Here is a 57,671-nt window from a genome sequence, read left to right on the forward strand (position 1 = left end):
TTCAGGCCATCTATGTTCCGGCCGACGACTTGACCGACCCGGCGCCGGCGACCTCGTTCGCCCACCTCGACGCGACAACGGTTCTTTCCCGTTCGATCGCCGAAAAGGGCATCTACCCGGCCGTCGATCCGCTCGACTCCACCTCGCGCATGCTCGACCCGATGGTCGTTGGTGAAGAGCACTACGACGTGGCTCGTAAGGTCCAGTCGACCCTGCAGCGCTACAAGGCGCTTCAGGACATCATCGCCATCCTTGGCATGGACGAACTGTCGGAAGAGGACAAGCTGACGGTTGCCCGTGCCCGCAAGATCGAGCGCTTCCTGTCGCAGCCCTTCTTCGTCGCCGAAGTCTTCACCGGTTCGCCGGGCAAGCTCGTCGCGCTCGAAGACACGATCAAGGGCTTCAAGGGCCTCGTCAACGGCGAATACGACCACCTTCCGGAAGCAGCCTTCTACATGGTCGGCTCGATCGAGGAAGCAGTCGAGAAGGCCAAGAAGCTGGCGGAAGCGGCCTGATCCTGAACGAGATGGCGCGCGGGAAAATTTCCGGTGCGCCGTCATTGCATAGAACACAGAGCATCTCGGCTAAAACAGAATCGCCTTTGATGCTCTGACTTTTGTTTTCCCGCGATTCCGGATGCAAAACCGCTAGGAATTTTTGCTGGAATTGCTCTAAGGAAGTGGACCGTTATGGCCGACGCTTTCAATTTTGAACTGGTTTCGCCCGAGCGTCTCCTCGTGTCGGAGAAGGTCACCGAAGTGGTGATTCCGGCCACTCTCGGCGAAATGACGGTGCTGGCCAACCACGCGCCGACGATGACGACCATCAAGCCGGGCGTGGTTTCCGTGAAACTCGCCTCCGGCCAGGTCAACAAATACGTGGTGTTCGGCGGCTTCGCCGACATCCTGCCGACCGGCTGCACGCTGCTTGCCGAATCCGCCGTGCCGCTCAGCGAAGTGACGCGCGAGACGCTGCAGCGGCGGATCGAGGTTACACAGGCCGAGATCGATAAAGCCCAAAGCGATGAGCACAAGACCAAGCTGGAACTGTTCCTGGCAGAACTGACCCATCTCAACGGCATCGTCATGCCGGCCTGAGTGCCCAACCATTCAAGAATTGCTGGCGGCCCAAAAGGCCGCTTTTCTTTTGTCTATTGACCTGCGAGCAGGTGCTGATGCAGGCGCGCCGCCCCCGGTGAAAGGGAGCGGTAGCGTGGCATGCCAAGATAATAGCCGTAACCGGTTTCGATCCGATTCGATCCGACTTCGATCAGTGCCCCGGATGCAAGTTGTTCCGCGATCAGTCCGATGCTGCCGAGTGTGATGCCTTCGCCCTGCAGGGCCGCGTCGATTGCCAGCGAATAGGTGGAAAAGGAAAGCCGCGGGTTCGGCCACCTTTTCGGCGGATGCGGGATGCGCGTGAACCATTGCCGGAACGAGATCCAGTTGGCGTTGAACCGCTCGTAGTCGATCAGATCAAGATCGGCAACTTCATCGGCAGTTAGTGATGCGGCATCCAGGCCTCTTCGGGCAAGATAGGCGGGAGAGGCGACCGGCACCAGGATTTCCTTCCTCAGCAGTGTCAAATTCCAGCGCGGGTGTTCGCCGGTGGAATAGAGGATGACGAGATCGTTGGCCTCGGACGCCAGTTCCGATGGTGAATCCGTCGTCAGCAGCCGTACGGAAACGGAGGGACTTTCGTTGTCGAAATCCTTGAGCCGCTTGCCGAGCCAGAGATGCGAAACCGAGCCGCTTGCAGCAATCGAGATGATTTCGCGCCCGCCGCCACGGAAGGGTTCAAGGCTTTCCTCCAGATATTCGAGCATTGCGCGTACTCGCTGGAAAAGCCGCTCACCCTCCGGCGTCAGGGCCAGATTGCGGCCGCGGCGGGTGAAGAGCTTTGCGCCGAGTTGATCCTCCAGCCCCTGGATGCGGCGGCTCACGGCGGCTTGGGTGATATGAAGCTCACGGCCGGCGCGGGAAAAATTCATGAAGCGGCAGGCGGCGTCGAAGACGCGAAATGCTTCCAGAGGAATGCGGTCGAGCATCACGTTTCTCCATAATCTCAAGTCATCCAATATCCCGAAAAACCGATGGATTTGAAGAGCTGAGATTGTGATGCAGACTGAAGGCATTCCCAAACCGGATTTGCTGCCCGTGTCATTCTCGACTTCTTCCATTCCTCGTATCCGCTTCGCCGCCGGGGCGTTTCGTGAGATCGCATCCGCCGCAAAGGCCTTTGAGGGTGCGCGAACCGCCTTGATCGTGATGGATGGCTTCCTGGTCTCTTCGGGATTGGCCGGGGAAATTGCTGGCGATCTGGCCGAGATCGGGATTGAGGCGCGGCTTTATTCGGATTTTTCCGGAGAGCCGAAGCTTGCGCATGTGCGAGCCGCGACCGAAGCGGCCAGAGGCGCTGATCTAATGATCGGTGTCGGCGGCGGTTCGGCGCTGGATATCGCCAAGATCGCAGCCTGCTGTGCGACGTCCAGCGACGATCCGATGTTCTATGCGCTTGCCGCCAACCAACTGCCGAGGAATCCGCTCAAGAAGATCATGGTGCCGACGACAGCCGGCACGGGATCGGAAACGTCCGCGACGAACATTTTTACGGGTCCGGAAGGCAAGAAGCTGTGGATCTGGGGGGTGGAGACCAAAGCGGACCTCGTCATCCTCGACCCGAAGCTGACGATTTCGCTGCCGCCGCATCTCACGGCCTGGTGCGGCATGGATGCCTTCATCCACGCTTTCGAGGCCTCGACCAACCGCAATGCGCATACGGGTGCCAAGCTCTATGCTTATGAGGCGATGCGGCTCATCGCCGGCTCGCTGGAAACGGCGGTCAAGGTGTCTGGCAATCTCGATGCGCGCGGAAAGGTGCTGCTCGGCTCCTGTTATGCCGGCGTCGCGATCGACAATTGCGGGACGGCGGTAGCCCATAATATCAGTCATGCGCTGGCGGGGTTGGCGCCCGTGCATCACGGGCTGGCCACTGCGCTCGGCTTCGAGGCGACGTTGCCGTGGCTCGTCGAAGTCGATACGGCCGATCTGCATGCCGCAGCCAAAGCGATCCGTCTCGATGATGCTGCGGCGCTGCCGGCCTTCGTCTCAGACATGATGGATCGCTGCGGGATAGTGCGCGCGCTGCCGAAGGCATTCGAACCCTTCAATGCCGCCGATCTGGCCGCAGAGATGCGTGCGCCGGAAAATCAGCCGATGCGGCGTTCGACAATCCGCGACATGTCCGATGCGGATATCGATGCGTTCGCCGACAAGATCATGTCGCTCCCGAGGACCCTCTGATGACCGGAATCTACACCCGCGACTACTGGGAAAAGAAACTATCGACGCTGACGCTGGAAGGCCGGCATTTCATCGATGGCGAATATCGGGCCTCGACGTCCGGACAGACCTTTACCCGCGTTCGCCCGATGGACGGCAAGCCCGGCGCGGAACTGGCTCGCGGCAATACTGCGGATATCGATGCGGCGGTTGCTGTGGCACGAGCAGCGTTCGAAAGCGGCGTCTGGCGAAGCCAAGAACCGCTCGAAAAGAAAAAGGCCATGCTCCGTTGGGCGGAGTTGATCCGCGCCCATGGCGAAGAGCTTGCGCTGCTGGAGACGCTTGATGTCGGCAAGCCGGTGCTGGCATCGCTGAACGTCGACGTGCGGCTGTGTGCGGACGGCATCCAGTATTATGCCGAGATGATCGACAAGATGTATGACGAGATTGCACCGAGTGGACCGAACGCCCTCGCTCTGGTGCGCAAGGTGCCGCTCGGCGTTGTCGGAGCGATCACGCCCTGGAACTATCCGATGATCATTGATGCCTGGAAGCTCGGGCCAGCGATCACGGCCGGCAATTCCGTGGTGCTAAAGCCTGCCGAACAATCCTCGCTTTCGGCGATCCGGCTCGCTGCATTGGCTGTCGAGGCGGGGCTTCCGGCGGGCGTGCTGAACGTCGTTTGCGGTTATGGCGAAGAGGCCGGCAAGCCGCTGGCGCTGCATATGGATGTGGATATGATTGCCTTTACCGGCTCGACCGAAGTGGGCAGGCTGATCATGGGATACGCGGCGCAATCGAACGTCAAGCGCGTGGCACTGGAACTCGGCGGCAAGTCCCCGCTCGTCGTCTTCGCGGATGCCGATCTCGATGCCGCCGCTTCGGCCGCTGCCTGGGGGTGCTTCTACAATTCCGGCGAAACCTGCCATGCCTCGACCCGGCTTCTCGTGCAGCGCTCGGTTCAGGACGAACTGATCGGGAAGATAGAGGCGGTGACGAAAAGCGATATTGTGCTTGCGCATCCCTTCGAGCCCTCGGCACAGATCGGCGCTCTGATCGAGGAAGCACACATGCAGAAGGTGCTCGGCATGATCGCGACCGGCGAGAAGGAAGGTGCACGGCGTGCCTTTGGTGCCGAGCGGGTGCTTTCGGACACCGGCGGTTACTATGTCTCGCCCGGCGTGTTCGTGGACATGACCAACGACATGAGCCTCGCCCGGCAGGAAATCTTCGGCCCGGTCCTGGCGACTATCCCCTTTGATACGGAGGAAGAGGCGCTGAGGCTTGCCAACGACACGATCTACGGGCTTGCCGGCGCGGTCTTCACGAAGGACATGGACCGGGCGCACCGCTTTTCCGAAGCAATCCATGCCGGCACTGTGTGGATCAACACCTATGACATGTCGAGCTTTGCAACGCCCTTCGGCGGATTCAAGCAATCCGGCTTCGGGCGCGACCGTTCGGTGCATGCGATCGACAAATATTGCGACTACAAGACCATCTGGCAGCAGTTCGGATAGGCGGGGGAGGGGACATGAGCCGGATCGCATCGATAGAAATTTCGCATCACCGCCTGGAGCTCGATCCGCCTTTCAAGGCAAGCTGGGACGGCCGGCCGCGGCATCATTTCGACGCGACGATCGTCCGGGTGCGGGACGAGGATGGGCGCGAGGGTATTGGTTCCGGTGATCTGATGAAGGGATTCGACGGCCATGAAGACCTGTTCATCGGTCAGGATCCGCGTCATATCGAGCGACATTACGAGGTTCTGTCGCACATCAACTTCCATTACGGTCGCTGCTGGCCGCTCGATCTGGCACTCTGGGATCTTGCGGGCAAGGTAACCGGCGAGCCGGTCTGGCGCATGCTCGGAGGGCGAACCGATCGTGTCCGGCTCTACGCTTCTTCCGGCGTGCTGCGAGATCCCTCCGCAATGGCGGAACAGGCGGAGCATTATGTCCAGGAAGGGTTCACCGCTATGAAAGTGCGGTTCTCCTCATCCGCCGGCGGGCGTTCGAGCTGGCGCGACGACGTGAAGGCGCTGGAAGCGATCCGCCTTCGTGTCGGCGATCGGCTGGAACTGATGGTCGATTGCAATCAGGGTTGGCGCATGCCCTGGGACACGACGCTGCCCTGGACCTTCAAGGATTCGCTCGTCGTGGCGCGCGAACTCGAACGGCTCAATATCTACTGGATGGAGGAGCCGCTGCATCGTTCCGACCTCAAGGGCATGAAAGCGCTCAGAGAGGCGACCTCGGTGCGGATCGCCGGCGGCGAGATGACTCGTGAGCTTTACGAGTTCCGTGACATCATCGAGGAACGGGCCTTCGACGTGATCCAGCCGGACGTGGCGCTGGTCGGCGGTATCACCGGCTGCCGTCGGCTCGTCTATCAGGCGCGCGAAGCGGGCGTGATGTTCACGCCGCATAGCTGGACGAACGGGATCGGCGTGCTGGCGAATGCGCATCTGACGGCCGGCGCAGGCGATGCTCCCTTTCTCGAATACCCTTACGACAATCCGGAATGGAGCGAAGCGCGGCGCGATTTCCCGCTTGTCCAGCCGCTGACGCATGAAAATGGCTGGCTGGAACTCGGTGAGAGTCCCGGTCTCGGCATCGTGCTGAACGAGGAGCGGTTGAAGGCCACGCGGATCGGTTAGGGTCATCGCTGCCAACCGGCTTGTATGCCGGCGCGCAACGCGTTAGCGCTGGTGCCAGGAGGTTTGCGATGATCGACAAGTTGGAATTCTTCATCGCGCTCGCACGCGAAGGCCATTTCGGCCGGGCAGCCGAGGAATGCGGCATCTCGCAGCCATCGCTTTCGGCAGCGATACGGCAGCTTGAGGAGAGCCTTGGCGTGCAGCTCGTGGTTCGTGGCTCCCGGTTCCAGGGTCTGACGCCGGAGGGACAACGGGTGCTGGAATGGGCGAAGCGCATCGTCGGCGACACGCGCACCATGCGCGAGGAGATGCGGGCCGCGCGCAAGGGGCTTGCGGGCCACATCCGGCTCGCGGCGATCCCGACCGCGCTTGCCATGATACCGCGGCTCACAGAACCCTTCCAGGCAAAGCATCCGGACGTCACCTTTTCGGTCGTCTCGCGCAATTCGCTGCAGGTACTCTCCCAGCTCGACAATTTCGAGATCGATGCGGGGATCACCTATCTCGACAACGAGCCGCTTGGCCGCGTCACGAGCGTGCCGCTCTATTCCGAACATTATAATCTGGTCACGGCAGTCGGTACGCCGTTGGCCGATCGCGAGCGGGTGACCTGGAAGGAGATGGCCGATCTTAGGCTCTGTCTGTTGACGCCGGACATGCAAAACCGCCGGATCATCAACCAGCATCTCGCAGATGCCGGCGTCACCATAGAGCCGATGCTTGAGTCGAATTCTATGGTCGTGCTGCTCTCGCATGTTGGCACTGGCCGATGGGCGAGCATCATGCCGCGCAATGTGGCTCGTTCATTCGGATTCGCCAAGCAAATTAGCACGATTCCGATCGTTGAACCTGAGGCCAGTCATATCGTCGGATTGGTGGCGACGCATCGAGAGCCGTTTACGCCGCTGGTCTCCGCTCTATTGCACGAAGCGCGCAACCTGAGCCCTGCGGCGATGGATTGATAGTTTTTTTCTATCGATCAACCAATCTCCTTTATTGACGGTTGCGACATGCGTTGCGAGAGTCCGCCTTCATAGGTGAAGTACGACCGCCGGAGGGCTTCGCCAGCTTTCTGATCCGCAAATGGTCGAAAAGAGGGCCGTGTCGGATCAGCCGGGAGGCTAAAAGATATGAACATGCGCATTTCCGCTGGTGAGTTCACCGAGCGGTCGCTTCAGATCATCAGGGATCTGAAGCATCTCGAAGGCCCGATGTTGCCGATCCTGCATGCGATCCAGGCGGAGTTCGGTTATGTGCCGGAGGAAGTGAAGCCGATCATCGCCAGCGAACTCAACCTGTCGCGCGCGGAAGTGCATGGCGTCGTCACTTTCTACCATGATTTCCGCGAGCATCCGGCCGGCCGGCATGTGTTGAAGCTCTGTCACGCCGAGGCCTGCCAGTCGATGGGCAGTGACCGTATTGCCGATCGTGTCCGTGAACTTTTCGGGATCGACTTTCATCAGACGACGCTGGACGGCGCCGTCACGCTGGAGCCGGTCTACTGTTTGGGCCTTTGCGCCTGCGCGCCGGCTGCAATGCTGGACGGAGAGGTTTACGGCCGCGTGGACGAGCACTGTCTTGATGAGATCATCACGGAGGTGCGCCGATGACGGTGGCAATCTTCGTGCCGCGCGATGCCGCTGCGCTCGCGCTCGGAGCCGAAAAGGTGGCGAAGGCGATTACCCAGGAGATCGCAGCCCGCGGCCTCGATGCGAAAGTGGTGCGCAACGGCTCGCGCGGCATGTTCTGGCTGGAGCCGCTCGTCGAGGTTCGCAATGGGCATGGCCGTGTCGCCTACGGCCCGGTGAAGGCGAGCGATGTGAAAGGCCTATTTGATGCCGGATTCCTGACGGGCGGCGATCATCCGCTCTGTCTCGGGCTGACGAAGGATATTCCGTTCCTTCGTCAGCAAACGCGTCTTACTTTTTCCCGGTGCGGGGTTACCGATCCGGTTTCCCTTGATGACTATCGGCAGTATCAGGGGCTGAAGGGACTGGAAAAAGCGCTCTCCATGGCTCCTGCCGAGATCGTCAGGGAAGTCACTGACAGCGGCCTGCGCGGACGTGGTGGAGCGGGCTTCCCGACCGGCATCAAATGGAAGACGGTTCTGGATGCGGCCGGTCCGCAGAAATACATCGTCTGCAATGCCGACGAAGGGGACAGTGCGACCTTTGCCGACCGTATGATCATGGAGGGCGATCCCTTCGTGCTGATCGAAGGCATGATCATTGCGGGCGTCGCGACCGGTGCCACCAAGGGTTATGTCTATATCCGTTCCGAATATCCGCATGCGATCGAGACGATGACGGAGGCGGTCGAGATCGCCCGTGTCGCCGGTATCCTCGGACCGTCGGTGATGGGGTCGGCGCATGCGTTCGACATGGAAATCCGATCGGGTGCCGGTGCCTATGTCTGCGGCGAGGAGACCTCGCTCCTCAATTCTCTCGAAGGCAAGCGGGGGATCGTGCGCGCCAAACCGCCGCTGCCGGCATTGAAGGGGTTCCTCGGCCGTCCGACCGTGGTCAACAATGTCATCTCGCTTGCTTCCGTGCCGGTCATCATGGATCGGGGGGCGGCCTTTTATCGCGATTTCGGCATGGGCCGGTCGCGGGGCACGATCCCGATCCAGATCGCCGGCAATGTCAAATATGGCGGGCTCTACGAGACCGCTTTCGGCCTGTCGCTGGGTGAGATCGTCGATCATATCGGCGGCGGCACGGCAAGCGCACGGCCGGTAAAGGCGGTGCAGGTGGGCGGCCCGCTGGGCGCCTATTTCCCACGTGCTCTGTTCGATACGCCGTTCGATTACGAAGCCTTTGCGGCCAGGGACGGATTGATCGGCCATGCGGGGATTACCGTTTTCGACGACACGGTGGATATGCTCAAACAGGCGCGGTTCGCGATGGAATTCTGCGCCATCGAAAGCTGCGGCAAGTGTACGCCGTGTCGTATTGGCTCGACACGGGGCGTGGAAACGGCCGACAAGATTGCTCAAGGCGTCGAGCCTGAGAAGAACAAGGCGCTGTTGGCGGACCTCTGCAACACGATGAAGTTCGGCTCGCTCTGTGCATTAGGCGGCTTTACGCCCTATCCGGTGATGAGCGCGATGAATCACTTCCCGGAGGATTTCGCTCCAACACCCTTTATCGAAGCGGCGGAGTAACATCATGTCCCTCGTTCACGAAATCGACTACGGCACGCCGGCGTCCGGATCCGAAACCCAGGTGACGCTTACGATCGACGGGCGGCAGATCACCGTGCCGGAAGGCACCTCGATCATGCGCGCCTCGATGGAAGCCGGCATCCAGGTGCCGAAGCTTTGCGCCACCGACATGATCGACGCTTTCGGCTCCTGCCGCCTCTGTCTCGTGGAGATCGAAGGCCGCGCCGGAACGCCGTCCTCCTGCACTACGCCGGTCATGCCTGGCATGGTCGTCCACACCCAGACAAACCGGCTGAAGGACATCCGCCGCGGCGTGATGGAACTCTATATCTCCGACCACCCGCTCGACTGTCTCACCTGCGCCGCCAACGGCGACTGCGAATTGCAGGACATGGCCGGCGCGGTGGGACTCCGCGACGTCCGTTACGGCTACGAAGGCGACAATCACGTCAAGGCTCGCAACAATGGCGAGATCAACGCCAAGTGGATGCCGAAAGACGAATCGAACCCTTACTTCACGTATGACCCGTCGAAGTGCATCGTCTGTTCGCGGTGCGTGCGCGCCTGCGAGGAAGTGCAGGGTACGTTCGCGCTGACGATCGAAGGTCGCGGTTTCGAGAGCCGCGTCTCGCCCGGCATGCACGAGCATTTCCTGGATTCGGAATGCGTTTCCTGCGGTGCCTGCGTACAGGCCTGCCCGACCGCGACACTCACGGAGAAGTCTGTGATTGCCATCGGCCAGCCGGAACATTCGGCCGTCACGACCTGCGCCTATTGCGGCGTCGGCTGCTCCTTCAAGGCGGAGATGCGTGGCGAAGAACTCGTCCGCATGGTGCCCTACAAGGATGGCCAGGCGAACCGCGGCCATTCCTGCGTCAAGGGCCGTTTCGCCTATGGCTATGCGACCCACAAGGACCGCATCCTCAACCCGATGATCCGCGAGAAGATCTCCGATCCGTGGCGCGAAGTGACCTGGGAAGAGGCTTTTGCGCACGTGGCGTCGGAATTCAGGCGCTTGCAGTATCAGTATGGCCGCGACTCGGTCGGCGGCATCACCTCGTCGCGCTGCACCAACGAAGAGACCTTCCTTGTGCAGAAGCTGATCCGCGCCGGCTTCGGCAACAACAATGTTGATACCTGCGCGCGCGTCTGCCACTCGCCGACCGGTTACGGCCTCGGCCAGGCTTTCGGGACCTCGGCCGGCACGCAGGATTTCGACTCCGTCGAACACACGGACGTGGTGATCGTCATCGGCGCCAATCCGACTGATGGTCATCCGGTTTTCGGCTCGCGGCTGAAGAAGAGGTTGCGCCAAGGTGCCAAGCTGATCGTCATCGATCCGCGCCGTATCGATCTTGTCCGCACGCCGCATGTGGAAGCCGCCTATCACCTGCCGTTGCAGCCGGGCACCAATGTCGCCGTGCTGACCGCGCTGGCGCATGTCATCGTCACCGAAGGCCTGTTCGACGAAAAGTTCATCCGCGAGCGCTGCGACTGGTCGGAATTCGAGGACTGGGCAGCCTTTGTGTCCGAAGAGCAGCACAGCCCGGAGGCGACGGAAAAATTCACCGGCGTGCCGGCCGACCTCGTCCGCGGCGCGGCCCGGCTCTATGCCACCGGCGGCAACGGCGCGATCTATTACGGCCTGGGCGTCACCGAACATAGCCAGGGCTCGACGACGGTCATGGCGATCGCCAATCTTGCGATGGCGACCGGAAATATCGGCCGTCCGGGGGTCGGCGTGAACCCGCTACGCGGCCAGAACAACGTGCAGGGTTCCTGCGACATGGGCTCCTTCCCGCATGAACTGCCGGGTTATCGCCATATTTCCGACGACGCGACCCGCGACATCTTCGAGAAGATGTGGGGGGTGACGCTCAACAACGAGCCGGGCCTGCGTATTCCCAACATGCTGGATGCGGCCGTCGAGGGTACGTTCAAGGGTATCTACATCCAGGGCGAGGACATCCTGCAGTCCGATCCGGACACCAAACACGTTTCGGCAGGGCTTGCCGCGATGGAATGCGTGGTGGTCCACGACCTCTTTTTGAATGAGACGGCCAACTACGCGCATGTCTTCCTGCCGGGGTCGACCTTCCTCGAAAAGGACGGGACGTTCACCAATGCCGAGCGCCGCATCAACCGAGTCCGCAAGGTGATGAGCCCGAAGAACGGTTACGCCGACTGGGAAGTGACCCAGAAGCTTGCGCAGGCGATGGGGCTCAACTGGAGCTATACCCATCCATCCGAAATCATGGACGAGATCGCCACGACCACGCCGAGTTTCGCCCTGGTTTCCTACGACCATCTCGACAAGATGGGTTCGGTTCAATGGCCATGCAACGAAGCCCATCCGGCCGGCTCGCCGATCATGCATGTCGACGGTTTCGTGCGCGGCAAAGGCAAGTTCATCCGCACGGAATATGTCGCGACCGATGAACGCACAGGCCGGCGCTTTCCGCTGCTACTCACCACCGGCCGCATCCTCAGCCAGTACAATGTCGGCGCCCAGACGCGACGCACCGACAACGTCGCGTGGCATACGGAGGACCGGCTGGAGATCCATCCGCATGACGCCGAGCAGCGCGGCATCAAGGACGGCGATTGGGTGAAGCTTGCCAGCCGCTCCGGTGATACGGCGCTCAGGGCACTGATCACGGACCGCATGGCGCCGGGCGTGGTCTATACGACTTTCCATCACCCGAACACGCAGGCAAACGTGATTACCACCGACTTCTCCGACTGGGCGACCAATTGCCCGGAATACAAGGTGACGGCGGTGCAGGTTTCGCCCTCCAACGGTCCGACCGAATGGCAGAGCGACTATGAAGAACTGTCTCGCCGGTCGCGGCGGATCGCGGGGAAATTGGAGGCTGCGGAGTAACCGCATGAATCTGCTCAAGACCACCGCCACAGTCCCGGAAATCGCTCGTCGTAATGGCGTCATTCGCGCCGGTTCGCGGGTGGTGCCCGAGGAGGTGCCGATCGCCTTTTCCTATGGCGGTTCCACCCATGCGGTCATGATGGGCACGCCCGCCGATCTCGAAGATTTTGCCGCGGGCTTCAGCCTGACGGAGGGTATCATCACCTCGGCGGACGAGATAGAGGAGATCAGCGTCGTCGATGAAGGGCGTGGCCTCGACGTGCAGGTTACGCTTGCCGAAGATAAGGAAGATGCCCTTCGTACCCGCCGGCGGCATATGGCCGGGCCGGTCGGCTGCGGGCTTTGCGGTATCGAGTCGATCGATCAGGCGATACGGCCCGTGCCGGATGTTTCGGCCGTCCTGCTGGCGCTGACCTTGAAGGACGTCACTGATGCTGCCGCATCGCTCAACGATGCGCAACCGCTGCATGCCGAGACCCATGCGGTTCACGGCGCCGGTTTTTTCGTGCCCGGCAAAGGCCTGATCGCAGTACGCGAGGATGTCGGCCGCCATAATGCTCTCGATAAGCTGGCCGGCGCATTGGTTCGGCAGGGCATCGAAGGCCCGTCCGGCGTGGTCGTCGTCACCAGCCGGATTTCGGTCGAGATGGTCCAGAAGACGGCGATTCTCGGCAGTGCCCTTCTGATCGCCATTTCAGCGCCGACCGCGCTTGCCATCCGCACGGCGGAAGAAGCGGGTATGACCCTCATCGCGCTGACGCGCGGCGAGGATTTCGAAGTCTTTACGCGTACCGATCGCATTACCACTGGAGTTGTCGCCGATGTCGCATGATCAGGGGCTGGAAAAACTGATCCGGATGGCGAACCAGATCGCCACCTTCTTCATGTCGCAGCCGGAAAACGTACGTGCCGAAGGGGTCGCCACACATATCAACAAGTTCTGGGAGCCGCGCATGCGCTGGCACCTTTTCGAGCATCTCGACAACGGCGGCGAGGGGCTTCTGCCGCTTGTCATCAAGGCTTCGGTGCTGATCCGCCGACCGGACGCCAAGGCCGGATCGGGCGTCGGCATCGGAGAGGACGCGGAGGAGGGGGCGCCCGGTGGCAAGGGACCGGCATCGGGAGAATCGCTTTCCGAACCGAGCATCCCGGAAGTCAGGGCCTGATAGCGCGAATTTCTGTCTTCCGGATCGCGAAACAACGATTGCCGAGCCGCGTCATCCCAGGGCGGCGGACGAATCTTCGCTCACATAAAAGTTCTAAAAAAAACGGAGGCGGCTCCGATTGACGAAGCGGGAATGCGATCTAGATTGATCGTGGAGCCTGACGCCGCTTTCCCCAAGCTCATCCCGCGCGTTCCGCGCGCCGCCCGGCTCCGTACAGATTATCTCGATCTTCAGCCTTCAGTGCACACGGGAGTTTTCCATGCGCTACAATCAGCTCGGTAATACGGGTCTTTTCGTTTCAGAAATTTGCCTCGGCACCATGACGTTCGGAGAGGCGGGCGCCGCCTCGCAATGGAGCCAGATCGCCGGCGTCGGACAGGACGCCGCCGACAGGATCGTCGAGCGATCGCTGGCTGCCGGCGTCAACTTCATCGATACGGCAAACGTTTATTCGCTCGGCAATTCCGAGCGTATTCTCGGCCAGTCTCTCAAAAATCTCGGCGTAGCGCGCAAGGACGTAATCATCGCCACCAAGGTTCATGGCCAGATGGGCGACAAGCCGAACGATCGGGGTTCTTCGCGCGGCCATATCATGGATTCCGTAGAGCAAAGCCTCGAACGGCTGCAGACGGATCATATCGATCTCTATCAAGTTCATGGCACGGATACGGTGACGCCGATCGATGAGACGTTGCGGGCGCTGGACGATCTCGTGTCACGCGGCCTCGTGCGTTATGTCGGCCTTTCCAACTGGGCGGCCTGGCGCATCGCCAAGGCGCTCGGCATTTCCGAACGCAAGGGCTTTGCCCGTTTCGAGACGGTGCAGGCCTATTACTCGATCGCCGGTCGTGATCTGGAGCGCGAGATCGTTCCGTTGATGCAGGAAGAGAAGCTTGGTCTGATGGTCTGGTCGCCGCTCGCCGGCGGTCTGCTTTCCGGAAAGTACGGTCCCGGTGCGTCAAGCAACGGCGAAGGCCGCCGCGCGAGCTTCGATTTTCCGCCGGTCGATAAGGATCGCGCCTGGGCCTGCGTTGCTGTCATGCGCGAAGTAGCCGCCAAACATGGCGCGAGTGTCGCGGAAGTGGCGCTGGGCTACATCCTGGCCAAGCCGTTCGTGACCAGCGTCATCATCGGAGCCAAACGGTTGGAGCAGCTCGAAGAAAATCTCAAGGCGGTGACCTTGAGGCTCGATGCCGATGATATGGCGAGGCTGGACGAAGTGAGCGCACTGCCGCCGGAATATCCTCGCTGGATGCTCGATCGTCAGGGGGCTGGACGCAGGCCTGCCCCGTTCGAACCAAAGGAATGATCATCAAATAAAGCAAAAGCCGCCGGCGATGTCGCGCGGGCGGCTTTGCAAGCTTATCCGTGGTCCGCTTAGGCGGCCAGGTCTTCCGCCTCGGTGCCCTTGAACATCTTGGCGAGATTCAGGAAGCAGATCATCCCGTTCTCGTTTGCGATGATGCCTTCCGAGAAGGATTTGTCGAAAGAGGCGGAAATCTCCGGAACCGGCTGAACCTGGCTCGAGGGAATGGTGAGGATATCGGAGACGCGGTCGACGAGCATGCCGATCACCATGTTATGCACCTCGGCGACAACGATGGCGCTGCGCTCGTTGGCGACCGTGCTCTTCATGCCGAGCTTGTAGGCGAGGTCGATGATCGGGATGACGGAACCGCGCAGGTTCATGACACCGATCACGTCCGGTGGCGCATGCGGGATCGGGGTCGAAGGGGCCCAGCCGCGGATTTCGCGGATTGTCGTCGTCTTCACGCAGAACTCCTGTTCGTGCAGACGAAAAGCTATGATCTCCAGCGTTTCGCCGCTGTAGCTTGTGGAGTTGATTGTCGTAGCCATCAGAATTCTTCCCAACTATCCGTTGCCTGGGCGGCAGCGGCTCCCCCTGATGCGGCGCGCGCGACCGTTGCCATGAGATTGCGTGCCGGCGATGCGACAGGGCGTGCATCAGGTCGCGCTTGAGCAATTCTATGCGAAGAGTGTTGCCCAAATCTAAATTGTGCCAGGAGATTGCGCAGGGTTTCGGCTTCGCGGGCCAAGCTGTGGCTGGCTGCCGTCGTTTCCTCGACCATGGCCGCATTCTGCTGTGTGTTCTGGTCCATCGAATTCACGGCGTTGCTGATCTCGCGGATCCCCGTGGATTGTTCACGGGATGCTTCCACGATCGCGACGACATTGCCGTTGATGTCCTCCACCTGGGCGATAATCTGTTCCAGGGCTTTGCCAGTCTCTCCAACCAGGGCAACGCCACGCTTGACATGTTCCGAGGAGGTGGAGATCAGGGTCTTGATTTCCTTGGCTGCGGTAGCGGACCGTTGTGCGAGTTCCCGGACTTCCTGGGCAACAACCGCGAAGCCCTTTCCGGCTTCGCCCGCCCGTGCTGCTTCGACGCCTGCGTTGAGTGCCAGGAGATTGGTCTGGAACGCGATATCGTCGATGACGCCGATGATGTTCGAGATTTCTTTGGAAGAGTTCTCTATCTGATCCATCGCGCCGACGGCATTGCGAACAACGGCGCCTGAATGTTCGGCGCCGCTCTTCGTGCGAGAGACAAGGCCGCCTGCTTCTTCGGCGCGCTTGGCGCTGTCGGTAACCGTTCGGCTGATCTCTTCCAGCGCCGCCGCAGTTTCTTCGACTGCCGCTGCCTGCTGTTCCGTCCGCTTTGCCAGGCTGTCGGAGGCCTGGCGGATTTCGCTGGAGCCGCCGGCGATGCCTTCTGCATTCTCGCCGACCGTACGCATAGCCTCTGCCAGCTTGGCGACCGCCTCGTTGAAATCGATACGGATCTTTTCCAGCGTCGGGATGAAAGGCTTCTCGATCTGAGCCGTGAGGTCACCATGGGACAGCGCGGTAAGGCCGACGGCAAGATCATCGACAGCGCGCACCCGCTCGGTAATGTCGGTCGCAAACTTGACAACCTTGAAGACCCGGCCATCGGCATCGAAGATCGGGTTGTAGGAGGCCTGGATCCAGACCACCTTGCCGCCTTTGCCGATGCGCTTGAATTCCTGGGCGATGGCTTCGCCGCCCGCCAGCTTCTTCCAGAATTGACGATAATCGGGGCTGTCACGGAATGCCGGCTCGCAGAACATGCTGTGATGCTTGCCGGCAATCTCGGCGAGCTGGTAGCCGAGGCAGGACAGGAAATTATCGTTGGCGGTCAGGATCTCGCCGGTCGGTGTAAATTCGATGACAGCCTGGATCCGCGAGATCGCATTGATCTTCCCTTCGTCTTCGGCGGCCTTCAGCTTTGCGGCAGTGATGTCAGTCGCAAACTTGATGACCTTGTAGGGCTTACCGCCGGACATGACCGGATTGTAGGACGCCTGAATCCATATTTCGCGGCCCCCTTTCCCGATCCGCTTGTAGGTAGTGGCATCACATTTGCCGCTACCCAGGCGCGCCCAGAAGTCCTTGTAGTCCTGTGACCTCGTATAAGCCGGGTCGCAGAACATGCTGTGATGCTTGCCGACAATCTCGGAGAGCGTATAGCCGAGTGCCTTGCAGAAATTTTCGTTGGCCGTGAGGACGTTTCCGGACAGATCAAACTCGATGATCGCCTGCGATTTACCGAGCGCTGCAAGTATTGCTTTTGCGTCGGCGCCTGGAAGAGAAAGGATGGACATGGACTTGGTCTGCTCCAGCTTGTGAGTTGAGCTTCGTCTCAAGTCGCCAGTCGCTTCTTTGCGAAATAAGCACCGCGCTGCATGGGGTACTTGAGTCTCACAAGAAGTAGCCCATAAAAATTAACGTCAGGTCAATGATTTGCTTTATGTCCTTGGGGAAAATACGTACATAAACTTTATTATATCAATTTTCTACATGAAAGGCGTGCATTTTTTGTGTTTGCCGCTGATGATCAAGCCGAACGGGTCGGGCGATCCAGGACCCGCCGGCCGAAGAGGCTTGCCGTCAGTTCCACCATGATCCGCGCGCTCTTGCCGCGATCGTCAAGGAACGGGTTCAACTCGACGAGATCGAGCGAACAGACAAGTCCGGTATCATGCAACATTTCCATGATCAGATGCGCTTCGCGGAAGGTTGCGCCTCCCGGTACGGTGGTGCCTACTCCCGGCGCGATATCCGGATCGAGGAAATCCACGTCGAGGCTGACATGCAAAAGACCGTTGGCGGCGTTTACCCTATCGATCACCTGAAGCATGATCGCTGCGATGCCGTTCTCATCGATGGCGCGCATGTCGAAGACGTTGACGCCGTGCTCGGCGATCATCTTCCGCTCGATTTCATCGACGGAGCGGATGCCGATCTGGAAAACATTCCGCGGGTCGACCATGGGGCGGTCGCGGTCGAGGATCGGTGCGAATTCCGCCTGTCCTGTGAAGAAGGCCACCGGCATTCCGTGAATATTGCCTGACGGCGAGGTTTCCGGCGAGTTGAAATCCGCATGAGCATCGATCCAGAGCACGAAGAGTGGCCGGCCGATCCCGGCAGCGTAACGGGCCATGCCCGGCACGCTGCCCATGGAAAGGCTATGATCCCCGCCCATGATCACGGGTATCGTACCGGCTTTAGCCTTTTCATAGGTCCGGTTTTCCAGAGCCCGCGCGAAAGCGCCGACGATCGGCAGATTCTTGGCATCCTGCCGCTCTTCGAGATCGGTTGCAGGTTCCGGGCGCAGGTCTCCGCTATCGCTGACGCGGAACCCCAGGCCTTCCAGCGACTTGACAATGCCAGCCAGACGGAAGGCTGCCGGGCCCATGGCGCACCCGCCGCGGCCGGACCCTTCTTCCAGGGGAACGCCGATCAATGTGATGTCCTTGGAGTTCATTCTCTTCTCCGGGAAAGGCAGGATAAATGAGGCTCGAAATCAGTATTCTCGCTCGTAAAAGATGCCGGCCTTGCCGCCTTCTGTCCCGGCGCCGGCCTTGAGTTTCACGCCTCGGCCGATATCGAGATTGATCGTGGCCTCGGCGCCGCCGGAGCCGCCCTGCTCGACCTGCACATAGGTACGATTGTTGATGTAGCGGCCGACGGAGACGGTCGTCTGGCCCGTCTCGTCGGTGTTGATATCGAGGTCGTCGACGCCGAGATTGCTGCGCAGGGTTTCGAGAAGGGAGGTGGAACCACCACCGGCGAGCTGGGTAACGGCATCGGCGAGCTGGGCGATCTGCAGCGGCGAAAGCCGGGACATGGACTGGCCGAAGATCAGCCGCGCCAGGACCTCATCCTGCGGCAGGGCGGGCGAAGAAGAGAAGGTGATGGTCGGATCGTTCGCCACGCCGCTGACCTTCACGATGATTGTCGTCTGGGCCGAGGTCGTGCTGGCTTCCATGTTCAGGACCGGGATCAGCCCGCCGCCGAAGGTGATTTCACCTTCCGTGAAATCGAGCCGCTTGGCGAGGATGACGATGCGTCCACGGCGCATTTCGAAACCGCCGGAGACGATGGGATCTACTGCTGTGCCGGTTATGGTCAGGTCACCGCCGAGTTCCGCATCGATACCGCGACCGCGGACGAAGATGCCGTTGGGAGCGCTGATCTGCAGATTGAGGGCGATCGGCCTCGAACTGCCGGTTGCCTCCCTGGGACGGAGTTCCTCCATCTGTCGCAGCACATCGGGTGGGGCATTGCGGTGATGGATGTCTATTTCCGCAAGCGAGGTCGGGAGCCGAGCAGGCACGGTGATCGCTGCCTTGGTCAGCGTTACCCGGCCACCAAGGACGGGGCCTGACGTCAGCGGGCCGGTCAGGGTCAAGGCGCCGTCGGCCGTTGCGGCAAAGAGGGTCCCGTCCGCATAGGTTGCCCGCGCCAGCGTGATCCTCAGATCGGCCGGAAAGCCGGAGCCGGGCGTAATGCCGACCGAGCCCTGGATCGAGATGCTGCCGCCGCCTGAGAGCTTGCCGGAGAGCTGGGAAATATTGGCGTTGTTACCGTTGAAGGAGATATTGGCGGCAAGATCAGTAACGGCAAGGTTGCGCCGCACGTCGACAAGCCGTGCGCCGGATGAGGAGGCCGTGCCAGTGATCGCCGGCGCCGAAGCCGTGCCGCCGATTGCCAGATCGATATTGCCGGTACCTTCCAGCACGAAGCCTTGAGCGGCAAGCTGGCCGGCGAGGATGGAGAAGGGCAATTGCCCGTTGAATTTGAGGTTGAGAGGCTTTTCGCCAGCCAGTGAAACCGAACCGCGGCCCGCAAGCGAGATGCCACCGCCACCCGAAAGTCTGGTATCTACGGTGACTGCAGCATTCTGGAAAGTCCCGTTTGCCGTGACGTTCAGTGGTGCCAGCCCCGCAGATGCGGTCTGGCTGACGCCGGCATCGGCCCAGCGAAGATCGTAACGGACGGCAGGCGCTTCCGGCGTCCCGGTTGCGGTGACTGTCCCGGAAATTGTGCCGCGGGCGCCCAGGTTCGGCGCGAAGGCGTTGATCAGGCTTGCGGGCACCGCATTGGCACGGGCGTTGATGTCGAGAGCCGGAACACCGTTCTGAAGGAGAACGCGGCCGGCGGCGGACAGGTCGAGGCCGTCGGACCCCGTCAGGCGGGTGGTGTCTAGTGCGATCGTCCCATTGGCAAAGCTTCCGCTTGCTTCGAGGCGAAACGGACTGATGCCAGCATCGCGCGTCTGGCGAAGCTGTGCATCATTCCATTCAAGATCATAGCGGATGGCAGGAGCGGACGTGGACCCCGTGGCGTTCACGGTGCCGGAGATCGTGCCGGCAGCGTTGATCGCGGGAACGAAGGCATTGAGCAGGTTCGCAGGCAGTGCGTTGATATTGGCCGTCAGGTCGAGGGATGAGCCCGCAGTGCCGTTAACGGTGACGCTGCCGCTGCCGGTCGCGAGCGTTAGTCCGGCAAGCCGCGCACCACCATTGGCGATGGCAATACGGGTGGGGGCGGCAAGCCGAACCGGGATGTTGCGTGGCGAGGCGGTGAAATTCTCTATGCCCACCGAGATCTCGCCATCGGTCTGGACATCACCAACGGCATTGAGCGGCGCATTGTCGTATTGGGCGGTGAGGTTGAAGCCTGTCCTGCTGCCGCTATGGCTGACGTCAAGGTTGATGTCGCTGACGCCAACGGATCCGGCGCCGATGCGGGCGGCGCGCACGGTGCCCTCGGCCGCAATCGCCTTTATGTCCGGAATGGCAAGATCGATGTTCGGCTGGACGATCTCGATCGAACCGCGGCGAAGCGCATTGCCGGAGGCCCGGATTGCGGCGCCGGCCCGGCCATCCGGATTGCTGAAAGTCACGGAGCCGCGGAGATCGCCCTGGGCCTGTTGGGCGGCGAGTGCGGCAAGCATCGAGACATCCGGAAAATCGAAGTTCAACTGGCCTTCCGGCAGGAAATCGGGTGAGAAGCTCAACGCACCATTGAGTTTGTTGGGGCCGACCTCGGCGCTGATTGACGGTGCGCTCGTACGGCCCTGTGTCGAGATTATATCGGCGTTGGCGCGGATCGGCTGGCCGTCCAACGAGCCCGTGGCCGTCAACTTGCCCCTGGGTGCGTTCGGGTCGGCGGTACCGTCGAAGACAACGCTCATGTTCTGGAGCTTGCGGCCGACGAGACGTGCGTCCGCGGAATTGAGAACGGCCTTCACGCCCATTGCGGCGAGCGGGCCGTTGACAGCGATGTCGAACCCCGCAGCGCCCTCGCCTTCGGGCAGCCAGCGCTTCAAGTCCGGCATGCGGCCGGCAAGGTGGCCGGTCACGGTCTGGTTTTCGAGAACAACGTTACCATTCGCCTCAACTGCATTGGAGCGCATCACGAAGTTTTCGAGGCTTACACGGCCACGGCCGTCGGTCGCCGCGTTGACATAACCTTCGGCCGAAAGTTTGCCCTCGAACTTCGAGACCAGCGCGGCCGGCAGCACGGCAGGGTTTGCGAAGACACGGAAATTACCAGTGACAGCCTGCTTCGACATGTCATAGGCGCCAGAAAGTGTGCCATTGACATTGGCGCTGTCAAAGGTCGCCGCGTCGAGGCCGATCGCCGGCGGCGCGAGCCTGAGCGGCGCATCCAGCGTCACAGGCCCGCCGATGATTCGATCGAGGCTATCGTTTGTAAAGTCCGTGCGAGCAACGGTGAACCGGCTGCGGATACTGCCTGCGCGATCGATGAGATTGAGATCCTCGCTTTCCGCCTGCAGACGGATTTGCCCGAAGCGACCTTGCGGCAGTTCGGCGGCGCTCAAGGCAGCCGTTGCGTTGAAGCGGGCCGAGGATGCGGCACCCGTCAGGGTGAAATTGATGCTCTCGAAAGAAAACCGGCTCTCCTGACCGCTGATCGGCCAGACGAAGGCTACCGGACCGTTGGTGCCGGCGAGACCCGCAGTGAGGCTGTTGTCGCCCGTTGGATCCCAGACCCCCTGTGCGGAAATCTTCACGGCGCCCGAGGTGAGGTTGCCGCGTTCGATGTCGACGCGGCCGGAGTCGGCATAGATTGCGGCGACATTGATATCGGTCGTGCCGTCGAACAGAGGCCGGAACGCGGGCGGCAACAGGGTTGCGAGCTGGCCGCCGCCAGTCACCTCGACGCGGTGCCTGCCGTCCTCGATGAGCATGTGCTTGCCGTCGACGGCGATGACCGGGGTGCCGCCGACGCTGCCCTGCAATTTGCCGGCCCAATCGGAAAGCGGACCTTCGCCGTCGAGCGCCAGTTCCACCGCAGGCGCGCCCGGCAGGCGCAGGAGGCGGGCAAGCAGACCACCTTGCGGCTCGGAGACAGCGGCTTTCAGTGTCAGACGATTCTCGGAGGGGGCGTAGACCACATCGGCGGATGCCTTTGCATCCGGCTCATCCTTCCGGGTTGCCTGCAAATCGAGCGAGATGTCGGGTCCGGTCGCATCTATCGAGCCCTTGACCGAGAGGGAGAAATCCCGTCCGGAAAGCGCCTGAGAGAGATTGATGTCCGGCAGGTCGATCTGTGCGACGCGGATGCCGATCGGGAGAGGGGATCCTGAAGAACTCGAAGTCGTTTGAGGTGCTTCCGGAGTGTTCGAGGGCCGCGGCGGACGGATGAAATTCACGGTCTCGGCGGAAATACGTTCGGCACGGAAAACACCTCCGGCCAACGCCGTTGGTGACCAGTCAACCTTGATGCCGCCGATCTGGGCGTAAGGCCCTGCCTTGTCGGAAAGGGTAAGCGTGTCGATCCGCAGATCGCCGGTCAAAAGGCCCTCCGGCCGCGAAAAGGTGATGGTTCGGTCCGGGGTGGAAACAATTGCGGAGATTCGGTCTGCCGCCACCCGTCCGCCAACGGGAGTGAGCGCCACGAAAAGGAGAACACCAAGCGCCATGACGAACAGGATCGCGGCCGCGCCAAGCACGGCTTTCACAACCCATTTCAGCAGGCGAACCATCAGCGTCATGCCCGATATGCTACCTTTCCATCTGCCTTTCAGAATGCCTGTCCTATACCAGCATAGATCCCGTATTGGCTGCCGCCATCGTAACGCTGCAACGGAATTGCGACGTCAAGTCGGAGCGGCCCAAAAGGCGTGGCATATCGTACGCCAATCCCCGCTCCCGCGCGTATATCAGAAAAATCAGGCATGATTCCGGTCGACACGGTACCGACATCGATAAAAGGTACAATGCTGATACTCTCTGACACTTTTACCCGTACTTCGAAAGAGCCCAGCGTATAGGATCGCCCGCCCGTCGGCTCGTCGGCACTGTTATAGGGCGAAATTTCCCGATAGGCATAACCGCGCACCGATCCACCGCCTCCGGCGAAGAATCTGCGTGTCGCCGGAATGCTTTCAAGATCGTCGGCACCGACCAATGTACCGGCCGCAAGCCGGCCCGCGAGCACGATGCCATTTTCTTCCCCGAAGCCGAGATAGCCGGAGATCGAACCTTCGAATGAGGAGAAGACCGTGCCGTCCAGAAGCTCATAGCTGGGCTTTGCCGCAAGCGTGGCGTGATAACCTTCTGTAGGGTCGAGCTTGTTATCGCGGGCGTCTCGTTCGAAACCGACCGGCAGACTGACCGTGAGGTACTGGTTCTTGCCGAATGCGTCATCGGTATTGATCCAGGCCACTTCGCCGCCGCCGGTGAGCTTGTCTCTTTCGTTCAATTCATAAGCAATGCTGGCCGAATAGGTGATCGATTGCGCCTCGTAGGCATCCGGCGTCTCGCTCTTGGCTTCGAGACGGGATTCGAAAGTCGCCTCGGGCACGAAGGCACCGGGTTTGGTGAATATGATGCCGGCGGAGTAGTCGTAGGTGCCGAGATCGGTCGTGGCTCCGATGCCGGACACCTTGCCCTCGATACGCAGCGATTCGGCCTCGCCGAACAGATTGCGATGACCCCAATAGCCTTCAAGGCCGATTCCGTCGATCGAGGAGTATTCGGCGCCGAAGCCGAAATAACGATGTTTGCCTTCTGAAACCTCGATCGTCAGCGGCAGCGAACCATTCGGAGCGAGTCTATCCGCCTCGCGGATCGTCACGCTCGAAAAGACACCGAGCTCGCGCAGGCGGTCATTCGCCTTCTTCAGTTGCTCCGGCGAATAGCGCCCGCCTCTGTCGAGCCGCGAATAACGGCTGATGAAGGCGGCATCGACGGTGCGCGAGCCCTTGACGGCCACCGCACCGAAAGGCGCCATGGGACCACCGACAGCACCAAGCACGACATCGATGGTATTCGTCCTGTGATCGGCGGTTACCTGTCGCTCGGTAAGCTTTGCAAGCGGCCGGCCCTCATCCTTCAGATCGACGAGAAGCTGCTCGCCGGCTTTGAGGATGAGGCGAGATCCGGCTTTTCCGCCGGGAACCAGGTCGTATTTTGCGGGATCGCGTCCGACGGCATCTCCTTCAAAACGCACTGAGCCAAGCTTGAAGACCGGACCGGGGGCGATGCGAACCGTCACCGGAACCGGCGCCGCGTGATTGAAGGTCGGATTGGGTGGCAAGCTGTCTATGTCGGTGCCGTCGACGGAAATATGTACGGTGCCGCCGTAACGCGCTTCTTCATAAAGAACGGCGATCAGTCGGTCGCGGTCTTCCCGTGCCTTGATGATGACACCAAGATCGCCGGAGACGGGCTGCTTCTCGTCGGTGACGAGCGACGCCGCATTTTCGAGGCGCTCCTTGAGATCCTTGTCCGCATCTCCCGTCTCGAGTGTCACGTCGTACCGGACAGGATCGATGACCTCGACCGTCTCCTCTTCATCCCCGAAGAGCGTTATGCCGAATATCTTGAAGGCGTAGGCATCGTTTGCGAGCGGCGGAGCAAACAGAAAGGCGGCGACGAGCATTGCGACGATGCCTGCTCCCCTCAGCTTCCGGTCCTTTTCCCGCCCCGTACTTTTGTTTCGCATACGCAAATTAACTGTCGACGCCTCGGCTTTGAGTCCTCATAGCCCCCAACAAAACCTATCTAACGGCAAAAGAAGGGGCGGGGTACCCCTTGTCTGTCCTTCGCGATGATTTCATGAAAGAAAAAGCCCCGAAGCGTGCTCCGGGGCCACACATTCCGCCGGCAATCCGAGCGTTTATCGGTAACCGCGCGGGCAATCGTCGACATAGCGACGGCCATAGCGGTCGCGATAGTAGCACTGACCGGGCTGTTCGGCGACGGAGCCGATCAATGCACCCGATACGCCGCCGATCGCGGCGCCGACAGCCGCACCGCGGACGTTGCCTGTCGCGAGGCCACCGATCACGGCACCCGATGCAGCGCCGATGCCAGCGCCTTGTTCAGTTGCGGTGCAACTCGCGAGCGATGCGCCAAGCATCAGAAGCACGATGGCTTTCTTCATGACATTTCTCCTTATGTCTTATTATGGCCGGCCCTTCCGCGGCATCCGCCAGCAAGCTCCAGCACTATCGCGGGAACAATAGGGTGCGATGTAGAAGAGTCCATATGCCGCCTTCATTTCTTTGAGGAATTTGTCCTCGAATCGCTCGTGGAAGCGTCAAGACGGGTTCCGAGGCCGACCAAATAATTGACGTTTCCATAGAAAGTAGCAGTTGATCCTCTCCGTAAAAAAGCAAATGATGATGCCCGTATCCGGGAGAGATGCGAGGAGGAAAATGATGACGAAAGTGACGCTGACCGTGAACGGCCGCACGATGAGCGGCGAATGCGAGGATCGCACCCTGCTCGTGCACTTCATCCGCGAAAAACTTGGTTTGACCGGAACGCATGTGGGATGCGACACGACCCAGTGCGGCGCTTGTGTCATCCATATGGACGGCCATTCGGTCAAAAGCTGTTCCATCCTCGCGGTACAGGCTTCCGGTTCAACGATCACAACGATTGAGGGGCTGGCCGGCCAGGGCGAACTGCATCCGGTGCAGGCGGCCTTCAAGGAGCACCACGGACTTCAATGCGGCTTCTGCACGCCCGGAATGGTGATGACGGCGGTCGACATGATCAAGCGTGAAGGCGGTTCGCTGACAGAAGAGAAGGTCCGCGCAGGGCTGGAAGGCAATATCTGTCGCTGTACCGGTTACCACAATATCGTCAAGGCCATCCTCGCCGCCGATGCCGAAATGGCATCGGGCCGTCAAGCGGCGGAGTGAAGGCAAGCGAATAGGGAGTAGCGAATAGCGAATTGGCCGCTGGTTTGGCCCGTCGCTACTCGAACTCCCTCTATTCGCTACTTCCTATTGGCTATTCGCTCATTTCTGGAGGAGATGAAAATGGGTGTTGAAGGAATCGGTGCACGCGTAACCCGCAAGGAAGACAAGCGTTTCCTGACCGGCAAGGGGCGCTATACGGACGACATGATCGTCCCCGGCATGAAATCCGCCTACTTCATTCGCAGTCCGCACGCGCATGCCAGGATCAAGAGCTTCGATGCGAGTGCCGCGAAGTCCATGCCGGGCGTCATCGATGTGCTGGACGGCAAGCAGCTGCAGGCCGATGGCATCGGCAATCTCATCTGCGGCTGGATGATCCATTCGAAGGATGGCTCACCGATGAAAATGGGCGCATGGCGGCCGCTCGCCGCTGAAACCGTGCGCTATGTGGGCGATGCGGTTGCGATCGTCGTGGCGGATTCCATCGGTGAGGCCCGCGATGCGGCGGAAGCCGTCGTCATCGACTATGAGCTGCTTCCGGCCGTCACCGAGGCGACCGCAGCGCTGGAGGCTGGAGCGCCGCAGCTCCACCCGGAAGCATCAAACAACCTGATCTTCGACTGGCAGCTCGGCGATCCGGATGCGACCGACCGGGCGATCGCGTCGGCCGCGCATGTCACCGAGATCGAGATCGTCAACAACCGGCTTTCGCCGAACCCGATGGAGCCGCGCGCCACGCTCGGCATCTATGATGCGGCCGAAGACCACTACACCTGCTATACGACGAGCCAGAACCCGCACGTGGCTCGCCTTGTCATGAGTGCGTTCTACAATGTCGCGCCGGAAAACAAGCTGCGCGTCATCGCGCCGGATGTGGGCGGCGGTTTCGGCTCGAAGATCTACATCTATCCAGAAGAGATTGTCTGCCTGTGGGCTTCGAAAAAGACCGGAGTGCCGGTGAAATGGACTTCCGACCGCACAGAAGCCTTCCTTACCGACGCCCACGGCCGTGACCATATTTCCAAGGTGAAGATGGCCTTCGATGCGGACAACCGCATCACGGCGCTGAAGGTCGACACGATTGCCAATCTCGGCGCCTATATGTCGCTCTTCTCCTCGGCCGTGCCGACCTATCTCTATGCGACGTTGCTTTCCGGCCAATATGCGATCCCGGCGATTCATGCCAATGTCCGCACCGTCTATACCAATACCGTGCCGGTCGATGCCTATCGCGGCGCCGGGCGCCCTGAAGCCACCTACTTGCTTGAGCGCACAATCGAGACGGCGGCGCGCGAGCTCGGCGTCTCGCCGGCTGAACTGAGGCGGAAGAATTTTATCCGTTCCTTCCCCTATCAGACGCCGGTGATCATGAATTACGACACCGGCGATTACGAAGCTTCGCTCGAAGCTGCGATGCAGGCGGCCGACTGGAACGGCTTTGCTGCCCGCAAGGCACAGTCGGAAGCCAGTGGCAAGAAGCGCGGCATCGGTATGAGCTGTTATATCGAAGCTTGTGGTATTGCACCGTCGCAGGCGGTCGGTTCGCTCGGCGCAGGTGTCGGTCTTTGGGAATCGGCGGAAGTACGGGTGAATGCGGTCGGAACGATTGAGGTTCTGACCGGCTCCCATAGCCACGGCCAAGGTCACGAAACCACGTTTGCTCAGCTCGTCGCCGGCCGACTCGGCGTGCCGATCGACAGCATCAACATCGTTCATGGCGATACCGACAAGGTGCAGATGGGCATGGGCACCTATGGTTCCCGCTCCGGCGCAGTCGGCATGTCGGCGATCGTCAAGGCACTCGACAAGGTCGAGGCCAAGGCAAAGAAGATCGCGGCGCATCTGATGGAGGCGGACGAGCAGGATGTCGTGATCGAAAACGGCGAGTTGAAGATCGCCGGTACGGATAAAGCCTTGCCCTGGTTCCAGGTGGCGCTCGCCGCCTATACGGCCCATAACCTGCCGGCCGGTATGGAGCCCGGGCTTAAAGAAACGGCTTTCTACGATCCGGCCAACTTCACCTTCCCGGCCGGCTGCTATATCGCGGAGGTCGAGATCGATCCGGAAACCGGCGAGACGGACATCATCCAGTTCGTCGCCGCCGATGACTTCGGCAATATCATCAATCCGCTGATTGTAGAGGGCCAGGTGCATGGCGGTTTGGCCCAAGGCATCGGCCAGGCGCTGCTCGAGGCTGTGCACTATGATTCGAACGGTCAGCTCCTGACGGCGAGCTTCATGGATTACGCCATGCCGCGCGCCGACGACCTGCCGTCCTTCAAGCTGTCGCACCAGAACACGCCTTGCCCAAATAATCCGCTCGGTATCAAAGGATGTGGTGAGGCAGGTGCGATCGGCTCGCCGCCGGCGCTGATCAACGCCATCACCGATGCGATCGGCAATAACGGGCTTACCATGCCAGCGACCCCGATGAAGGTCTGGCAGGCGATGCACGCGGCTCATTGAGGAGGAATGGACAATGTATGCAACCAGCTATCACCGGGCTTCCTCCGTGGAAGATGCCGTCAAACTCCGCGCCGCGCATGAGGAGGGTAAATATCTCTCCGGCGGCATGACGCTGATCTCGACCATGAAGCAGCGGCTCGCCGCGCCGACCGATCTCATCGATCTCCGGCATATCGCGGCTCTGCGCGGGATTTCGATCGACGGCCGCAAGGTGACGATCGGCGCCGCCACGCCGCATGCCGATGTCGCCGGTTCCCGTGAACTTCGTTCCATTTGCCCTGCGATCTGCGAGCTCGCAAGCCATATCGGAGACCCGCATGTGCGCCATATGGGCACGATCGGGGGCTCGATTGCCAATAACGATCCGGCGGCGGATTATCCGGCTGGCTTACTTGGCCTTGCTGCGACGGTGATTACCGACCGACGTTCGATCGCGGCGGATGAGTTCTTCACGGACCTATTCGAGACCGCCCTTGAGGATGACGAGATTGTGACCGCCGTCTCCTTCGATGCGCCGGAAAAGGCAGGTTATGCGAAGTTCAACAATCCGGCCTCGCGCTTCGCGATGGCCGGCGTCTTCGTGGCAAAGACGTCCAGTGGCGTGCGTGTCGCCGTGACCGGCGCCGGCTCGAACGGTGTCTTTCGCCATTCGGGCTTCGAACAGGCGCTTGCTTCCGACTGGTCAGCCGATGCTCTGTCGAACATCGCGGTGGATTCGTCCAATCTTCTCTCGGACCTGCATGCCAATGCGGAGTATCGCGCCAACCTCGTGAAGGTCATGGCGAAACGAGCCGTCGTTGCTGCGGGTTGATAACCAGTCGCGATCCGAACCGGAAAGGAAGGAGCGCAGGCGCTGCTCTTTCCTTCCTCATTGACGTGGATCAATTATGACATTGCCGATACTGGCTAAGTCTTTTATTGGAATAATTCAAAAATACGGGCCTTTTGCCGCAGGTGGGTTTTATCACGCATCGCGGGGTTGACGAAAAGCGCGACTGAAACCAAAACCAAAGCAGGTTCTGGAGTGTGACATGGATTTCGAGGCATTTTTCAAGAGCGAACTGGACGGGCTTCACACGGAGGGTCGTTATCGGGTGTTCGCCGATCTCGAACGGCATCGTGGCAATTTCCCGCGCGCCACACGCCACACTCCCGACGGTCCGAAGGAAGTAACCGTCTGGTGTTCCAACGACTATCTCGGCATGGGCCAGAATCCCGCCGTGATCGAGGCGATGAAGGAAGCCATCGATCACTGTGGCGCGGGTGCGGGAGGCACCCGGAATATTTCTGGAACGACGCACTTCCACGTTCTCCTCGAGCGCGAGCTTGCCGATCTGCATGGCAAGGAAGCGGGCCTGATCTTCAACTCGGGCTATATGTCCAACTGGGCAACGCTTGGAACGCTCGGCCAGAAGATCCCAGGGCTGATCATTTTCTCCGATGCGCTAAACCATGCGTCGATGATCGAGGGCATCCGCTACGCCAAATGCGAACGGGTGATCTGGAAGCACAACGATCTCGATGACTTGGAGGCGAAGCTCGCGGCCGCCGATCCGAGCGCGCCGAAACTGATCGCCTTCGAATCCGTCTACTCGATGGACGGTGATATTGCCCCGATCAAGGAAATCTGCGATCTGGCCGACAAATACGGAGCGATGACCTATCTCGATGAAGTGCATGCGGTCGGCATGTATGGCCCGCGTGGCGGCGGCATTGCCGAGCGCGAAGGCCTGATGGATCGGCTGACGGTCATCGAGGGGACGCTTGGCAAGGCGTTCGGTGTGATGGGTGGCTATATCGCTGCCTCCACAGCACTTTGCGATTTCATTCGCTCTTTCGCCTCCGGCTTCATCTTTACGACGGCACTGCCGCCGACATTGGCTGCCGGTGCGCTTGCTTCGATCCGGCATCTGAAGGCAAGCCCCTTCGAGCGCGTCCGTCATCAGGATCGCGTTCGCAAGTTGCGCACCATGCTCGACCAGCGCGGCATTCCGCACATGCACAATCCCAGCCATATCGTGCCGGTCATGGTTGGCGATGCTGCAAAGTGCAAATGGATTTCGGATATCCTGCTCGATACCTGCGACATCTATGTCCAGCCGATCAACTACCCGACCGTGGCAAAGAAGACCGAACGCTTGCGCATCACTCCGACTCCGCTGCATTCGGATGCCGATATCGAGCATCTGGTCGGCTCGCTGCACCAGCTCTGGTCGCGTTGTGCGCTGGCAAGGCACGTCGCGTGACCGGTCTGAAAATCGGATAAGCCAAATGGCCGCTTATGCGGCCATTTCATTTTTCGCGATGATTTCACCGGCCCGCCTGCGGGCTTCTGCATCCGCCGCGAAAACCTCGTCCATGGTCGTGGCTGCGCCGTAATCTGCCATGCTGTCCATCACCTGTTCGGTAATGTCGGCCATATTCAGGAAGCCGATGCGGCCGGCACAGAAGGCGTGGAAGGAGGTCTCTTCTGCAGCGTTCATGGCTGCGCCCTGTATGCCGCCGCGTTCAAGCGCCGTTCGCGCAAGCCGCAGTGCCGGGAAGCGCACTTCGTCCGGGGCTTCGAAATCGAGACGTGCGAGTTTCGCGAAATCCAGCCGTTCGACATTGAGCTTTGGCCGGTTCGGATAAGTGAGCGCATAACCGATCGCGGTGCGCATGTCCGGGCAGCCGAGCTGGGCAAGCACCGAGCCGTCCGTGTACCCGACCATGGAATGGATGACCGATTGCGGATGGACGATCACCTCGATCTGGTCCGGCTTCAGATCGAAGAGGTGTTTCGCCTCGATCATCTCCAGCGCCTTGTTGAACATGGAGGCACTGCCGATCGAGATCTTCAATCCCATCGACCAGTTGGGATGGGCACGGGCGGTCTCTACCGTAACGCCCGCCATCGCCTCGCGTGTCCAGGTGCGGAAGGGGCCGCCTGATGCAGTCAGAACGATGCGTTCCACGGCATGATGCTGGTCGTCTTCCAGCGACTGAAAGATTGCGCTGTGCTCGCTGTCGACCGGAATCAACCGCCCGCCGCCTTCGGCAACCGCGTTGATAAAAAGCTCACCGGCAGAGACCAGGCACTCCTTGTTGGCAAGGGCGATGTCGGCGCCTCGTTGTGCGGCGGCCAGCGTCGGTGCGAGCCCCGCAGTGCCCACGATTGCCGCCATGACCCAGTCGGAATCCCGCGCGCCCGCTTCGATCAGTGCGTCGCGCCCGGCGGCCACTTCAATGTCGCTGCCCGCAAGCGCGTCCTTCAGGGCAGAATATTGAGCGTCATCGGCAGTGACGGCCAGTCTCGCGCCGCAGGCCTTAGCCTGTTCGGCCAGGAGGGCGATATTGGCATTGCCGGTGATCGCAACGACGTCAAAAGCCTCACGACCGCCGAGCTGATCCACGACATCGAGCGTGTTGACGCCGATCGAGCCTGTGGAGCCAAGAATGCTGATGCGGCGTTTGCCGGTACCGGCCATGATATCTTCCGTTTCATAAAGCTGCCGCAGGTCTACAAGCGAAAGTCGCAGCTCACAAGGCTTGAATTTCATCAGGCCGCGACCAAGTGCTGCTTGATCCGGGAAGTGACTTCAAGCGAAATAGGTCATGAGTGCGAGACAGGAAATAAAGACCACATGCGTGATCGCAGGAGCCGGGCCGGCGGGCCTGATGCTCGGTTATCTGCTGGCGCGGTCGGGGGTCGATGTCGTGGTGATAGAAAAGCATGGCGATTTCCTGCGGGATTTTCGCGGCGACACGATTCACCCGTCGACCATGGAAGTGATGCAGGAACTCGGCCTCATCGACGAGTTCCTGAAACTGCCGCATACGCGGGCGCCGAAATTGTCCGCTGAAATGGCGGGCCGAACGATTACCATCGCCGATTTTTCCCGCCTGCCGGTGAAGAACCGCTTCATCGCCTTCATGCCGCAATGGGATTTCCTGAGCTTCCTTGCAGCTCAAGCGCAGGGATATCCGAATTTCCGGCTGATCATGAATGCAAAGGTCACGGAACTGTTGGAAGAGGGTAATCGGATTTCAGGCCTCGTGGCAGAAACGACCGAAGGCAGTCTCACCGTCCATTCCAGGCTCGTTATAGGTGCAGACGGCCGGAACTCGGTAGTGCGGGAGAAGGCGGGGCTCATCGTCGAAAGTTTCGGCATTCCGAGCGAGGTGGTCTGGATGAAGCTTTCGAAACAGCCAGGCGATCCAAACGAAGTGATGGGGCATGCCGGTCCGCGACAGGGCTTCGTGCTGATCGATCGCGGTGACTATTGGCAATGCGGCTATGTCATCCGCAAGGGAACGCTTGCCGAAATCCGCGAGAAAGGCATCCAGGTCTTCCGCCAGATGGTGATCGATGTTTCGCCGCTGCCGGCGGACCGCATGCAGGAAATCCGGACATTCGACGATACGAGCTTGCTCACCGTCCGCATCGACAGACTGAAACAGTGGTGGCGACCGGGACTCATCTGCATCGGCGATGCGGCACATGCGATGTCGCCGATCGGCGGTGTCGGCGTTAACCTGGCAATCCAGGATGCCGTGGCGGCAGCCAACATCCTGGCGGCTCCATTAGGGGAAAACCGCCTTTCCGATGCCGATCTGGCGGCCGTGGAAAAACGCCGCGGCTTTCCGACCAAAGCGACACAGAAGTTGCAGCTGATGATGCGCAGCCGCCGCCGCGCCGATCAGGCGGACGAGCAGAGACGAAAAGGCCCGCCCGCCTTTATCCGCGGCATTGCCCGATGGCCAGTGCTTGCCCATCTGGCAGGACGCCTCATCGGCCTTGGCTTTCGGATGGAACATGTAAGGCTGCGTTGACGCGGCCTACTTCTTGACACCCATCACTTCGGCGCAGCGCGAGAAGCTGAAACCTTCGCCATCGGTGTCTTTCGTCGCGCGCAGCATGCGGATGATCTTGTCGGCGCCGGTTGTAATCTGCAGTTCGCAGAAGAGATCCTCGGTGCGGGCCGGCGAAATCATCTGTGGCGCGGCCGGTTGAGCCGAAATGCCGAAAGACGAGGTTTTGGTGGTCGTGACGGTGCTGCCATCCGCCTTTTTCTGCGTTTCCGTCGTCGTGCGCATAACCCGGTTCGCATCCTGTTTGGCGGGTTGCGGTGTCTGATACTGGGCTGGAATATAACGCGTCGTCTCGCCGCCGACCCAGGTATAGATCGTTCCGCCGTCGTTCAGCGGGAAAGACGAAACGGGCGGCCCGTAATAGGTGAAGAAGGAATCGACCGGCTGGCCGATCCACTTGGACTGGATCGCCTGGTTGGCTTCTTCCGTCGTCGTACAGCCGACCATGATCATGGCCAGCACACCGAGTGCGGCCACGCAAGAAAAACGCGAATTCATTGACTAGCCCCCGAAATATTCCGCCAGCTTCCCCTTAAAGTGGCGCATGACTTTCTATGGCCAGCAAATCGGCGAGGCAATCGGGACGTTACCTGCCCGGGAAGATGTCCACAGCCACGGAAGCGAGCCTTGACTTGGCCCGACGCAGATCACTTCCCGGCGGGGCGCAAGGACCACACTTCCGGCTGAGCCAGAGCCATCTGCCCTGTGGCGGACATGCTTGCAGGCTGGGGTCGTTGAATGGGAACCGGGGCATCAAGCGGAAGCACGAGATCATCCCCTTCTGCCTGCGTGGCACTTGCTCCGACATCGTTCACGGCCACCATGCTTGGCGAAGCGGCAAGATGCGGCGCGAAGGCGAGGATATATTCATCCGCCGGCTTTGGGGCAGGGGTCTGCAGATCACCTTCGTCGTCGCGTTTCTCGTAAAACGCATTGCCACCGGCCACGGTCACATAGTGCATGTTGTCGTAAGGGAATTTCAGCCCATCCTGATGGAAGAACATGGCTTCCTTCACTTCGGGATTTCGTTCGCCTCGAAGGATGGCGTCTGCAGCAGCATTCAGTTCAGGCGCCGTTTCTTCTTTCATCACGCGTGTCATCACGCCCGGCGCGAATTGCTTCTCTTGCGAAACAACGCCGCAAATCGTCTCCGGATAAGCACCGGAAGTCAGGCGGTTCATCACCACACTGCCGACGGCCATGAAGCCGTCTTTGCTTGACCGCTTGGATTCGAAATACATCGCCCGTTTCAAGCATTCGCGGTCAGTTGCGGTATAGGTGTACACCTGCTTCGCGCTTTCAATCGACGCGGTATTCGTCTTCACGGAATCCTTGGTGATTGACGATGTCGTCTGAGACGACGTGCAGCCAGCCAGAAGGGCGAATCCAACCAGGCAGGCTGCCCTCCGAAAAGGGGCGTAAGTGATCGCCGTCATGATGTCCCCGCGATAAAATTTCAAAAATCACCTCGGCGCGAAAAGAGGTACCTCAAGCGCCGCTTCGGATCAAACAAAATCTATAAAGGTCGCAAAGGTTAAGAAAATCATTCTGATACTGGAGAAGTTGGCAAGCGGCAGCGCCCCAGCCGAATCAAGCCGTGGAAGGATCAGTTCCCTGTCCCTGTCCGTGCGTCTTATCCGACGAAGGCGAAGGTTCGCTCTTTCAACAGCCCACGCTATTTCCTACCGAAGGCTCTTCATGTCGACCATGTCCATGTCGGTGAAGGATTGATTGTCTCCTGCCATGCTCCAGATGAAAGCATAGGCAGAGGTGCCTGCGCCGCAATGGATTGACCACGGCGGAGAAAGGACAGCCTGCTCGCTTCTGACGATCAGATGCTCCGTGGCCTCGGGGCGTCCCATCAGATGCACGACGAACGCGTTTTCCGGCAGGTCGAAATAGAGATAGGCTTCCATGCGGCGATCATGCAGATGGGCCGGCATGGTATTCCAGACGCTGCCGGTTTCGAGCCGTGTCAGTCCCATCAGGAGCTGGCAGGTCGGCAGAACCTTCGGATGGAGATACTGGTAAAGTTTGCGCTTGTTCGAGGTGGCGCCGTCCCCGAGATCGTTCTCGATCGCGTCCATTCTGCTGACGATCCGCGATGGAAAGCTCGTGTGAGCTGGCGCGCTGTTGATATAGAATTTTGCAGGTGTCGACGGGTCAACGCTTTCGAAGGCGATTTCCTGCGTTCCCTGGCTGAGATAAAGCCCGTCCATGGGTTCGAGATCACAAGTCGTGCCATCGGCCATGACGCGGCCCGGGCCACCGATATTGATAAGACCGAGCTCACGGCGCTCCAGTAGATAATCGGTCCCGACGAGCTTTGCCAGTTCTTCGCCGACGGTCAGCCGACCGTTCGTGGGCATGGCACCGGCAACGAGCATCCGATCATAATGGGTATAGACCGCCTGGAGGCTTCCTGGGACGAAAAGCGTCTCGATCAGGAAGTTTTCCCTGATCTCTGCGCCTGTCATACGTTCGGACTGGCTGTAGTGGATTGCATGGCGCGTTTGAACGGTGGCGGTCATGTCTTTTCCTTTCGCGTCGCAAAGCGTCGGTCCTGACGTCCGCGCTTTGCATTTGGCCGGGTCTTCTGCGTTTCTACCAAGAGCCTATAACTCGAGTTTGAACGCAGAAACGGGTGAACCTCTCCGGAGAAAGAGCTGCTCAAGCTCGCCGATGTCAGGACATATGAGTGAAGCGTGGAGCGATCTCGTCGCATCATCGCCGACGGGAAGTGCCATAGCGGCGGTCGCCAATACCGTCGTACCTGCGGGGATGTCGCCGCGCAATTGCGGCAGCAGCGTTTTCGCATGAATCAGGTTCGTGTTGGCAATAGGGCTCATCGCAAAACCCGCCCGCCGCACATTCGGTGAAAGGTCAATGATGGCGCTGATATCGCTTTGGCCGTGCCATATCGCCCGGCCTTCCGACTGCTCAGCCCGATCCACATTGAAATCGGCACGCTCAATGGCAAAGCCACCCTCGGCGGTTTTCAGCCCTCGCGGCGTGGTGATCCGATGGACGCGTATATGCCATGGATTCGCAGGCAGAAGCCAGGTCTCGACAACCACGTCGCTCCAGGGACACCAGCGCGAATAAAGCCGGTCACCGGCGATCAATGCCTCGTCCAAGGTCTCCCGCATGCGAAAGTGCACGTCGTCGTCGGACAATCCAAGCATGCCGTCGAAGCTGGCGGCAGCAAAATGCCGGTCATCGGCTTCGATATTGAAGGCGTAGCGCGTCGAATAGACGAATTTCGAGTATTTCTCGTTCGCCCCGCGCATCTTGTCGTGCTGCTGTCCGGACGATAGGATTACCACATTTCCAGGCGTGTGCATGGCGACCATGCCCGGCCCCTTCAGCGGAACCGGTTGTGGAAATTCTGGCGCCGGCGCTTCTTCCGCGGTCCAGAACGGATGATCGGCCGGCAGCGCCAGAGGCAGAAAGAATTTGAGCGCCCAGTAAGGCGATCCCGCCGAATTGTAGCTCTCGCTCATCAAGAGGTTCGGATAGCCGTAGCCGATCGAGAGGACACCATCACGATCGGCGATCGGTTTGTCCGACCACCAGCGGATATGCCGCATATAGTAGCCCTTGATCTCGCTCCAGGGCAGTGCCTCGACTTCGGAGAAGGCGAGTGCTCCCCAAAAGCCGCCGGCGGCAAATCGATAGGTCTGACTGCGTCCGAAGGCGAGCGCTGCTCCATCCGGGCCAAACCAGTGGCGAATATCTCTGGAAAAGGTTCGTGCGCGCTCCCGGAAGCGGGTTTTGCGGGCCTCGTCGCCTTTCGCCAGGGCGGAATAGATCAGGCCGTAGAAATGCATGGCAAAGGGAATGTAATGATCGACCCGGCGCACCGGTCCGTCGCGATACCAGCCGTCGCCGATGTCGAATGCCTCCAGTTCGTCGAGGTAGGCCGTGGTTTTCGACCGGTCGAAGTCCACCCCGACGCGCTCAAGCCCAAGGTCGACCAGCACGCGGAAAAATTTCCAGTTGTTGTCGACGAACTCGCGCTCGCGGGCGTTGACGAGATAGGCTGCGATTGTGCCCTTGTCTTTTGGGGCCAGCGGTTCCCAGATATGCTCCGGAACCATTGCGAGAGCAAAACCGATGGCAGCCAGTTCCACCAGCCGCTGATTTCGATCGGCAACGTCGCCCCAGTATTCAGGATGGGAGGGGTCGGTGCCATTTGCGAGGCCGCGTCGATACAGATCCCAGAACGGAAAAGTGCCACCGCCGGCAACCAGGGGCACAATACCCCAGAGCGGTCGTGCAAAACCCTCCAGATCGGCCGCGGCCCTATCGAAGAGAGCGCCGGTTGCGCTCAGGCGTACGCGAGCACCGCCTTCGGAAAAATAAGGCAAGATCGGCTTGAAAAGATCGATGATCGCCCTCGAAAGGTCGTCACGGGTCTTCAGGGGGTTGCCGAAAAGAGGATTGGCCTGAGCGGGATCGTAAATCACGAGCGATATCCAGGAATATGTCCAAAGAGAGTTGACCGCGAGAGGAGCAGTCCCGCGGTCAATCATGGCAGGAGTTATTTGATCGCTTTCACGCCTTCCGTCATTTCCGTCAGGCCCTCATCGATAGAGATATTGTCCGTCATGATCGCGTCATGCGTACGGTTCAGCACGACCTCGATCTTTGCCGCGTTCGGGTTCACCGCCATTTCCAGGAAGGACTTGCCAGCCTCAAGTGCCGCCCTGCTGTTCGCATCCTGCGGGAAGCCGGGAACGGACGCGATCTTTTCGCCGACATCGTCTGTGCGCTGGGCCGGAATGGTACCGGTGGACGCGATGATTGCCGCCCCCTCCGGCCCGGTGACGAACTTTATGAAATCAAGCGTCACCTCCTTGTGATCGGAATTCGCGTTGACGGCCAGGCCGGAGATCTGCGCTGCGGTGGTCCCGGCCGGCACGCCTTCCGGATGCGGATACTTCACGATGCCCCAATTCTTGCTCTTGGACTCGCCTGAATTGACCTTGGCGATCTGCGTGCCGATGAACCAGGTGCCCATCGGCAACATGCCGATCGTTCCGTTGAAGAACAGAGCCGAATAATGGGTATTGGAGGTTTTCAACGACGCATAGGACGGGACCACACCGTCCTTCTGCAGGGCAAGCGCCCGCTCGTACCAGGGTTTGAGGAAGGCATAATCGCCATCGACCAGCGTATGCTTGCCGTCCAGGATGCCGGGCAGCTGCACCGTCGAGCGCCAGGTATGGAAAAGGGCGCCATAGGTCTTGTTCGTGCCCATGCCGCCGGTGAGTTTGGTGGCGATCTGGTCAAACTGCGCCCAGGTCATGTCATTCGTCGGATAGGGCACGCCGGCTTTGTCGAAAATGTCCTTGTTGTAATAGACGACCCAGAAGTCGGACCGGAAGGGGAGGGCATAGATCTTGCCATCTACCGTCAGTTCCTCGATCAGGCCGCCGAAGGGCGCCGCATCGATCTTCTGCTCCTTCATGAAGCCGCTGAGATCGCTGATCGAACCGGCGCGCACCAGGTTGGCATAACCGGGAACGTCCTTGACCGTGACGATGTCGATATCCTTCGATCCACCGGTCAACTGCGTTGAAATCATCTGCTGGTAGTCCTGCGAGCCGAGATCGACAGGCTCGAATTTGACGTTCGGATGTTTTTTCTCGTAAGCCTCGATCAACGGCTTGTAATAGGCGACCTTGTCCCAATCCCAGAGCGCCCATTTGAGTGTAACCGCGTCGGCTGATTGGGCTAGCGCAGAACCCGCGGCCGTCGTGGCCAAGGCCAGTCCGGCCAAGGCAAGTTTCATTGTTCTCCCAAAATGATCCAAAGACATTCCGATTCTCCTTCCCTGAGTGTTTCTGGATTAGATGTTTTGTGTCGTGTTGCGGGCGTGCGGCTCGCGTTGCTCTTGCATTGCGATTGGCAGGGCTAGAACCATCGTCGTCGCCCGATGAACGCCGAATGCGACGGCAAACATTCCAAGTGAAAAATTCAGCGTTGCCGGCATGAAGACGGAAACCGGATAGAAGGCGATGTGGGCGAGCCAGAGGGCCGATACAAAGGCGATTGCCGCAAGCGCCGGAAGCGGGCGGATAATTGAGGCAATCGCCGCGAGGCGCAGCAGCCTCAACGCCGGAAGATCGCGCATCACCATCAGGACGATGACGTGACATGCCATGACCGCAATGACGGCAGTCACGACGAAGCTGACGGTCAAGGGCGCCACCAAAGCCAGATTATCTCTGGCCGCGGAAGCGTAGCTCGCAGTCGCGTAGGCCCCCACGCCAAGGGCGACGGTGAAAGCAAGCCCCCACCCCGTGGCGCGCCAGAAATAGCGGATGAATGCTTCGCTGAAATCACGCAGCAGGTAGATATTGCGGTCCTCGACGAAAGCGACGCAAATACGCGCAGTTGCGGCGATTGCCGCCGGCAGGGTCACGACGAACATCGCCGCGAGAATGAACAGGATGTTGAGTTTGACCATTTCCCACCATTCACGCGCGAAAATTTCTGCGAACAGGGCAAGCCCGGTCTTCTTTGGGGCATCCTTCGGAATGCCCCGTCCTTCCTTTGTCCACATGTCGCGCAGCCATTGCATGGCCTCTCCCCGCGGAGCTTCAATACAGGATCGAGCGCTCCGTCTCCTTGTCGAACAGCTGCATATTGCTCATGTCGGCGACGAGCATGACTTCGTCTCCGATTCCTGCCTTGAACCGCGGTGAGACGCGAGCGATCAGACCGCGCCCGCCCGCCACCATGTTCAGATGCACTTCCGAGCCCATTGGCTCAGCCAGCTCCACGATCGCCTTGAACGGGGCCAGATTCTCCGCAGGGATGTCGGCCGGCGGCAGCTCGTGAAAGTTTTCCGGGCGGATGCCGAGCACCAGTTCCCGATTTTCGTAAGGTGCAATGCGGCTCTTGTCGAAATGGGCCGGCAGCGGCAGTTCCCGGCCGTCGAAGAGTGCGACATAACCATCGCCGCGACGTTGGATCAATGAGCGCAGCATGTTCATCTGCGGTGCGCCTATGAAGCCGGCCACGAACATGTTGATCGGCCGGTCATAAAGGTTCTGCGGCGTATCGACCTGTTGGATATGGCCGTCCTTCATCACCACGATCCGGTCCGCCATGGTCATGGCCTCTATCTGGTCGTGGGTCACATAGATGAAGGTCGCGTCGAGCCGCTTGTGGAGCTTGGTGATTTCGGCGCGCATCGTGCCGCGCAGCTTCGCGTCGAGGTTGGAAAGCGGCTCATCCAGCAGGAAGACGGCCGGATTGCGCACCATGGCGCGGCCGAGCGCGACGCGCTGGCGCTGGCCGCCGGAGAGAGCCTTCGGCTTTCGGTTCAGCAGATGCGTGATATCGAGGATCTTTGCCGCTTCCTGCACCTGGCTGTCGACGAAGTCCCGCTTCGCCTTCCGGAGCTGCAGGCCGAAGGCCATGTTCTTGTAAACGGTCATATGCGGATAAAGCGCATAGTTCTGGAAGACCATGGCGATGTCGCGGTCCTTGGAGGGAACATCGTTCATCACGTCGCCGCCGATCTTGAGCTCACCGCCGGAAATCTCCTCCAACCCGGCAATCATGCGCAGTGTCGTCGATTTGCCGCAGCCAGAGGGGCCGACCAGGATGATGAACTCCTTGTCGGCGATTTCGAGATCGATGTCGTGCACGACGGTCAGCGCGCCGTAGGTCTTGTTCAGTTTCCTGAGTGAAATGCTGGCCATCAGGTCCTCTCACCAATAGGAAGACCAGTTGCGCGAAAGGCGCGTCAAAGCTTCCATGTAATAGTAATCTCCCCAGGAGACGCACTCGTCGACGCCTTCGCCGCGGCAGGTGTTGTAGGGGGATTTCTTCGAATAAGTCCCGTGCAGGACGAGGCCGTTCGATACGGCGGGATCCTTGACGGCGTAGCGATCCACGAGGCTCTTCATCATGCGGCGTGCCACTTCGCGGTATTGCGATGCGGTCTCAGGCTCGACCAGATCAGCCATTTCGAGCAGGCCGCAGGCGACGATCGAAGCGGAGGAGCTGTCACGGGGCTCGCCGTCCTCGTCCGAGAAGATGAGGTCCCAATAGGGCACCATATCGACCGGCAGGCGCCTGAGATAGAAGGCGAACAAGCGATCGAAGGTCTGGCGATATTCTTCGATCCGTTCATATCGGTAGGAAACCGCCATCCCGGCGATGCCCCAGGCCTGGCCACGCGCCCAGGCGCTTTCGTCGCTGTATCCCTGTTTTGTCACGCCACGGACAGGTGCTCCCGTCACCGGGTCCAGGTAGAAGGTATGATAAGTAGAGTCATCGGGCCGGATGGAATTTGCTAGCGTCGTTCGGGCATGCATCAGCGCTATATCGCGATACTTCGGATCGTTCGTTTCACGGCTCGCCCAATAGAGGAGCGGCAGGTTGAGCAGGCAGTCGATGATGTAGCGGTATTCTTCCGCGACGCCCTTGCGGCCCCAGGCCTGGATGAACCGGCCGATCGGCTGAAAGCGCTCGATCAGCTGGTCTGCCGCGAGTAGCGCAGCCTTGCGGCCATCCTCATCGCCGACCAGTTTCCATGCGGCGATGCAGGACGGCGAATAGAGGAACCCCATGTCGTGATGATCCGTCTCGATGCGGTTCTCTATCCGGTGGAGGAAGCTCTGGACCTGGATCTGCGCAGCATATTGGAAGATCTTGTCGCCGGTATGCTCGAAAGCGAGCCAGATCTCTCCGGGCCAGAAGCCGGCGGTCCACTGGTTGTTTTCGACTGCAGGATAGACATTGCCGACGCTCGAATGATTCTGCGAGACATAGGTGAATTCCGGCAGATTCCGCCTGACCTGCTCGACGGCGATATCGAGCGCGGTCTTAACCTCGGTATCGGTGATCGGCTGCGGGGCGACGGACGAGGCGGCATTCATGGACTTAACCCTTGAGACCCGACGAGGCGACACCCTCGACGAAGAAGCGCTGCAGAGACAGGAAGACGACGAGAACCGGGATGAGTGCTACGACCGAGGCGGCCATGATCAGTCCGTATTCAGCCGAATATTGGGAAATGAACATGCGCAGGCCGATCTGGATGGTCTTCAGCTCGGTCTTGGTGAGATAGATCATCGGCCCGAGGAAGTCGTTCCAGGTGGTGACGAAGGTGAAGATGGTCAGCGTCGAAAGCGCCGGCTTCGAGAGCGGCAGCATGATCTTCGCCCAGATCTGGTACTCGTTCATGCCATCGATGCGCGCCGCTTCGCAGAGTTCCGTCGGGATAGACATATAGAACTGCCGCATCAGGAAGACGCCGAAGGCGGTAAAGGCTTGCAGGCAGATCAGCGCGAGATGTGTGTTGTTGAGCCCGAACTCCCGCATCAGCAGGAATTGCGGCACCATATAGACCTGCCAGGGCATGGCGATCGTTGCGATATAGCCGAGGAAGAGCGTGTTCTTGTAGGGAAAGTTGAGCTTGGCGAAGGCATAGGCCGCGAAGCTCGACGTCAGGAGCTGGAGGAGCGTGACGATGATGGTCAGCTTGGACGTGTTATAGATAAAGAGCGCCAGCGGAATCTTCGTCCAGATGTCCACGTAGTTCTGCCATTGCGGCTCGGACGGGATCCATTCGATCGGGAAGGCGAAGACGTCGCGGCTGAGCTTCAGCGAAGCCGACAGCATCCAGGCGAAGGGCATCAGCATCACTGCGGTGATGACGATGGCGATCGTATAGATGGCTACGGTCTTGGCCGTGATTTTGCGTCCGGCGATCCTCATGACCTCAGTCCTCCCTCTGACGGCGGAACTGGATGACCGTGACGGCGAGCACGAGGAAGAAAAGAACCAGCGCGATCATGCTGGAATAGCCTAGATCCCAGGAGATGAAGGCTTCGTTGTAGATGTGGTAAACGAGGACGAGCGTGGATGTGCCCGGACCGCCTTGGGTGATCATGTAGACCTGATCGAATACCTTGAAGGATTGGATCGTCAGCATGACCGTCACGAAGAATGTGGTCGGCGCGAGCTGCGGCACGGTAACATAAATGAATTTCTGCCAGGAATTGGCGCCGTCGAGGTCGGCCGCCTCGTAGAGTTCGGAATTGATGCCCTGCAGGCCGGCCAGATAGATGACCATGTAATAGCCCATGCTCTTCCAGATGCCGAAGAGGACGACCGTGACCATGGCCCAATGCCGGTCGGCCGCCCAGCCCGGCATGTCCTTTGGATCGAGGCCGAGCGTGTAGAGGATCATGTTCACCGGTCCCATTTCGGGATTGAAGATCATGTTCCAGACGACGGCCACGGCGACCAGCGACGCGACATATGGGAAGAACATCGCGGTTCGGAAGAAATCGCGGCCGAAGATCTTCTGGTTCAAAAGGATTGCGAGTCCGAGCGCGCAGAGAAGCGTCGCCGGCACGGAAACGACCGTGTAGACGATGGTGTTCCAGAAAGCGGCGATGAAGGCCTTGTCCTCGAAAAGCCGCCAGAAATTATCCAGCCCTGCGAAGGTGATCGCGTTGGAGCCATCCCAATGCATGAAGGCCAGCGCGAACGCAAAGGCGATCGGTCCGAGAGTGAAGACGGCGAAGCCGATGAAATTCGGTGCGATGAAGGAATAGGCGACCAGCGCATTCTGTATCTTGCGGCGGCGCTTTGACAAGGCCTTCACCTTGCGCCGGGGATCTGCCGGTGCATGGTCTATCGCCGTGGCCGTATTCGAAATGGACACCGATCCTCTCCTCCCGGCTGACCGCCTGCGACATGAAAGCCGCCAGGCACGCAATTCCGTTCTTGCCTACGGGCGCATCCTTGCGCTCCTCCCTGCCTCCTGCTGCTGCACCACATAGCATATCTTCCACATTGGTCAAACAAGTTATGAATAAATCATATGAATTTTGTGGCGACGGCAGAATACGTATGATAGGTGAGGGTTGCGATCTGAAACTGGCTGCGCTTTGGGAGGAGGAACATGTTCGGTGAGATGACGGGGAAGCTGCCAGGCAATTTGGTCGATTTCTGCCCCGGTGCTCCTTTCTCGGACCGCGCTGCCTGGACTGCTGTGCCCGCTCCCCTTCGCGCCGTGGTTCTTCAGGATGCCGAAGAAACGCTCAAGCGGCCATGGTCGCTTATCCTGGCATCCGACTACCGGGAATACGGTGAAACGGGCAATCGGTCCCGTTTCGAGGAGCTTTACTTCAGCCGGCGACGCATGTTGAACAACCTTGTGCTCGGGGAGTTGATCGAGGGGAGGAAACGCTTCCTACCGGCCATCGTCGACGGCATTTTCCTGATTGCCGAGGAAAGCGGCTGGCAGTTGCCGGCACACAATTCCTATGAGAGGGGTGGCCCGCGTTCTGCTCTTCCCGATACCGCCCGGCCCGTGATCGATCTTTTTGCAGCCGAAACCGCAGCGCTGCTTGCCACTGTCGTGGCATTGATGCGGAACGAACTGGATGCGATGAGCCCCGAGATCGTCGCCCGTATCGAACGGGAGATCGGGGTTCGCATCTTTGAACCTTACTTGGCCAGGCATTTCTGGTGGATGGGCCGCGGCAGCGAGCGGATGAACAACTGGACGGCCTGGATAACCCAGAATGTCCTTCTGTCCGTTTTCTCCCTTCGCACTGAGCAGCAACTGCGCCGGAAAGTCGTCGAAAAGGCCCTCCGCAGCCTCGATGCTTTTCTGAAAGATTATGCCGAGGATGGTGCTTGCGAGGAAGGCGTTGTCTATTACCGGCATGCCGCGCTCTGCGTGCATGGCGCGATGACCATCCTGGATGCTGCAGCACCGGGCGTTTTCACGTCCCTCCGGAGCGAGCCGAAAATCCGCAACATGGCCGAATATATTCTCAACATGCATGTTTGCGGCCGTCACTATTTCAATTTCGCGGATTCCTCTGCGATCGTCGAGCCCTGCAGCATGCGCGAGTATCTCTTCGGCAAGGCGGTCGGATCAGAGGCTTTGGCATCGTTTGCCGCAGCCGACAGAGTGCGTGCGGAAAACCCGCACCTGCCGCAGGAATGGAATCTTTGGTACCGGGTGCAGGAGTTGCTGGCGGGACCGAAGATCTCCGATAAACCTGATCAGATTCCGGCACGCGATATCTTCTATCCCGGCATCAAGTTGCTCATTGCACGCGACGAACACTTCGCGCTCGCAGTGAAGGGTGGCCATAACGGCGAAAGCCACAACCACAACGACGTCGGAAGCGTGACGCTCTACAAGGATGGCCAGCCATTCCTCATCGATGTCGGCGTCGAAACCTACACTGCCAAGACCTTTTCTCCGAGACGATACGAGATATGGACGATGCAGTCGGCATTTCACAACCTGCCGACCTTCGGCGGCGTCATGCAGTCGGATGGCGAAGGCTTTGCTGCGCGGGATGTGGAGACCAGTTTCGATGAGGCGGAAGCGCGCATTTCCCTCGATATCGCCGGCGCCTATCCGCCGGAGGCGCAGGTCCATAGCTACCGGCGCGTTGTCTCACTCCTTCGGGGGCGCCACGTGGAGATTTCGGATATTTGTGAAGGGGATTTGCCGGCTGTTCTGTCGCTCATGACCTGCTTCGAACCATCAGTCGCGACGGGGGTGATCGAAGTGCCGCCCCTCGGCCGGATCGAGTTGCAAGGCGCCGGCAGAGTGGAAGTGGAGCCCATCGAGATAGAGGATGCACGGTTGAGGGAATCCTGGCCCGCCAGGATCTACCGGCTGCTTATCCCTCTTGCCGGAAAAAAACTGACACTACGGATCGCCTGAGGAGGACGGGATGGAGTTGACGTTGAAGGTCCTTGGCGTCAATGGGACCGTCCTGGCAAGTGCGACAGGAAAGGACGAGGTCTTTCTCGTTTACCGCCAGGACTACCGGGAAGGTGATCGGATCGTTGTATTGGCATCGGAACCGGGACATGTCGTTCTCGCGCTTGACGACACGATCGGCTCTGCGGCAGCCTACCTCAAGAGTCCCTGCTATTCTCTCAAAGTCCCTTTCGGCGACAAGCGCGCCTGCTATTCCCCCCGTGCATTTCAGGGTGATATCCACCGGCTCCATGTGCGCAAGGCCCGGCCGGACGAGATCGCCTCACGGAGGAACCTGGCTCTCAATCCATGGGATGATCATGCCAATACGACGCTGTTCCCGCATGTGAAAGCCAATGCGGAGACGCGCGGCGAAGCGGTGTTTGCCGCGCGCAATGCGATCGACGGCGAGAAGGCCAACGACAATCACGGTTTCTGGCCCTACACGAGCTGGGGTATCAATAGAAATCCGGAAGCGGCACTCACGGTGGGGTTCGGTCGTCAGGTTCGGATCGACGAAGTCGTCTTCTATCTGCGAGCGGATTTCCCGCATGACTCATGGTGGAAAAAGGCAAGCATCACCTTTTCGGACGGCGAAACCGCTTGCTTTCCATTGGCTAAGTCAGGGGCAGGGCAATCCTTTTCGATAAGGCCCAGGACTGTCGAATGGATCCGCTTGCACAGCCTCGTCAAGGCCGAAGACCCTTCATTCTTTCCGGCGTTGACACAGATCGAAGTGTGGGGAAGAGACGTTGACTAGGGCCGGGTATGGGTGGCGAGGATCACCCATGTAAGGTGCTGGCTGACCTAGCCCGGAAATGTTCGGAAGTCCTTGAGCAGGTCTCGATATCGGATCTGACTGCCTCTCAAATGGTCGCGCATGGCGTTGCGTGCGGCTTCCTCGTCCCGATCGGAGATCGCCACGACGATTGCCTCATGCTCCTTGTGGATCATTTTTCGATATGCGGTTTGTTCGGCCGCCCGCGACTCGTTGACAATCTTTGATTGGGGAATGACCGCGGAACCGTGGAACTCCAGATGCTGCTTGAAAAGCGGGTTATTGGTGGCCTCGGCAATGGCGAAGTGGAGGGCGAGATCCGCTTCGCGGATCGATTCATCATTCTCGATGCATCTGAGAATTTTCCGATGACACTCGAAAATCGCCTCCTCCTGCGCCGGCGACCGGCGCAGCGCCGCAAGGCCTGCCGCTTCGATCTCGAGCGGCGCGCGGACTTCGAGGACTTCCAGATCGGAGGATACGCGCGCCTTGTCGACCCGTCGTCCGGAAAGCGATGGATACGCCTCGGTGCCGAGAACAAATATCCCGGCTCCCTGGCGCACTTCGACAAGCCCATCGGAGCGAAGTGCCGCGACCGCTTCCCGGATCACGGTGCGGCTGACGCCGTGCGTCTCGGTCAGTTCGATTTCGCTCGGAAGCTTGTCGCCGGGAGAGTATTGACCGCTCAAGATAGCCTGCCGAAGGCTTTCTCCAACTTGTGAGACCAGCGATCCGGGACCCCTGCTGCGATCCTTCATTTGTACTGCCACGCCTTGATCCCTTTGCATTGGCCTTTCGGAGCACCACCTCAATGTGCAATCCTGAAATTTCGATTCATCAGACATGTATGACAAATAGGGCTTCGTTTCAATGGACGAGTCGACGGCGGATATCTCTCCCCGACCAATTATCGTTATCGGACGCAAGAATCTTATGCCGCTGCTCGTGTCCAGAGCGGTTCACTGCTCAAAAGATAAGTTGATGCTCGAGGTCGATCAGGCTCAAGCGACCGGTCTCTTCAAGTGACCTGATCCCAGCGCGATTAGTATGATGATCTTTGCGGCCTGCTCATCATCGTGCGGCCTTCGTCACGACAAGGCAACTCAGACGCCTACCATTGGCGTCGGCAGCCGCGAGGGCTAAGTCAAGCCTTCGGTCGTCAGTGTGCGGTTCCATCCACGATGACGTGATCATGATCCAGTGAGCATTTTTCAATGCGCGCATGAATCTTGTAGACCTCGCGCAACATTTCGGCGGTGACCACGTCGCGAGGCTTACCGCAGGCGCGCATGCGGCCATTGGCGATGACCAACACCTTGTCGGCAAAGCGCAGCGCCTGATTGAGGTCATGGATTGCAATCAGCACGATCATGCCCTTGGTGCGCGCCTGGCGCTGCATGAAGTCGAGCACCTCGACCTGGCGATGAAGGTCGAGCGCGCTGGTCGGTTCGTCCATCAGCATGATTTCCGGTTCCCGGATCAACGCCTGGGCTATGGAGACGAGTTGCCTTTGGCCACCGGAAAGTGCGCCAAGGTCTCGGAAGGCGATCGAAGTGATATTCAGCGCCTTCATGATCTCGTCGATGAAACGCAGATCGCCGTCACTGACGGCCCAGGACTGGCCCTGCTTGCGGGCCAGCAGGATAGACTCATACACGGTCAGAACGGCGTTGGCGGAAGTGTCCTGAGGCATGTAGCCGATGGCATTCCCTCTCCTGGCTCCGTCGATCACAACACTGCCGGGCCCCTTCAGTATGCCGGTGATCCGCTTAAAGAGCGTTGACTTGCCGGCTGCGTTCGGACCGATCACCGCGATCATTTCACCGGATTTCATCATCGGTGTCGTCACGCCTTCGACGAAGAGCTTGCGACCGTGGTAGGCGCCGACCGATTGCAACTGCAACGCTACCATGAGCGGCTCCTGTTGGAGAGGATAAGCGAGAAGAAGAAAGGTACCCCAACCAGCGCGGTGATGATGCCGATCGGAAAAACCACGCCTGGAATGATCGATTTCGACACGATCGATGTCAGCGAGAGCAGGAGTGCGCCGGAGAGGATCGAGCCCGGCAGGAAGAAGCGCTGATCCTCGCCTAGGATCATACGGGCGATATGCGGTCCGACGAGGCCCACGAAGCCGATCGTGCCGACGAAACTCACCGGCACAGCGGCCAGCAGCGAGATGATCAGCATGGTCTCCAGCCGGATGCGGCGGACGTTCACGCCGAAGCTGGCGGCTTTGTCTTCGCCGAGACGGATGGCGCTCAGAGCCCAGGCATTGCGCGCAAACAGCGGCAGGGCGATCAGAAGGACGGCAAGCGTGACCCAGATCTTCGGCCAGGTCGCCTTGGTGAGACTTCCCATCGTCCAGAAGACGACCGCCGACAAAGCCTGCTCGGTGGCGAGATACTGCAGGAAGGCGAGCAGGGCGTTGAAGGTGAAAACCAGAGCAATGCCGAGCAGGACGACCGTCTGAACCGAAACGCCGCGGGCTTGCGAGATGAAATGGATGAAAAGCGTGGCGATCAATGCCATGATGAAGGCGTTGACAGGCACGAGCATACCGGCCGCAACCGGCAGGAGCGAGACGCTGGTGACGATCGCAAGCGCGGCACCGAAGCTCGCCGCGGCCGAAATGCCGAGCGTGAAGGGGCTCGCAAGCGGGTTGGCCAGGATCGTCTGCATTTGAGCCCCTGCAACGGAAAGAGCGGCGCCGACCACGATTGCCATGATGGCGACCGGCATGCGGATATCCCAGACGACGGCCCGGACCTGCGGCGAGACGGAGGAAGGATCGGAAAGTGCAGCGACGACTTCATTGAGGCCGTAGCGGGCCGGCCCCCAGGCGAGATCGACGGCAAATGACAGGCAAAGCGCGCCCGTCATCACCGCAAGAATTGTCAGCTTGCGCCGGGCGAGGGCGCGATAGCGCTCCCGCCCGGCTTCGATTTCGATCGACGGAGCTGCGACCTCGGCCATCGGCGCTTACCGATCCTCTTTCGCGTTGATCCAATAACCCGGCTGATAGGCGACCGGCAGGAACTTCTCGTGGAATTCCTTGAAGGTGGCGTCCGGATCGAGATCGGCGAAAAGGTCCGGGTGGAACCACTTGGCCATCTGCTGCACGGCGACGAACTGATAGGGGCTCGTATAAAATTGATGCCAGATCGCATGAACATTGCCACTGGCGACGGCTTTCGAACCGGTGAAAGCAGGATTTTCCATCAGCGCATTCAGTGCCTTGCGGCTATCGTTGAAGGTGGACGCGGCGCTCGGGCCAACGTTCACATAGTCCTTGGCATTTTTCGTCTGGCTCCAATTGGAACCCGTGACGACAACGATATCCGGATTGGAAGCAACAACCTGTTCGGCATTGATGGAGCCCGTATAGCCAGGCAGGAAATCGGAGCCGAGATTGTGGCCGCCGGCCCAATCCACCATCAGGCCGAAATTGTCCGGGCCGAACGTGCCGCAGCACTCCACGAGTCCGGCAGCGCGGTACATGAAGACGTTCGGTTTCGGCGGATTGGCCCCCTTGAGCTTGTCGGTGACGCGCGCCATCTGCTCCTTCCAGTAGGCGGCGATGGCTTCGGCACGGTCCTCGTGGCCAAGGATCTTGCCGAGAATCTTCAGACTCGGTTCCGTGTTGTCGAGAATGTGTTCGCGGAAGTCGATATAGACGATCTTCACGCCGATGCCGTTCAGCATATCCTCGAGTTTGACTTCGTCGGCGGCCTGCTTGCTGCCAATCGGGAGCAGCACGACATCGGGATTGAGCTTGACGACCGTCTCGGTCTGTAGCGTGCCATCCGTCAGGTTGCCGAGGAAGGGAAGTTCCTTGCCCTTCGGGAACTTCGTGACATAGGTGTTGAAGCCGTCCTTGTCGGTCGTCCACAGGTCGTTACGCCAGCCGACGACCTTTGCGAAGGGATCCTCCTTTTCGATCGGCGCCACGGCGTAGAGCATGCGGCCTTCACCCAGGATGACGCGCTCGACCGGCTTGTCGAAGGCTACTTCGCGGCCAGCCACGTCCTTCACCGTGAAGGATTGTGCCATTGCAGGCGAGGCCAGAAGGCCTCCAAGCACAACCGCAGTTGCTGCAGACAACTTCATGAAATTCATCTGGAAACTCCCCCGATGACTGATAATGTCAACAGGCATAAGAATTATGACTTTTGGAATCAAGTTTTATGTTTTAGAGCTTTTCCAAAGTGCTGATGTGCAGGGGTGGCTGTGATGAACCTGATGAACACCAATTACTCTATCCGCGATGAAATTCGTGATTTCTGGTCGGAAAGGGCTGCAACGTTCGACGAGAGCGTCGGCCATGAAATCTTCTCCGAAGAGGAGCGGAGAGGATGGCTACGGTTGATCAGGAAGCATCTGGGCGAAGGAGAAGGCCGGGCGGCACTCGATCTCGCCTGCGGCACGGCGGTCATCTCGCACCTGATGAACAACGTTGGCTTCAGGGTGACGGGCCTCGACTGGTCGGATGCGATGCTGGCGCAGGCGCGCGCCAAGGCGAAGACGCGAGGCGCGGATATCCGTTTCGTCTCGGGCGACGCGGAAAACACGATGGAGCCGAAGGAGAGCTACGACGCCATCACCAACCGCCACCTGGTCTGGACGCTGGTCGATCCGCCGGCGGCTTTCCGCGAATGGCTCTCCGTCCTGAAGCCAGGGGGGAAGGTCCTGATCGTCGACGGAAACATGGGCAAGGAAACCTGGGTCAAGAGCCTTCAGAAGTTCTGGGCGAAAATGACAGGCAAGCAGCTTGTGAGCCACATGGCGCCAGAGATGATGGCACGGCATCAAAGCATCCGATCACGGGTCTACTTCTCCGAACGAATGCCGGCGGAAGCGATTGTGGATTTGCTGCGTCAAGCCGGTTTCGAGGACATTGTCGTCGATCGCAAGCTGTTCGACATCCACTGGGCGCAAGCCCGCAAGATGCCCTTCCTGCGCGGGCTCGAGCGCATGGTGCAGGATCGGTATGCGATTTGCGCGACCAAGCCAAAGTAGCCTTCCCTCCTGATATTTCATCGGCATTTTGCTGCGCTCCGGCTCTGAAACAAAAAAAGACGGCTGAGATTGAAAGCCGCTGGACAGGTGAGCATCCTTTGCATATGTAATGATATTACATTACATAAATGCCGACATCGGGAGAAGCCAATGGCTCGCTCACAATCATTCGCCACTTGACTGCGATCTCGAGTGGTCTTTATCTGGCGAGTGACGGTTCCCCGAGTTCAATGCGAAGGGATGAAATGGGAACACGGTGCGGAGACCCGAAGGGGATCCAAGACCGTGGCTGCCCCCGCAACTGTAAGCGGATTGCCGTCCATCCTCGTGGCGCCGAAAGGTGCCATGCCACTGCGCAGTCCGGCGCGGGAAGGCAGATGGACGACAGATATCCGCAAGCCAGGAGACCTGCCGTCGAATATCGATCCATCGTCACGGGCGGGGATGCCCGGAACAGGAGCAGGACATGACTATCATCCGCGCCTTTTGGCGCCCTGGCACTTCGTATCCCCCAAATCTCGACGATTATTCCGTTGATCGGGCTGCCTCACGGGCATTCTGAGCCTCACCACCGTCCGGCACGCGGGCTTGCCGCCGGCGTTCACGTCACATTTCGGGGAAACACGATGCATATCTTTCTGAAACGGCCGTTGCATGTTGGCCTCGGCGCCTTCTCCTTGATCGCCTCCGGCCTGTTCCACAGCGCCGCTGCGGCGGAAACCAGCTATCCTCTCACGCTCGAAAATTGCGGCCGGCAGGTCACCTTCGAGAAGGCACCGTCGCGTACGGTCTCGATCGGTCAGAGCAGCACCGAAATCCTTTATCTCCTGGGGCTGGCGAACAAGGTGGTCGGTACGGCGCTTTGGGTCGGACCGGTCCTCAAAGGCTATGAGGATGTGAATACGAAGATCGAACGGCTTGCAGACAACGAGCCTAGCTTCGAAAGCGTGCTCGGCAAGAAGCCGGACATCGTTGCCGTTCAGTTCCAGTGGCAGGTCGGGCCCGAGGGCGTGGTCGCCAAGCCCGAGCAGTTCGAGGAACTTGGCATTCCGGTCTATACGTCGCCATCCGATTGCATCGGCAAGGAAAATTCCGCCGCCAGCGACGGCATCCGCCATCAGGTCTTCACCATGGAACTCGTCTATCGAGAAGTCCGCGATCTCGCGAAGATCTACAACGTCCAGGACAAGGGCGAGGAGGTCGTGGCCGACCTGAAGCGGCGCGAGGAGGCTGCCCGCGCCAAGGTCGCCCCGGCGGAAGGCAAGCTTTCCGCCGTCTTCTGGTTCTCCAGCGCCCAGCAGGATTCTGATCCCTATATGGCAGGCAAGAATGGCGCGCCCGGCTATATCATGTCGGCTCTCGGCATCGAGAACATCATAAAGACCGATGACGAGTGGCCGACGATCGGCTGGGAAACCATCGCCAAGGCCAATCCGACCATGATCGTGGCGGGCGCCATGGAGCGGCGGCGTTATCCGCTGGACAGTATCGAAGCCAAGCACAAGTTCCTTGAGACGGATCCCGTCGCAAGCCTGATGCCGGCCGTGAAGAACGGTCATGTCTTCGACATGGATGCACAGGCGATGAACCCGACGATCCGCACCATCGAAGGCATCGAGGCGTTGGCCGATGCCATCGCCGCTGCCGGCCTTGCGAAGTGACCCTCCAAGTGGGCCGGGCGATATCCTCAATCGGACGAATGGGCGCGGTTTTCCTTGCGCTCGTCGTCCTTGTCGCCGCGCTTTGGCTGGGTGCGGCGATCGGTGAGACAGCGATCCCGCTCGAGGTGGTCGCCAAGACGGTCGCTAACCGGCTATGGGATGCGGGTTATCCGCTGGAACCGATCGACGAAGGCATTGTCTGGAGCTATCGGTTAAGCCGCGCCGTAGTCGCAGCCTGCTGCGGCGCCTCACTCGCTTTATCCGGCGTCGTGCTGCAATCGCTGCTGCGCAATCCGCTGGCCGATCCCTATATCCTTGGCATATCGGCCGGGGCTTCCACCGGTGCTGTCGGCGTGGCGATCCTGGGAGTTGGTGCGGGCCTCCTGACGCTGCCGATGGGAGCCTTCATTGGTGCCCTCGTCGCCTTCGCGCTTGTCAGCCTTTTGGCCGCCAAGGCGGGCAGGGGAACGGCCGCCATCATCCTTGCCGGCGTCGCGGGCTCGCAGCTCTTCAACGCGCTCACCTCCTTTATCGTCACCAAGGCGGCGACCGCCGAGCAGGCGCGCGGCATCATGTTTTGGCTGCTCGGCAATCTTTCCGGCGTCCGTTGGCCGGATGCCTGGCTCGCCATTCCTGCGGCTCTATTCGGCCTTGCGGTCTGCCTCTGGCATGCCCGGTCGCTTGATGCCTTCACCTTCGGCGCAGAATCGGCCGCTTCGCTCGGCATTTCGGTTCGCCGGACCTATCTCACGCTGGTCGGCATATCCGCGATGATGACGGCGGTCATGGTCTCCATCGTAGGGTCGATCGGCTTCGTCGGGCTGGTCATCCCGCATGCGGCGCGCATGCTGGTCGGCATCCGCCATGGCGTGCTCCTGCCGGCGGCAGCGCTGATCGGCGCCGCCTTCATGATTGTGGCGGATATCCTGTCGCGCATTTTGATTCCGGGCCAGGTTCTGCCAATCGGCGTGATCACCGCGCTCATCGGAGCGCCGGCCTTCGCCTTGATTCTCGGACAGAGGAGAGGCCGCGCATGATGCTTTCGGCCAGGAATGTTTCATGGGCAGCCGGAGGCGCCGAAATCCTGCGCGATGTCTCGCTTGACGTGCGGTCAGGCGAATTTCTCGGCATCATCGGCCCGAACGGTTCGGGAAAGACGAGCCTGATGGCGTTGCTTGCCGGCATCCGCAAGCCGAAGTCGGGCGAAGTCCTGCTGGACGGCGTGCCGATCGGCACGCTCGGGCGGCGCGAGGTTGCCCGCCGGTTGGCACTAGTGGAGCAGCAGGCGGAGACCGGCGAGCGGATTACCGCCCGGCAGGCGGTCGAACTTGGACGCACGCCCTATCTAGAGCCGCTGTCGCCCTGGTCGCCGGAGGACGACACGATCGTAGAGGCGGCGCTTCAAAACGTCGATATGCTCCACCTGTCCAGCCGGTTGTGGCACACGCTTTCCGGCGGCGAACGCCAGCGCCTGCATATCGGCCGCGCGCTCGCACAACATCCGCGAATCCTACTTCTCGACGAGCCCACCAACCATCTCGACATCGGCCACCAGATCGGCCTGCTCGATCTGGTGCGTCGGCAAGGTTTGACTGTGGCGGCGGCTCTGCACGATCTCAATCATGCGGCCATGTTCTGCGACCGCCTTGCCGTCATGCAGGGCGGGCAACTGGTGGCGCTCGGCGCACCGAGCGATGTGCTGACGGTCGAATGCATTCGGGAGGTCTTCGGCGTGGAGGCGGAGATCGATCAGGGCAGCGATGGCAGTTGCTTCATCCGCTACATACATAGCCATGGGTTCGCCCCATACGGCATCATCGTTCGGGAAAGATGCACGGCTGAAGTCGATTGCACATAGGGGATCGTGAGCATGGACGGACGCAACCACCACCTCAAGGAGGATATCCGCGAATATTGGTCCAAGCGGTCGGAAACCTTCGATCTCGCCTTTGGTCATCGCATACCGCCTGGGCCGGAACTTGAGGCCTGGGCCGCCGCAGTCCGTCGGAGCCTCGGCAACGAACCGCTCAAGGTGCTCGAACTTGCCTGTGGCACCGGCGAGGTGACCAATGTGCTCCTCTCCCTGGGGCACGAGGTCACGGCGCTCGATTTTTCCGAAGCAATGCTGAATGTCGCGCGGCGCAAGCATGCGGGGCGGAAACGGGTACGGTTCATCCTTGCCGATGCGGAGCAGACGATGGAGCCGGACGCAAGCTATGACGCCGTCGTCTGCCGTCATCTCGTCTGGACGCTGACTGAACCTGAACAGGCCCTTGCCGATTGGTGTCGGGTCCTGAAGCCGGGAGGGAAACTCCTGATCTTCGACGGCGATTGGGCAAGGCCGACGCCGGTTGGGAAATTCGCGTCTTACGCCATCCGTCTCATCGACCGGCTGAGCGGAATCGATCCGCACTATGATGGCGCCATGAGTGACCGGCACCAGAACATCATGGCCTGGCTGCCGTTTGGTGAGGGCCTTACCGTGGAGAGGCTTAAGCCGTTGGTCGAAGCGGCGGGCTTTGAGGACATAGAGATTTCCTCCCACCGGCCGATCGCCGCGGCACAGCGCAAGACCGCCAATCTGAGAAACCGATTGAGAACGCTGCTTTACCGGCGCTTCATTCTCTCCTGCCGGCGTTGAACTCTAATAGGAGGGATTGAAGGCACAGGGTCGTCCCCGCGGTGCCGAATATGGGGTTGAGCCCGTGCCTATTTTGGGCGCACTGCACAATTTTTGGCGCCTATGTGATTGATGTTTGGCAGATGCGAGCATGACTTGAGAGCGAAATAACGGATTTAATTACCTTTTCGTATTTGGCACAGCTCTTGCTTCTAAACTGGTGAGGCCAAAGGGCCGCATTTTTTAGCGTCCAACGACGGGCGCCCCAGGCAAAGCCGCTGATCAGGATATCTCGCACACCTTTGGTGTCCGCGTACCTGGCCAGCGGCTTTTTGTTTTTAACCCCTAGCGATGGATCGGCACGACCTTGTCGGGCCCTGGAGAAGCCATGTCTGTACTTGAGAAAACACAGCCCATGTCCGCCGGCGAACCAGCCAAAGCATTGTGGATGTCCACGATCGCCTTCACCGTCTGTTTTGCCGTATGGACGATCTTTGCGATCATCGGGATCCGCATCAAGCAGGATCTCGGACTGAACGAAGCCGAGTTCGGATTGCTGGTCGGCACGCCGGTCCTGACCGGTTCGCTCATCCGCATCCTCCTTGGCGTCTGGACCAGCCGTTATGGCGGCCGCCTCGTTTACACGCTCACCATGCTGGCCGCTGCATTGGCGACTTTCCTGCTGTCCTATGCTCAAACCTATACACAGATGCTGATTGCCGGTCTCGGTGTCGGCCTTGCCGGTGGTTCCTTTGCAGTCGGCGTCGCCTACGTCTCGCCCTTCTTCCCGGCCGAAAAGCAGGGGACGGCACTTGGCATCTTCGGCGCCGGCAATGTCGGCGCGGCCGTGACCAAATTCGCTGCACCGTTCGTGCTCATCGCATGGGGATGGCAGGCTGTCGCGCAGATCTGGGCCGTAGGGCTGGCGTTGATGGCAATCGTCTTCTGGTTCACCACGACGGATGATCCGGCCTTCCGCCTTCGCCGCGAGCATGGTGTTGTTTCCAAGAGCCTGCTTCAGGAGTTCGCACCGCTGAAGAACGCTCAGGTCTGGCGCTTCTCGCTCTACTATTTCTTCGCCTTTGGCGGCTTCGTTGCCCTGTCGTTATGGCTGCCTCGCTATCTCGTCGGCGTCTATGGCTTCAACCTTGGAGTCGCCGGCATAATCGCGGCTGCCTATTCCATTCCGGGCAGCATCTTCCGTGCCTTCGGCGGCGTGTTGTCGGACAGGAAGGGTGCGCGCAGCGTCATGTATGCGATGTTCGCGGTATCGGCCGTTGCCACGCTCATCCTTTCGCTACCGGCAGCCGGAACCGGCTCCGCACTCGGGATCACGCCGGGCGTCTTCATCGTCGTCATTTTCGTTTTGGGCTTCATGATGAGCCTCGGCAAGGCCGCCGTCTACAAGCATATTCCGGCATATTACCCGGAAAGTGTCGGCGCCGTCGGCGGTATCGTCGGCATGATGGGCGGTCTCGGCGGCTTCATTCTTCCGATCGCCTTCGGCGTGCTTAAGGACATGACCGGCCTTTGGTCCAGCTGCTTCGTGCTGCTCTTTCTGATCGTCGCAATCTCGCTCGTCTGGATGCACTTGTCGGTAAAGCAACTCGACCGTCAGGGGCTCTCCGCTCAGCCAGTGGCCGCCACCTGAGGTCCTGAGATTAACAGCCCCAGCGAAGGCCCGTACCGATTACGGAGGAAGGTAGACCTATGGACTGGCATCTGATCGGCGATATTTCCGACATTCCGCTGCGCGGTGCGCGGTGCGTGAAGACACCGCAGGGCAGGATCGCGGTGTTTCGGACGGCGGAAGACGAGGTGTTTGCGACAGACGATCGTTGTCCCC

The 57,671-nt window shown here is 60.0% G+C and carries 48 protein-coding genes and 1 riboswitch (2 of these 49 running past the window's edge); of the genes, 26 read left to right on the plus strand and 22 right to left on the minus strand.

The window, feature by feature from the left end; all coding sequences use genetic code 11:
• Together atpD and ABK249_RS07250 are read left to right on the plus strand one after the other, a co-directional pair.
• A protein-coding gene (gene atpD, locus ABK249_RS07245; RefSeq protein ID WP_037156829.1) for a F0F1 ATP synthase subunit beta crosses the window boundary here: on the plus strand, window positions 1-515 show its end. The gene continues 916 nt to the left of window position 1, outside the view; only the last 515 of its 1,431 coding nucleotides appear in the window; the start codon falls outside the window, past its left edge; the stop codon is at window positions 513-515.
• Between the two features lie 174 nt (window positions 516-689).
• Complete coding sequence (locus ABK249_RS07250) at window positions 690-1,097, plus strand: F0F1 ATP synthase subunit epsilon (RefSeq protein WP_227704335.1); 408 nt, start codon at window positions 690-692, stop codon at window positions 1,095-1,097.
• 53 nt (window positions 1,098-1,150) lie between these two features.
• On the opposite strand, the gene ABK249_RS07255 is transcribed toward ABK249_RS07250, so the two are convergent.
• On the minus strand, window positions 1,151-2,047 hold the full coding sequence (locus ABK249_RS07255) for a LysR substrate-binding domain-containing protein (protein WP_227704334.1): 897 nt from the start codon (window positions 2,045-2,047) through the stop codon (window positions 1,151-1,153).
• Window positions 2,048-2,117: 70 nt separating this feature from the next.
• Here ABK249_RS07255 and ABK249_RS07260 point away from each other — a divergent pair, with 70 nt between their 5' ends.
• The 10 genes from ABK249_RS07260 to ABK249_RS07305 all read left to right on the plus strand — a co-directional run bounded on the left by ABK249_RS07260 (window position 2,118) and on the right by ABK249_RS07305 (window position 14,462).
• The gene (locus ABK249_RS07260; protein ID WP_227704333.1) at window positions 2,118-3,302 is read left to right on the plus strand and encodes an iron-containing alcohol dehydrogenase; all 1,185 of its coding nucleotides are present in this window, start codon (window positions 2,118-2,120) and stop codon (window positions 3,300-3,302) included.
• Window positions 3,302-4,801 carry an aldehyde dehydrogenase gene (locus ABK249_RS07265; RefSeq protein ID WP_348862509.1) on the plus strand — a complete coding sequence of 500 codons (1,500 nt, stop codon included), beginning with the start codon at window positions 3,302-3,304 and terminating at the stop codon, window positions 4,799-4,801. Before ABK249_RS07260 ends, ABK249_RS07265 begins: the two co-directional genes overlap by 1 nt.
• Window positions 4,802-4,815: 14 nt before the next feature.
• Window positions 4,816-5,940, plus strand: a complete 1,125-nt coding sequence (locus ABK249_RS07270; protein WP_348862510.1) for a mandelate racemase/muconate lactonizing enzyme family protein — start codon at window positions 4,816-4,818, stop codon at window positions 5,938-5,940.
• A 68-nt stretch (window positions 5,941-6,008) separates the two neighbouring features.
• Entirely contained in the window at window positions 6,009-6,902 is an 894-nt protein-coding gene (locus tag ABK249_RS07275; protein WP_227704330.1) for a LysR family transcriptional regulator, read from the plus strand.
• Window positions 6,903-7,070: 168 nt separating this feature from the next.
• On the plus strand, window positions 7,071-7,550 hold the full coding sequence (locus ABK249_RS07280; RefSeq protein WP_227704329.1) for a formate dehydrogenase subunit gamma: 480 nt from the start codon (window positions 7,071-7,073) through the stop codon (window positions 7,548-7,550).
• Complete coding sequence (locus tag ABK249_RS07285) at window positions 7,547-9,103, plus strand: formate dehydrogenase beta subunit (RefSeq protein ID WP_037156842.1); 1,557 nt, start codon at window positions 7,547-7,549, stop codon at window positions 9,101-9,103. The genes ABK249_RS07280 and ABK249_RS07285 overlap by 4 nt, the downstream gene beginning before the upstream one ends.
• Window positions 9,104-9,107: 4 nt before the next feature.
• Entirely contained in the window at window positions 9,108-11,987 is a 2,880-nt protein-coding gene (gene fdhF / locus ABK249_RS07290) for a formate dehydrogenase subunit alpha (RefSeq protein ID WP_348862511.1), read from the plus strand.
• A gap of 4 nt (window positions 11,988-11,991) precedes the next feature.
• The gene (gene fdhD, locus ABK249_RS07295; RefSeq protein ID WP_227704328.1) at window positions 11,992-12,819 is read left to right on the plus strand and encodes a formate dehydrogenase accessory sulfurtransferase FdhD; all 828 of its coding nucleotides are present in this window, start codon (window positions 11,992-11,994) and stop codon (window positions 12,817-12,819) included.
• On the plus strand, window positions 12,809-13,153 hold the full coding sequence (locus ABK249_RS07300; protein ID WP_227704327.1) for a formate dehydrogenase subunit delta: 345 nt from the start codon (window positions 12,809-12,811) through the stop codon (window positions 13,151-13,153). The genes fdhD and ABK249_RS07300 overlap by 11 nt, the downstream gene beginning before the upstream one ends.
• Window positions 13,154-13,412: 259 nt before the next feature.
• The gene (locus ABK249_RS07305) at window positions 13,413-14,462 is read left to right on the plus strand and encodes an aldo/keto reductase (protein WP_227704326.1); all 1,050 of its coding nucleotides are present in this window, start codon (window positions 13,413-13,415) and stop codon (window positions 14,460-14,462) included.
• A 68-nt stretch (window positions 14,463-14,530) separates the two neighbouring features.
• Here ABK249_RS07305 and ABK249_RS07310 read toward each other — a convergent pair whose 3' ends face one another.
• From ABK249_RS07310 to ABK249_RS07335, 6 genes are all read right to left on the minus strand, one after another.
• On the minus strand, window positions 14,531-15,010 hold the full coding sequence (locus tag ABK249_RS07310; protein WP_037156852.1) for a chemotaxis protein CheW: 480 nt from the start codon (window positions 15,008-15,010) through the stop codon (window positions 14,531-14,533).
• The gene (locus ABK249_RS07315) at window positions 15,010-16,797 is read right to left on the minus strand and encodes a methyl-accepting chemotaxis protein (RefSeq protein ID WP_348862512.1); all 1,788 of its coding nucleotides are present in this window, start codon (window positions 16,795-16,797) and stop codon (window positions 15,010-15,012) included. Before ABK249_RS07315 ends, ABK249_RS07310 begins: the two co-directional genes overlap by 1 nt.
• 233 nt (window positions 16,798-17,030) lie before the next feature.
• Window positions 17,031-17,960 (minus strand): arginase, encoded by a 930-nt coding sequence (gene rocF / locus ABK249_RS07320; protein ID WP_227704324.1) that lies wholly within the window; start codon window positions 17,958-17,960, stop codon window positions 17,031-17,033.
• A 39-nt stretch (window positions 17,961-17,999) separates the two neighbouring features.
• Window positions 18,000-22,502: a translocation/assembly module TamB domain-containing protein gene (locus ABK249_RS07325; RefSeq protein WP_348862513.1), complete on the minus strand. Its 4,503-nt coding sequence runs from the start codon at window positions 22,500-22,502 to the stop codon at window positions 18,000-18,002.
• Window positions 22,503-22,531: 29 nt separating this feature from the next.
• Window positions 22,532-24,457 (minus strand): autotransporter assembly complex protein TamA, encoded by a 1,926-nt coding sequence (locus ABK249_RS07330; RefSeq protein ID WP_348862515.1) that lies wholly within the window; start codon window positions 24,455-24,457, stop codon window positions 22,532-22,534.
• A 174-nt stretch (window positions 24,458-24,631) separates the two neighbouring features.
• Entirely contained in the window at window positions 24,632-24,898 is a 267-nt protein-coding gene (locus ABK249_RS07335; protein WP_037156862.1) for a glycine zipper domain-containing protein, read from the minus strand.
• 277 nt (window positions 24,899-25,175) lie between these two features.
• On the opposite strand from ABK249_RS07335, the gene ABK249_RS07340 reads away from it, so the two are divergent.
• The 4 genes from ABK249_RS07340 to hemA all read left to right on the plus strand — a co-directional run bounded on the left by ABK249_RS07340 (window position 25,176) and on the right by hemA (window position 30,376).
• The gene (locus tag ABK249_RS07340; protein ID WP_227704321.1) at window positions 25,176-25,664 is read left to right on the plus strand and encodes a (2Fe-2S)-binding protein; all 489 of its coding nucleotides are present in this window, start codon (window positions 25,176-25,178) and stop codon (window positions 25,662-25,664) included.
• A 120-nt stretch (window positions 25,665-25,784) separates the two neighbouring features.
• Window positions 25,785-28,130, plus strand: a complete 2,346-nt coding sequence (locus ABK249_RS07345) for a xanthine dehydrogenase family protein molybdopterin-binding subunit (protein ID WP_227704320.1) — start codon at window positions 25,785-25,787, stop codon at window positions 28,128-28,130.
• Window positions 28,131-28,143: 13 nt separating this feature from the next.
• Window positions 28,144-28,941, plus strand: coding sequence for an FAD binding domain-containing protein (locus tag ABK249_RS07350; RefSeq protein WP_348862516.1), 798 nt, complete (start codon window positions 28,144-28,146; stop codon window positions 28,939-28,941).
• Window positions 28,942-29,161: 220 nt separating this feature from the next.
• On the plus strand, window positions 29,162-30,376 hold the full coding sequence (gene hemA / locus ABK249_RS07355) for a 5-aminolevulinate synthase (protein ID WP_348862518.1): 1,215 nt from the start codon (window positions 29,162-29,164) through the stop codon (window positions 30,374-30,376).
• Between the two features lie 33 nt (window positions 30,377-30,409).
• Here hemA and dxr read toward each other — a convergent pair whose 3' ends face one another.
• Window positions 30,410-31,597: a 1-deoxy-D-xylulose-5-phosphate reductoisomerase gene (gene dxr, locus ABK249_RS07360; protein WP_265105720.1), complete on the minus strand. Its 1,188-nt coding sequence runs from the start codon at window positions 31,595-31,597 to the stop codon at window positions 30,410-30,412.
• Between the two features lie 127 nt (window positions 31,598-31,724).
• On the opposite strand from dxr, the gene ABK249_RS07365 reads away from it, so the two are divergent.
• Complete coding sequence (locus tag ABK249_RS07365; protein WP_037156873.1) at window positions 31,725-32,942, plus strand: FAD-dependent oxidoreductase; 1,218 nt, start codon at window positions 31,725-31,727, stop codon at window positions 32,940-32,942.
• Window positions 32,943-32,948: 6 nt separating this feature from the next.
• Here the strand turns inward: ABK249_RS07365 and ABK249_RS07370 are convergent, their stop codons facing one another.
• The 10 genes from ABK249_RS07370 to ABK249_RS07415 all read right to left on the minus strand — a co-directional run bounded on the left by ABK249_RS07370 (window position 32,949) and on the right by ABK249_RS07415 (window position 43,677).
• On the minus strand, window positions 32,949-33,479 hold the full coding sequence (locus ABK249_RS07370; protein ID WP_037156875.1) for a hypothetical protein: 531 nt from the start codon (window positions 33,477-33,479) through the stop codon (window positions 32,949-32,951).
• Between the two features lie 149 nt (window positions 33,480-33,628).
• Window positions 33,629-34,417 (minus strand): cell wall hydrolase, encoded by a 789-nt coding sequence (locus tag ABK249_RS07375; protein WP_081952987.1) that lies wholly within the window; start codon window positions 34,415-34,417, stop codon window positions 33,629-33,631.
• A gap of 246 nt (window positions 34,418-34,663) precedes the next feature.
• Window positions 34,664-35,512, minus strand: coding sequence for a 5-dehydro-4-deoxy-D-glucuronate isomerase (gene kduI, locus ABK249_RS07380; RefSeq protein WP_348862521.1), 849 nt, complete (start codon window positions 35,510-35,512; stop codon window positions 34,664-34,666).
• Window positions 35,513-35,596: 84 nt separating this feature from the next.
• Window positions 35,597-37,450 carry a DUF2264 domain-containing protein gene (locus ABK249_RS07385; RefSeq protein ID WP_037157299.1) on the minus strand — a complete coding sequence of 618 codons (1,854 nt, stop codon included), beginning with the start codon at window positions 37,448-37,450 and terminating at the stop codon, window positions 35,597-35,599.
• A 74-nt stretch (window positions 37,451-37,524) separates the two neighbouring features.
• Window positions 37,525-38,805, minus strand: coding sequence for an ABC transporter substrate-binding protein (locus ABK249_RS07390; protein ID WP_037156878.1), 1,281 nt, complete (start codon window positions 38,803-38,805; stop codon window positions 37,525-37,527).
• Window positions 38,806-38,835: 30 nt separating this feature from the next.
• A complete protein-coding gene (locus ABK249_RS07395) occupies window positions 38,836-39,570 on the minus strand; it encodes a DUF624 domain-containing protein (protein WP_037156880.1) in 735 nt (244 codons plus the stop codon).
• A gap of 19 nt (window positions 39,571-39,589) precedes the next feature.
• Complete coding sequence (locus ABK249_RS07400) at window positions 39,590-40,699, minus strand: ABC transporter ATP-binding protein (protein WP_037156883.1); 1,110 nt, start codon at window positions 40,697-40,699, stop codon at window positions 39,590-39,592.
• A 9-nt stretch (window positions 40,700-40,708) separates the two neighbouring features.
• Entirely contained in the window at window positions 40,709-41,881 is a 1,173-nt protein-coding gene (locus ABK249_RS07405) for a glycoside hydrolase family 88 protein (protein ID WP_037156885.1), read from the minus strand.
• Window positions 41,882-41,885: 4 nt separating this feature from the next.
• Window positions 41,886-42,722: a carbohydrate ABC transporter permease gene (locus tag ABK249_RS07410; protein ID WP_037156887.1), complete on the minus strand. Its 837-nt coding sequence runs from the start codon at window positions 42,720-42,722 to the stop codon at window positions 41,886-41,888.
• A 4-nt stretch (window positions 42,723-42,726) separates the two neighbouring features.
• Window positions 42,727-43,677 (minus strand): carbohydrate ABC transporter permease, encoded by a 951-nt coding sequence (locus ABK249_RS07415; protein ID WP_037156889.1) that lies wholly within the window; start codon window positions 43,675-43,677, stop codon window positions 42,727-42,729.
• A 240-nt stretch (window positions 43,678-43,917) separates the two neighbouring features.
• Here ABK249_RS07415 and ABK249_RS07420 point away from each other — a divergent pair, with 240 nt between their 5' ends.
• Both ABK249_RS07420 and ABK249_RS07425 read left to right on the plus strand, forming a co-directional pair.
• The gene (locus tag ABK249_RS07420) at window positions 43,918-45,708 is read left to right on the plus strand and encodes a heparinase II/III domain-containing protein (protein ID WP_348862525.1); all 1,791 of its coding nucleotides are present in this window, start codon (window positions 43,918-43,920) and stop codon (window positions 45,706-45,708) included.
• Window positions 45,709-45,718: 10 nt separating this feature from the next.
• Complete coding sequence (locus ABK249_RS07425) at window positions 45,719-46,507, plus strand: discoidin/SUN/FTP domain-containing protein (protein WP_037156893.1); 789 nt, start codon at window positions 45,719-45,721, stop codon at window positions 46,505-46,507.
• A 47-nt stretch (window positions 46,508-46,554) separates the two neighbouring features.
• Here ABK249_RS07425 and ABK249_RS07430 read toward each other — a convergent pair whose 3' ends face one another.
• From ABK249_RS07430 to ABK249_RS07445, 4 genes are all read right to left on the minus strand, one after another.
• Window positions 46,555-47,313: a FadR/GntR family transcriptional regulator gene (locus tag ABK249_RS07430; protein ID WP_037156896.1), complete on the minus strand. Its 759-nt coding sequence runs from the start codon at window positions 47,311-47,313 to the stop codon at window positions 46,555-46,557.
• Between the two features lie 371 nt (window positions 47,314-47,684).
• On the minus strand, window positions 47,685-48,437 hold the full coding sequence (locus ABK249_RS07435; protein WP_037156899.1) for an ABC transporter ATP-binding protein: 753 nt from the start codon (window positions 48,435-48,437) through the stop codon (window positions 47,685-47,687).
• Window positions 48,431-49,501 (minus strand): FecCD family ABC transporter permease, encoded by a 1,071-nt coding sequence (locus ABK249_RS07440; RefSeq protein WP_348862527.1) that lies wholly within the window; start codon window positions 49,499-49,501, stop codon window positions 48,431-48,433. The genes ABK249_RS07435 and ABK249_RS07440 overlap by 7 nt, the downstream gene beginning before the upstream one ends.
• Window positions 49,502-49,507: 6 nt before the next feature.
• Window positions 49,508-50,644 (minus strand): ABC transporter substrate-binding protein, encoded by a 1,137-nt coding sequence (locus ABK249_RS07445; protein WP_348862528.1) that lies wholly within the window; start codon window positions 50,642-50,644, stop codon window positions 49,508-49,510.
• Window positions 50,645-50,758: 114 nt separating this feature from the next.
• Between ABK249_RS07445 and ABK249_RS07450 the strand changes: the two genes are divergently transcribed.
• The 7 genes from ABK249_RS07450 to nirD form a co-directional block, all read left to right on the plus strand.
• Window positions 50,759-51,544 carry a class I SAM-dependent methyltransferase gene (locus ABK249_RS07450; protein WP_037156905.1) on the plus strand — a complete coding sequence of 262 codons (786 nt, stop codon included), beginning with the start codon at window positions 50,759-50,761 and terminating at the stop codon, window positions 51,542-51,544.
• Window positions 51,545-51,741: 197 nt separating this feature from the next.
• Window positions 51,742-51,974, plus strand: a riboswitch (cobalamin riboswitch).
• Between the two features lie 196 nt (window positions 51,975-52,170).
• On the plus strand, window positions 52,171-53,205 hold the full coding sequence (locus ABK249_RS07455) for an ABC transporter substrate-binding protein (protein ID WP_227704308.1): 1,035 nt from the start codon (window positions 52,171-52,173) through the stop codon (window positions 53,203-53,205).
• A 38-nt stretch (window positions 53,206-53,243) separates the two neighbouring features.
• Complete coding sequence (locus ABK249_RS07460; RefSeq protein ID WP_227704307.1) at window positions 53,244-54,242, plus strand: FecCD family ABC transporter permease; 999 nt, start codon at window positions 53,244-53,246, stop codon at window positions 54,240-54,242.
• Window positions 54,239-55,063 carry an ABC transporter ATP-binding protein gene (locus ABK249_RS07465; protein ID WP_227704306.1) on the plus strand — a complete coding sequence of 275 codons (825 nt, stop codon included), beginning with the start codon at window positions 54,239-54,241 and terminating at the stop codon, window positions 55,061-55,063. Before ABK249_RS07460 ends, ABK249_RS07465 begins: the two co-directional genes overlap by 4 nt.
• Before the next feature lie 12 nt (window positions 55,064-55,075).
• Entirely contained in the window at window positions 55,076-55,846 is a 771-nt protein-coding gene (locus ABK249_RS07470; RefSeq protein WP_037156911.1) for a class I SAM-dependent methyltransferase, read from the plus strand.
• A gap of 367 nt (window positions 55,847-56,213) precedes the next feature.
• Window positions 56,214-57,476: an MFS transporter gene (locus ABK249_RS07475; RefSeq protein ID WP_037156913.1), complete on the plus strand. Its 1,263-nt coding sequence runs from the start codon at window positions 56,214-56,216 to the stop codon at window positions 57,474-57,476.
• A 59-nt stretch (window positions 57,477-57,535) separates the two neighbouring features.
• A protein-coding gene (nirD, locus tag ABK249_RS07480) for a nitrite reductase small subunit NirD (protein ID WP_227704305.1) crosses the window boundary here: on the plus strand, window positions 57,536-57,671 show its 5' end (the start). 197 nt of this gene lie beyond the right edge of the window; the window shows 136 of its 333 coding nt (coding positions 1-136); the start codon lies at window positions 57,536-57,538; its stop codon lies off the right edge, out of view.

It is taken from the genome of Neorhizobium phenanthreniclasticum (assembly GCF_040066075.1).
GTDB classification, from domain to species: Bacteria; Pseudomonadota; Alphaproteobacteria; order Rhizobiales; family Rhizobiaceae; genus Neorhizobium; species Neorhizobium petrolearium.

Coding starts and splice junctions, on each gene's coding strand:
- ABK249_RS07435 (WP_037156899.1), bottom strand. CDS start 48,437: ATGGTAGCGTTGCAGTTGCAATCGGTCGGCGCCTACCACGGTCGCAAG.
- ABK249_RS07475 (WP_037156913.1), top strand. CDS start 56,214: ATGTCTGTACTTGAGAAAACACAGCCCATGTCCGCCGGCGAACCAGCC.
- hemA (WP_348862518.1), top strand. CDS start 29,162: ATGGATTTCGAGGCATTTTTCAAGAGCGAACTGGACGGGCTTCACACG.
- kduI (WP_348862521.1), bottom strand. CDS start 35,512: ATGACCGCCACCGTTCAAACGCGCCATGCAATCCACTACAGCCAGTCC.
- ABK249_RS07335 (WP_037156862.1), bottom strand. CDS start 24,898: ATGAAGAAAGCCATCGTGCTTCTGATGCTTGGCGCATCGCTCGCGAGT.
- ABK249_RS07325 (WP_348862513.1), bottom strand. CDS start 22,502: ATGACGCTGATGGTTCGCCTGCTGAAATGGGTTGTGAAAGCCGTGCTT.
- ABK249_RS07465 (WP_227704306.1), top strand. CDS start 54,239: ATGATGCTTTCGGCCAGGAATGTTTCATGGGCAGCCGGAGGCGCCGAA.
- ABK249_RS07390 (WP_037156878.1), bottom strand. CDS start 38,805: ATGTCTTTGGATCATTTTGGGAGAACAATGAAACTTGCCTTGGCCGGA.
- dxr (WP_265105720.1), bottom strand. CDS start 31,597: ATGGCCGGTACCGGCAAACGCCGCATCAGCATTCTTGGCTCCACAGGC.
- ABK249_RS07265 (WP_348862509.1), top strand. CDS start 3,302: ATGACCGGAATCTACACCCGCGACTACTGGGAAAAGAAACTATCGACG.
- ABK249_RS07400 (WP_037156883.1), bottom strand. CDS start 40,699: ATGGCCAGCATTTCACTCAGGAAACTGAACAAGACCTACGGCGCGCTG.
- ABK249_RS07350 (WP_348862516.1), top strand. CDS start 28,144: ATGTATGCAACCAGCTATCACCGGGCTTCCTCCGTGGAAGATGCCGTC.
- ABK249_RS07345 (WP_227704320.1), top strand. CDS start 25,785: ATGGGTGTTGAAGGAATCGGTGCACGCGTAACCCGCAAGGAAGACAAG.
- ABK249_RS07340 (WP_227704321.1), top strand. CDS start 25,176: ATGACGAAAGTGACGCTGACCGTGAACGGCCGCACGATGAGCGGCGAA.
- ABK249_RS07285 (WP_037156842.1), top strand. CDS start 7,547: ATGACGGTGGCAATCTTCGTGCCGCGCGATGCCGCTGCGCTCGCGCTC.
- fdhF (WP_348862511.1), top strand. CDS start 9,108: ATGTCCCTCGTTCACGAAATCGACTACGGCACGCCGGCGTCCGGATCC.
- ABK249_RS07250 (WP_227704335.1), top strand. CDS start 690: ATGGCCGACGCTTTCAATTTTGAACTGGTTTCGCCCGAGCGTCTCCTC.
- ABK249_RS07280 (WP_227704329.1), top strand. CDS start 7,071: ATGAACATGCGCATTTCCGCTGGTGAGTTCACCGAGCGGTCGCTTCAG.
- ABK249_RS07330 (WP_348862515.1), bottom strand. CDS start 24,457: ATGCGAAACAAAAGTACGGGGCGGGAAAAGGACCGGAAGCTGAGGGGA.
- ABK249_RS07395 (WP_037156880.1), bottom strand. CDS start 39,570: ATGCAATGGCTGCGCGACATGTGGACAAAGGAAGGACGGGGCATTCCG.
- ABK249_RS07305 (WP_227704326.1), top strand. CDS start 13,413: ATGCGCTACAATCAGCTCGGTAATACGGGTCTTTTCGTTTCAGAAATT.
- ABK249_RS07260 (WP_227704333.1), top strand. CDS start 2,118: ATGCAGACTGAAGGCATTCCCAAACCGGATTTGCTGCCCGTGTCATTC.
- ABK249_RS07300 (WP_227704327.1), top strand. CDS start 12,809: ATGTCGCATGATCAGGGGCTGGAAAAACTGATCCGGATGGCGAACCAG.
- ABK249_RS07365 (WP_037156873.1), top strand. CDS start 31,725: ATGAGTGCGAGACAGGAAATAAAGACCACATGCGTGATCGCAGGAGCC.
- ABK249_RS07370 (WP_037156875.1), bottom strand. CDS start 33,479: ATGAATTCGCGTTTTTCTTGCGTGGCCGCACTCGGTGTGCTGGCCATG.
- ABK249_RS07440 (WP_348862527.1), bottom strand. CDS start 49,501: ATGGCCGAGGTCGCAGCTCCGTCGATCGAAATCGAAGCCGGGCGGGAG.
- ABK249_RS07460 (WP_227704307.1), top strand. CDS start 53,244: ATGGGCGCGGTTTTCCTTGCGCTCGTCGTCCTTGTCGCCGCGCTTTGG.
- ABK249_RS07405 (WP_037156885.1), bottom strand. CDS start 41,881: ATGAATGCCGCCTCGTCCGTCGCCCCGCAGCCGATCACCGATACCGAG.
- ABK249_RS07275 (WP_227704330.1), top strand. CDS start 6,009: ATGATCGACAAGTTGGAATTCTTCATCGCGCTCGCACGCGAAGGCCAT.
- rocF (WP_227704324.1), bottom strand. CDS start 17,960: ATGAACTCCAAGGACATCACATTGATCGGCGTTCCCCTGGAAGAAGGG.
- ABK249_RS07270 (WP_348862510.1), top strand. CDS start 4,816: ATGAGCCGGATCGCATCGATAGAAATTTCGCATCACCGCCTGGAGCTC.
- ABK249_RS07430 (WP_037156896.1), bottom strand. CDS start 47,313: ATGCAAAGGGATCAAGGCGTGGCAGTACAAATGAAGGATCGCAGCAGG.
- ABK249_RS07310 (WP_037156852.1), bottom strand. CDS start 15,010: ATGGCTACGACAATCAACTCCACAAGCTACAGCGGCGAAACGCTGGAG.
- ABK249_RS07450 (WP_037156905.1), top strand. CDS start 50,759: ATGAACCTGATGAACACCAATTACTCTATCCGCGATGAAATTCGTGAT.
- ABK249_RS07455 (WP_227704308.1), top strand. CDS start 52,171: ATGCATATCTTTCTGAAACGGCCGTTGCATGTTGGCCTCGGCGCCTTC.
- ABK249_RS07425 (WP_037156893.1), top strand. CDS start 45,719: ATGGAGTTGACGTTGAAGGTCCTTGGCGTCAATGGGACCGTCCTGGCA.
- ABK249_RS07375 (WP_081952987.1), bottom strand. CDS start 34,417: ATGACGGCGATCACTTACGCCCCTTTTCGGAGGGCAGCCTGCCTGGTT.
- ABK249_RS07315 (WP_348862512.1), bottom strand. CDS start 16,797: ATGTCCATCCTTTCTCTTCCAGGCGCCGACGCAAAAGCAATACTTGCA.
- ABK249_RS07255 (WP_227704334.1), bottom strand. CDS start 2,047: ATGCTCGACCGCATTCCTCTGGAAGCATTTCGCGTCTTCGACGCCGCC.
- ABK249_RS07445 (WP_348862528.1), bottom strand. CDS start 50,644: ATGAATTTCATGAAGTTGTCTGCAGCAACTGCGGTTGTGCTTGGAGGC.
- ABK249_RS07470 (WP_037156911.1), top strand. CDS start 55,076: ATGGACGGACGCAACCACCACCTCAAGGAGGATATCCGCGAATATTGG.
- ABK249_RS07420 (WP_348862525.1), top strand. CDS start 43,918: ATGTTCGGTGAGATGACGGGGAAGCTGCCAGGCAATTTGGTCGATTTC.
- ABK249_RS07410 (WP_037156887.1), bottom strand. CDS start 42,722: ATGAGGATCGCCGGACGCAAAATCACGGCCAAGACCGTAGCCATCTAT.
- fdhD (WP_227704328.1), top strand. CDS start 11,992: ATGAATCTGCTCAAGACCACCGCCACAGTCCCGGAAATCGCTCGTCGT.